This window comes from Microcoleus sp. F10-B2, from assembly GCF_036704965.1.
Taxonomy (GTDB): Bacteria; Cyanobacteriota; Cyanobacteriia; order Cyanobacteriales; family Microcoleaceae; genus Microcoleus.
In genome coordinates this window covers 1-57,671 of sequence record NZ_JAUBTB010000025.1, presented here as the reverse complement: position 1 = coordinate 57,671, position 57,671 = coordinate 1, and the positions used below count along the sequence as shown (strand labels likewise).

Here is a 57,671-nt window from a genome sequence, read left to right as displayed (position 1 = left end):
CGGTTCATCCATGCAAAGCAATTCGGGTTCCACCGCCAAAGCTCTAGCAAATCCCACCCGCTGCCGCATTCCGCCGGAAAGTTCTTTCGGATAAGCATTTTCAAATCCGTCTAAACCGATAATATCAATCATCCGCAAGGCTTTTTGTCGGCGCGGTTCGGGGAATTCTCCTTTAGCTTTTAAGCCTAATTCTACATTTTCTAGTACCGTCAGCCAGGGATAAAGGGCAAAGTTTTGAAATACAATTGCCACCCCAGGATTTAAGCCGACTAAAGGACGATTGTGGTAGAGAACTTGACCTGCGGTGGGCGGGATAAGTCCGGCAATCATTCGCATTAATGTTGATTTTCCCGAACCGGAAGGGCCGAGCAAAGCTACTATTTCGCCCGATCGCAAATCTAAATTAATTGGCTCTAAAATAGATATTTTTTGACCGTTGGGCTGCTGGTAAGCTTTGCTAACGCCTTCTAAGGTAATAAGGCACTTTGTTGCTGTTTTAACTATCACCACTCAACCTCCTATGTTTTGTTTAATTCTAGTTATTAGTCATTAATCTGCAGTCCGCAGTCCGCAGTCCGCAGTCCGCAGTCATTAGTTAAAAACTCTGGCAAACTGACATTTGATTTCTAAAGCTTCTGCTTTAAAATCGCGCGGATTAAGATAAATGCGCTGAAGTAGCAACAGCACTATACCAATCCTAAATCATTTGTCAATTTCTTACTCCCAGCGGGTTCGGGGAGGGTTGGGGTGGAGTAAAAAATTTACGACTCCTGCAAGGATTGCTTATATCAGCCCCAAAAAAGCTGGCACAGCCAAAATCGCCAAGCCGATAACCTAATTGCTTTGCCCGCGCGATCGGCTATCATCAATAACGAAGCTGGCGATCGCTATTGGATAACGTGCAGTCGATCGGCGTCCGACTCGATCGACTGCGAAATGTTAACTACGTAAATCCTGTTTTCTTCTGCGTCACGGGTTATACACACAAAGAACTTTTGGGCAAGAATTGTTTTGACAACTTATTACCTTGCTACAGTCAACAATTAATTAAAAGTTTCCGTATCACCTGCCAGCAGTGATAGTGAATCCCCTCGCTCCAGCTATGGTTCTCGTTCAAAGTGCCAATGTGTTAGGCTGGGATTTAGAGCCTCATATCCAATTAAGGAACAGGGAACAGGGAACAGGAAAACCATTTTATCTAGGAACGGGGATCGCAAGCTGCATCTGAATAGTATACAATTATAACAAACCAGATCGGACCTTACAAGGTGCGTATTGTGGGATAAAAACTCTCGGCGCATTTAATTTTATTACGGAATGTTTAAACTTGTATCTTTTCCTTAACCGTTTTATATTCTTTACCAAATCTTTATTTTTTTTTTCTAGGGTATTGTTATGGTTGCTTCAACCGAGCTTACAGCACTTTGCAACAAGAATCAAATACCCTTTAGTTAAAAAATAGGTCTTTAGGACACACTCCCCCTGCTGCTCGAATCAAATTCTCAGTCGCGTTCGCAAGCATCAAATCTGCTGGTTTTGTCGCCAAGGTTGGCAAACAATACATATTTACAATCAGAACAGATGTGGCCGCTCGCTCTCTCTAAATCTAGTTAGAGGGCTAGGGCTTAAAGAATAACATTCTTGCCGTGGAATATAATAGCTCAATGTAGGGGAAATAAAGTTTAGATATTGTCTTATGGCTAACTGGTATTCACGATATAAACTTTTTTATGGCATCATTAAATTACCCAACTATCCCCCAAGAAAGGGAAGACAGCCGTATTCATTTATCGCTTAATTTATGGTGATGCCTCGACGCAAAGTAATTATAAGTTTACGCCAAACACGACTTAAGCGATTGCTGCCTCTTTTGCTTGGTGTGGTGGCCTCTCTTGCTGTTTTATTTACGTGGCAACAGCTAACCATCAACGGACAAATTCACATCGAACAGTTAATTCAGCAGGAAGCCAATGCGATTCAGTCACAACTCACCGAAGGATTATCCATTCGGGTGTTGACGCTTAGGCAAATGGCGAATCGCTGGCAAGCCAATGGCGGTACACCAAAGGCTGTTTGGGAAGCCGATGCAGAGGCTTATGTAAAGGATTTCTACGGTTATCAGGCGATCCAATTAGTCGATCCATCATTTAAAGTGCGATGGGTTGCGCCAGCGGCAGGGAATGAGGCAGCGCAAAACCTAGATTTGAATGGGGAACTGCGTCGCAAAATTACTTTGCAAGTAGCTCGTGATTTGCGTCAACCTATCTTAAGTCGCAATATTTTACTTGTTCAAGGGGAGCAAGGATTTATAGCAAGTTTTCCTTTGTTTGTAGGTGAACGTTTTGATGGGTCGATCGTCGGATTTTTTAATTTTCAAACTCTATTTGAAAGTATTTTAAAAGTATCGCCCGGATACAATGTGGCTATCTATGGTGGCACAAATTTGCTCTACGGTCAAGAGTCTTTGTCTCCAGATTTTGCTCAGAAAACAGTTGTAGTGAAAGCCTATGGTGTAGACTGGAGAATAGATGTTTATCCAAGTTTAGAATTAGTTGAAAATGTCAAGTTTTATTGGCCGAGAGTTGTATTCATTGGTGGCTTAGTTTTAGTTGTGCTGCTTGTGTGGGTCATGTATCTGGCACAAGTTAGTTATTGCAAAGTCGATAAATTCAAAAAAGCCAATCGCCAGTTGAAATGGGAAATTCACCGGCGACAACAGGCAGAAATTGCGATCGCCCGACTAGCTGCGATCGTTGAATCTTCGGAAGATGCCATTCTCAGTAAAGATTTAGATGGTGTAGTGACAAGTTGGAATGTAGGAGCAGAAACAATTTTTGGCTATACAGCCGTCGAAATAGTAGGGCAATCAGGGAGAAAACTGATTCCCGCAGAGTATCGAGATGAGGAAAACGAAGTTCTCACCAAAATCCAGCGAGGAGAACGGATCGAACACTACGATACAAAGAGGCTGAGGAAAGATGGAACATTAATCGATGTCTCGATGAGTGTCTCCCCCATTAAAGACCAAGCAGGGAATATAATTGGAGCTTCAAAGATTGCCCGGAATATTGCCGATCGCAAACAAGCAGAAGCCGCGCTACGTGAAAGTGAAGAACGCTGGGAACTTTCTGTACGCGGGAATAATGACGGCATTTGGGATTGGAATGTTCAAACCAATGAGGTCTTCTTTTCTAGTCGCTGGAAGCAAATGCTGGGCTATGAAGACCGCGAAATCCAAAACATTCTAGACGAATGGACTAATCTGGTACATCCCGATGATTTGGGATGGGTGATGCAAGCCGTTCAAGACCATTTTGCCAAGAAAACTCCTTTCTATCTCACAGAACATCGCGTTCGCTGCAAAGATGGTTCCTACAAATGGATTTTGGATCGCGGTCAGGCACTTTGGGATGATGCAGGTAAGGTAATTCGGATGGCTGGATCTCACACCGACATTACCGAGCGCAAGCAAGCTGAATTTGCTTTACAGGTCAGCGAAGCCAGATATCGGCAATTGATCGATCACTTAAATGCGGGTTTTGTGATTCATGCGACAGATACCAGCATCCAATTATGCAATGAAACTGCCGGTGAATTGCTAGGGCTTTCAACGGATCAAATGCTGGGAAAAACTGCGATATCTCTGGCCTGGCATTTTGTGCGGGAAGATGGCAGCATTATGCCCCTAGAGGAATATCCGGTAAATCAGGTTTTATCCAGTGGAAGTTCCCTCACAAATTATGTTTTAGGAATTAAAAAAGAAATTGATAGTTGTGTTTGGGTATTAGTTAATGCCTACCCGGAGTTCGATCGAAACGGTCAAATAGAACAAGTTGTAGTTACGTTTATTGATGTTAGTAAAGGTAAAAAAGTAGAGCAGGAAATCCAAAAAACTCGCAACTTCTTACAAGCACTGCTGGATAATTTACCGGTGGCGGTTTTTGTTAAAGACGCAAAGCCTCAACGATTTGGCGTATTTCAGTTTTGGAATAAAACCAGCGAACAGTTATTTGGCATTTCAGCCGAAGCAGCGATCGGCAAAAGTGGCTATGATTTTTTTCCAACAGAACAGGCTATCTTTTTTGACCAAAAGGATAGAGAAGCCTTTGAGAAAGGTAAGACTGAGGATATTCTCGAAGAAGTCATTGACAGTCATTGTCTGGGAAAACGTTGGCTGCATACGGTGAAGATTCCCATTTACGACGAACAGCATCAGCCCCAGTACCTGCTTTGTTTTTCAGAAGATATCACCGATCGCAAATACGCTGAAGCAGAGCTTAGAGAAATGAGTGAGGTGATGAAAAATGCAGTGTCCGGCATTTCCAAACTAGATGTACAAGGGCGTTACCTCTATGTGAATAAAGCTTATGCTGACATGACAGGCTATCAGCCAGAAGAAATGATCGGGATGTCATGGCAAAATACCGTACATCCCGACGAGTTGAAAAAACTGATTGCCCTCTATTTGCAGATGGTGAAAGAGGGCAGAGTTGAAGTTGAAACGAAAGGGATTCGTAAAGACGGTTCGGTTTTTTACAAACAAGTGGTGATGATTTCAACTTACGACGAACAGCATCAAGTTTTGGGGCATTACTGCTTCATGAAAGATATTAGCGATCGCAAAAAAGCCGAACTTGCACTAGAACAGGAACTCCTGCGGAGTAAAGCCTTCTTCAACACTTCCCTCGACGGTGTTGTGGTCATGGATTGGGTCGGAAAAGTTGTCGAAGCTAGTTCCAGTTTTGCTCAAATGCTGGGCTACACCCCAGAAGAAACCCTGAATCTGAGCGTGTTTGATTGGGATGCTGAATGGACGAGGGAAGAACTACAAATTATGCTGCAGAGAGAGGAGGTTATTCCGCTGTTTGAAACGAGACATCGCCGCAAGGATGGTTCTGTATATGACGTGGAAATTAGCTGGAACCGGGTGGAATTACAAGATGAGATGATGAACTTCTGTATCTGCCGGGATATTAGCGATCGCAAACGCAACGAAGCGGAACGCCAACAAGCAGAACAGGCACTCCGAAAGAGTGAAACTCGCTTCCAAGCCTTCATGAATCACAGCCCTGCCCCTGCCTGGATTACCGATGAAAATGGTGTAATGCTCTATGCCAGCCAGACTTATCTCAATACCTTCGAGTTACCCACTGACGATGTGATTGGAAAATCCATTTTTGAAATTTACCCCGCCGCCATCGCCCAACAATTTCTAGACAATATCCAAAAGGTTGCTCAAACCTACGAGGTAATGGAAACGATCGAGATTGCGTCCCGTCGAGATAGAACCCTGGGCGAGTTTCTGGTTTACAAATTTCTCATCCCCGACTTATCTGGGCAAATGCTAGTAGGTGGTGTGGCGATCGATGTGACGCGACAGCATCAAGCGGAAACCGCTTTACAACGGAGTGAGGAACGCTTGATGCTGGCACTAGAAGCCTCTGGAGATGGACTGTGGGATTGGAAAATTGAAACTGGAGAAGTTTACATTAATTCCTACTACCAGGAGATGCTGGGTTACAAGCCGGGTGAATTGGTGATGGATTGGAACCTCTGGGAACGGATCGTTCATCCTGATGATAAATTCTGGGTTTTGGAGTCTCTCAACAGTCACTTGCAAGATAGCTCAGTTAAGTATGCCTTTGACTATCGCCTGCGTTGCAAGTCAGGTGAGTGGAAGTGGATCGCCAACTACGGGAAAGTCGTTACTTGCGATGAACGCGGTAAGCCTTTACGGATGATTGGAACCCACAAAGACATCAGCGATCGCAAACAAAAAGAACTGGCACTGCAGCACGCAATGGAAGCTGCAGAAGCAGCGAACTTGGCAAAAAGTACCTTTCTCGCCAATATGAGCCACGAATTACGCACTCCCCTCAACGTGATTCTGGGATTTGCTCAGGTGATGACCCATGACCCCTCCCTAACTCCCAAGCAAAAAGAAGACCTGCAAACAATTCGGCGGAGTGGGGAACACCTCTTGAGTTTGATTAACGATGTGCTGGATCTCTCGAAAATTGAATCGGGACACTTCACAGTTGAAGAAAGCGGATTTGACTTAATTTCGCTGCTGCATTCCCTCCGAAATATGTTGGCGGAACGAGCAAGTTCTAAAGGACTTGACCTTTATTTCGAGATTGCGCCAGAAGTTCCCCAATTTATGCTTGTCGATGCTCAAAAACTGCGCCAGGTGTTGCTCAATCTGCTGAGTAATGCCATCAAATTTACCGAGAGGGGAAGCATTATTTTGCAAGTCAGCATTGAGGCGGACGGTACAGAGGCATTAACCGCAACTCGGCCGATTCTCCAGTTTGTAGTCGCTGACACAGGTGTAGGGATTGCTGCGGTCGAACTCGATACCATCTTCGATGCGTTTGTGCAAGCCCAAGCTGGGAAGCGATCGACCGGCGGTACTGGCCTAGGTCTGACCATTAGCCGCAAATTGTTGGAACTCATGGGCGGAAAAATTTCTGTCAGCAGCACTCTGGGACAGGGGAGTTCCTTCACCTTTACACTTCCCGTCAGCCCCATCAGCGGAGTTAATGTTACACCCGAAGAGAATAATCGCCTCGCGATCGGGCTGGCTCCCAATCAACCGCACCGTCGCATTTTGGTGGTTGACGATCGAGCAGAAAATCGCTTGCTAATGGTCAGATTACTGACACAATTAGGATTAGAGGTAAAAGAAGCTACTAACGGACTGCAGGCGGTGCAGATTTGGCAACAATGGCAACCCGACTTAACCTGGATGGACATTCGGATGCCCGTTTTAGACGGATACGAAGCTACCAAGCAAATTCGGGCAATGGAAGACGGACAGAAAAGTATCATTATTGCACTTACGGCCCAGGCTTCCCAGAGCGATCGCGCCCTCGCCTTGTCTGCTGGCTGCAACGACTACATCAGCAAGCCCTTCCGGGAACAGACCCTATTTCTCAAGATGGCCGAATACCTGGGTTTAGAATATATATATCAGGAAGAGGAAACAGAGAACGGGGAACGGGGAACAAATCGTTTTCCTTCTTACCTCTGTGCTGTTACCTCTGGGGTTCCAGATTGCCTCGATCCAACGCTTCTGGCGACATTACCAAAAGAATGGGTGGTTGAGTTGGAAGATGCTGCTTTATGTGGGGATGATCTTGCGATCGTTGAACTGGTAGCTCAACTTTCCTCAGACCTAGCTCACTTCGGTACTCATGTGACAAAACTCGCCAACCAGTATCAATTTGAGCAAATTCTTAATATAATTAAAGGTAATTTTTTAACTGAAATTCCTCCATTGGACTCATAAGCTGTTCGCCAGTTAAACGTTTGATTGTGACTAGAAAATCAGGAACAGCGCACAGGAATAAAAGCGAATCTTTGGTACTTTTTGAAAAAAATGACTCCTTAATTTTTATTGAGAATAACTGACCTAAAATGCGTCAAAACGTTACAAACCCCTCCCAAATCACTCCTTTCAATTTAACAATGTTAGAGGAGTGTACCGAAGAATCTGTGTATGCTCCCGGTCATATTCAGCCCCACGGAATTGTTTTCTTGCTGCAAGGAACCTGCCTCAACATTTTACAGGTAAGTGAAAATGTAGAAGAGTTTTTTGGCATGGCGGCAGAAGAATTGCTAGGCCAGCCATTGCAACGGTTATTTTCCCAGGCTCAAGTAGAAAAAATTGTCAGCTATTTAAGTAAAAAAACACTAAACATTCAGAATTATTTAGATCTAAAAACACATGGAAAACACGGCAAAACTCAAAGATTTAGGAGCACACTGTATCAAACACCAGATGGGTTAATTCTGGAGCTAGAACCAGAATTGCCTATTGAAAATAATCATTCAATCGATTTCTATCATCGTCTGCATACAATTATCATCAACCTTCGCAGTACGAACGGTCTTTCTGACTTAGCTCAAACCATTGCTAGAGAAGTGAAAGCCACGACTGGGTTCGATCGCGTGATGGTCTATCGCTTTGAAGCCGACGATCATGGGGTGGTGATTGCCGAAGAGAAAGAAAGCTATCTGGAAAGCTACCAGGGATTGCATTACCCGGCGATCGATATTCCCGTACCCGCCCGTAAATTGTTTTACCGCAACTGGGTGCGCCAAATTCCCAATATCAATTACACCCCGGCCCGCCTAATTCCCACCAACCATCCCCTAACCGATAAACCCCAGGATCTAAGTGCCTGTGTGTTAAGGGGAGTATCTCCCTACCACATTGAATATTTGCAGAATATGGGAGTTGCTGGGACACTGACGATTTCGTTAATTGACGATCGGCGCCTCTGGGGATTAATTGCCTGTCACCATTACAGCCCGCGATTGATAGATTACGAAACTCGCAAAACCTGTGAATTTTTAGGACAATTTGCCTCGATCGAACTGGTGCATCAGCAACAGCGCGAATTGAACGTTTACCGCTCGCAGGGGAAAAACATTCAGGATCAACTTCAGCAAGCATTCCGGCAAGAGTCTAATGCGATCGAAGAGGTATTGACCCAAGATACCTCTCAACTGCTAGATTTGGTTCACGCTCAAGGGGCAGCAATTCTGCTCGATGGTCGTCTGACATTGGTGGGTCAAACACCATCTGAAGCAGATGTTAACGAGCTTGTACAGTGGTTGCTGCAACACAACCAGGAACGAGTGTTTGCAACGGCTTCTCTGTCTCAGTTGTATCCCCAAGCGAAGCAATTCAAAGATCGAGCTAGCGGTGTTTTAGCAATCTCAATCTTGCTATGCTACGCCAAACAAAAGTCATACCATATCCTTTGGTTCCGACCCGAACAAATTCAAACCGTAAACTGGGCAGGCAATCCACAGGACTCTGTGTCGATCGACGAAATTGGAAAAATGCACCTGTCTCCCCGCAAATCCTTTGAACTGTGGAAAGAGACAGTGCGGGAAATGTCTTATCCGTGGCAGATGGCAGAGTTAGAAGCTGCCGCCGAAATGAGAAATATCCTCATGCTGGCGGTGTTGGAATTTTCCCAAGCTGCCCTAGAACAAGCCGCAGAAAGGGCAGCAATAGCCAACCGTGCCAAAAGCCAGTTCCTTGCCAACATGAGCCACGAACTCAGAACGCCACTCAACGCCATTCTGGGATTTACCCAGCTTATGAATCGCAGCCCCCATATCCCAGAAGAATTTCAAGAGCATTTAGGCATCATTAGCCGTAGTGGGGAACACCTGCTGACATTGATCGACGATGTTTTGCAAATGTCTAGGATTGAAGCAGGGCAATTGGTACTGACTACAAGCTGTTTTAATCTGCATCGACTGCTTGGTTCTATTAACGAGATGTTCACTCTCAAAGCGCTTGAGAAAGGGTTACATCTGAGCAGCGAGTGGGATGCTACTGTCCCCTGTTATGTCTGTGGCGATCGAGCAAAACTTCGCCAAATCTTGATTAATCTGCTTGGGAACGCGATCAAGTTTACAACAACAGGAAAGATTGCACTGCACGGAAAAGCTTTTGCATCAGATGATAGGCCATCCGGTACGCTACACGATGGTGCCACAAATCAACCCGATATTAAACCAACTATTACCCTGTGTCTCGAAGTTGAGGATACCGGATCGGGCATTTCTCCCTCAGATTTAGAATCAATTTTTGAAGCCTTCATACAAACCGATCGCAGTCGTCACGATCGAGGAACGGGTTTAGGACTGTCTATCAGTCGTGAGTTTGCGCGTCTGATGGGAGGCGATATCACCGTGCGAAGCACTCTGGATCGAGGATCGACTTTTACCTGCAAAGTTGTTTTGGAGCTACCAAACTCGCTTGATTTAGAGGAAACTGAAACTAGCAATCGGATTATCGGCCTGGAACCAGGGCAACGTATCTACCGAATTCTAGTAGTAGAAGACATTTCAGAAAATCAGCAACTGCTGGTGACACTGCTGGAGTCTGTTGGGTTTGAAGTGTGTGCGGTAGAGAATGGGGCAGAGGCGATCGCTCGTTGGCAAGCATGGCACCCTGACCTGATTTTGATGGACATTCAAATGCCTGTCATGGATGGTTATGAAGCGACGAGACAGATTCGATCGCAACAGTCATTAGTCATTAGTCATTCGTCATCAGCAGACGCGAGAGAGGAAATTCCACAGGACAACACACCGAGGACACGCATCATTGCCCTAACTGCCTATGCTTTTGAAGGCGATCGCACCGCCAGTTTGCAAGTCGGTTGCGATGACTACATTACCAAGCCGTTTACTGAAGACACGCTTTTCGACAAAATAGCTCATCACTTGGGTGTCCGCTACTGTTACGCCAAACAAGTTCCGCGAGAGTCATCAGCTTCGCCACCAAAGATATTTACTCCTGCTTTGAAAACCATGCCAACCAAGTGGATTGCAGAAGTTCATGAAGCAGCACTCGATCTTAGTGATAATAAGCTTTATCAACTTATCGCTCAAATTCCCAAGGATCAACAAGATTTCATCGAGGCGATGACTTATTTGGTCGATAACTTTCAGCTTGAAGCGATCGCAACTCTCACCCAGATTTAGGAACAACACCATGACAACTCTATTGAAACTTGCGGCCCAAACGAATATTCTCATCGTGGATGATACCCCAGACAATCTGCGCTTGTTAGCCAAAATTCTAGAGTCACAGGGCTATACTGTGCGTAAAGCTCTCAACGGCAGAATGGCACTCCAAGGTGTTCATCGCGACCCCCCGAGTCTGATTTTACTTGACATCAATATGCCCCAGATGAATGGGTACGAAGTGTGCCAAAAGTTAAAAGCATCGGAAGCGAGTGCTCAGATCCCGGTTATTTTTATCAGTGCGCTCGAACGACTGGAAAACAAGGTACGAGCCTTTGAACTGGGTGGCGTAGACTATATTACCAAACCCTTTCAAGAGCAGGAAGTGCTGATGCGAGTAAAAAATCAATTACTCATCCAACAGCAACGCCAACAACTGCTAGAACAAAATCAACGTTTAGAACACGAAATCCAAGAACGTCTGAGGGCAGAAGCAGAAGTAAGGCAGCTATCCGTGACCGATGAATTAACTGGATTATATAACCGACGGGGCTTTTTTTTACTAGCAGAGCAACAACTAAAAATTGCTCGGCGCACGCAAACATCCTATTTTATTTTGTTCGCTGACTTAGATGGTTTGAAAAACATTAACGACACTTTAGGACACGAAATGGGAGACAGAGTAATCGTTGATGCAGCTCAAATATTGAAGAAAACCTTTCGCGAGGCGGATATTGTGGCTCGACTGGGAGGAGATGAATTTGCTTTATTTATTACTAACTTTTCGGGTAATTCATCTATTAATTTCCATGCTCGGCTGCAAGAAAATATAGACCGCTTTAATCAACAGTCCGAGCGAGCTTATATATCAATAAGTCTTGGTGTGGAGTTTGGGGATTTAAACAATGAAGTTTTATTAGAAAAATTGCTGGCAAAGGCTGACAAACTAATGTACGAGCATAAACGCACCAAACGCTGTTTCAATCATCAACCTTTCTTTTGAGAACAGCGATATCGAGCGCCATAAGCATTATTTATTAAACGTAAGTTCAACCGAGAAAGAGTAAACAGAAAACAAGATAGGGAAACAGCTTGCAGACTTTAGCCCCTGGCCCGGAAAACACGATGCTGTACACATCATCACACCTAAACCTGACAGGGTAGCAACCCCGTTAAAAGTTCTGCCTCTATTAGATTAAGGGTGTGTGCGATCGAAAAATGTCTTAGATATTGTCCGCAATCCCGATCTAAAATCTACTGACTGATGCTGTATGGGTGGGGAGTTTGCCTGCAGTTGCATTCTTGTTTAAAATTATTTTTTTAAAAAGGTATTATTTGCACAAACCGATTTTATCTATTTGCCAATTCGCGCTAAAATGATGCCCAACTGAACTGCAATTACTCCTAGTATGGCACTGCCTGCCCAGTAAACAGCAGCGATGCTGTAAGATCGATCGCGCCACAAGACATTCGTCTTTAAACCGTAAGTTGAAAAAGTAGTATAAGCACCCAAAAAGCCCGTTGCTACCATTAACCTCGTTCAAAAGCGAGGGCGATAAAAATCCCATAGCCCAGCAACCAGTCATACAGCGTATTCCAGGTTTATGAAGTAGGGACACGGCACGGCGCCGTGTCCCTGCTGCCGGATATCGATAGGCGGGTGTCCTTCATAAACGTGGAATCTGCTGTATTAATAAAAAAAATTCTGTAGGGAAAAGCCGTACCGAAACGATTGGCAAACCACAAGGTGATATAATACCGGCTCAAAGCGCTGGCAACGGCACCTAAACTAATTGCGATCGGAACTCGAAAATTAGGGTCTGGTATCATAAAAAAATTACGGAAAATTATTAGATTCTTAGATGTGAGCGATCTTATAGATTAGTGGAAATTGGAAATTGGGACTTTGGTCAAAAAGCGTTGATAATTGAAAAAACTAATAACTAATGAATGATGACTAATGACTAATAACTAATGACTGATGACTGATGACTGATGACTGATGACTGAGGTGCGCTAAACCGTACCGAAAAATAGGCGGTATCCTCCACATGAGTTATGATTGTGCAGCTACAATGCAAACAAGTGCTAAATTAACAGAGTCTGCCCGAATTAATCTGGGGCTAGACATACAAAGTCTGCATCCGGGGACTGTGAGATTTTTTGAAAATGTTTGCTACCAAAGGAGAAGATTGATATGACAGATCCAAAAGTAACCGAGGAACCAATTTTAGAGGCAACTGTCGAAACGACGGAACTCGTCAAAAAAGAGATGCCCGACGCGACTGATGAGGCGATCGCAGAAACTGCAGCGCTGTTTGAAGCAATTAAAAAACGCGCCACCGCCGAAGTGCAAGCAGCGGGCGAACTCACCCGCGAAGCTTATTTAAAAGCTGTCAATAAGGCCTCCGGGGCGATCGAAGAGAATAAGGATCTCGCCCACGAGAGATTCACAGAAGCAGTCAGGCTGATTAAACAAGAAACTGAGAAAAATTGGCTGGTGGTAGATGCGATTAAAACGCGGGCGCAAGCGCAAGTCCAAGATGCCGGCGAAGTCAGTCGCGAAGCTTATTTGAAAGCAGTGCGACAAGCGCGAGAAGCGGTGGAACAAAATAAATTGATCGAACGCGATCGCATCGAACAAGCTGTTGACCACATTCAGACGGAAGCTGAAAAGAATTGGCACCTTATTGTGAAGCAAATTGAGTCGATCGGCACTCGCTTGACGGATGCGGCTAAGTCTGCATGGAACGCGCTGACGGCGTTTTTTGACAAGTCTCACAGCGATCGCGGAGATTCCTAGAAGGGTCGGCCGGGGGTTTGGAACTCCCAGCGGGTTGTTAGGGTAGTTAGCTTTGGAATTAATTCCAAAGCTAATGCCGATCGTGCGTGCATTTGCATTCAGCAGAAGTTTCAGGCATACTGCATAATTAAAAAGCTTTATTTTTAGTCCACAACCCCCAATTATGAGAAGTTACTACTGCGGCGAACTGCGAAGCGAACACATCGGAGAGACTGTCACCCTTTACGGCTGGGTGGATCGCCGCCGCGATCATGGCGGGGTGATTTTTCTGGATGTGCGCGATCGATCGGGTATCGTGCAAATTGTCAGCGATCCTGAACGCACCCCCGATTCCTATCACGGGGCTGAGGCTTTACGCAGCGAATACGTGCTTAAAATTACCGGGCGAGTCACCAGCCGCCCCGCCGATTCCCTCAACCCGAAATTGCCTACGGGTGAGGTGGAAATTTATGCTGACGAAATTGAGTTGTTAAATGCGGTTCGCAAACAGTTACCGTTTCAGGTGGCGACGGCGGAAAATGAAAGTGTGCGGGAAGATTTGCGGCTGAAATATCGCTATTTGGACTTGCGGCGCGATCGTATGAGTCGCAATTTGCAGCTTCGCCACCAAGTTGTGAAAGCTATGCGCCGCCACCTGGAAGATGTCGAAGGTTTCATGGAAATTGAAACGCCGATTTTAACTCGGGCGACTCCCGAAGGTGCGAGAGATTATTTAGTTCCCAGCCGCGTCAATTTGGGCGATTGGTACGCATTGCCGCAGTCGCCGCAGTTGTTCAAACAATTGTTAATGGTTTCCGGTTTCGATCGATATTATCAAATTGCCCGCTGTTTCCGCGATGAAGATTTGCGCGCCGACAGACAGCCGGAATTCACCCAATTAGACATGGAAATGAGTTTCATGTCTTTAGAAGAAATTATCGAATTAAACGAAGGTTTAGTCTCCCAGATTTTCAAAAGTGTTAAAGGTATAGAATTGCCTCGTCCTTTTCCGCGCTTGACTTACGCTGAAGCAATGGATCGCTACGGTAGCGACAAACCGGATACTCGCTTCGGTATGGAATTAGTCGATGTTTCCGATTTGATGAAAGATTCGGGATTTAAGGTATTTTCCGGGGCGGTTGCTGCGGGCGGAATTGTGAAAGTTTTGCCGATTCCGGGCGGGAATGATGCGATTTCTAACGTGCGGATTAAACCGGGCCCGAAAGGCGATTTGTTTAAGGAAGCCAGCGACGCCGGTGCGAAGGGATTGGCTTACATTCGGGTGCGGGATAACGGCGAAATTGATACAATCGGCGCAATTAAGGATAATTTGACGGAAGCGCAAAAACAGGAATTGCTCGATCGCACGGGCGCGCAACCAGGTCATTTGTTGTTATTCGCTGCGGCTGACGCGACAACTGTCAATAAGACTTTGGATAGATTGCGTTTGTTTGTCGGTAACGAATTGGGATTGATTGACAAAGACAAGATGAATCTGCTGTGGGTGACAGATTTCCCGATGTTTGAATGGAACGCTGACGAGAAGCGTTTGGAAGCATTGCATCACCCGTTTACTGCGCCGCATCCTGACGATATTAACGATTTGAAAACTGCGAGAGCTCAAGCTTACGATTTGGTGTTAAACGGTACAGAAGTGGGCGGCGGTTCTCTGCGGATTTATCAGCGGGAAGTTCAGGAAAAGGTGTTTGAGGCGATCGGCTTATCGACTGAGGAAGCTTACAATAAGTTTGGCTTTTTGTTGGATGCGTTTGAGTATGGAACTCCGCCCCACGGAGGCATTGCTTACGGTTTGGATCGGTTGGTGATGCTGTTGGCGGGTGAGGAATCTATTCGCGATGTGATTGCGTTTCCGAAGACGCAGCAGGCTGGTTGTTTGCTGACTAATGCGCCTGCTGGGGTGGATGAGAAGCAGTTGAAGGAGTTGCAAGTGCGATCGACTTATACGCCGAAGTCATAAGGCGATCGGGACTTAGGCAAAGCCTATGTGTCATGCTGAGAGAAGCGAAGCATCTCAGTTAAAATGCTTAAGTCATAATTATGAAACACCTTGACAATTTAACCATTCATCGGTTCCGAGGCCTGCGAGATTTAACCTTGCAGGACTTGGGTAAAATCAACCTATTGGTTGGTGGGAATAACTCAGGGAAAACCAGCGTGTTAGAGGCGATATCAACACATTGTTCAAATGCGGTGCTGACTGTTGATACAGTCACACCTTTTTCTTATGGGATCGAAGAATTGCAAGTTCAATTGCTCTCAGAAGTAACTTTTCAGCGTTTTAAGTCGGAAGTGATTAAGTTACTGCAAGGGATAGATTCAGGAATTATTGATTTAGCAATTCTGTCGCCTAGGGGCAAGCGTCCCAGTCTTTATATCGATCATAAACAATTGGGAATTTTGCCGTTAAGTGCTGTTGGTGATGGTCTGCGTCGTCTGTTGTTCATTGCTTTAACGCTGAGCAAAGTTCGATGTGGAGTTTTACTAATTGACGAGATAGAAAAAGCTATTCATACTGATTCACTTTGCAGTTCCTTTACTTGGATTGTGCAGTGGTGTCAGCGATTGGATGTGCAGCTATTTGCAACTACCCACAGTTTAGAAACAGTTGATGCGATGTTGGATGCTAGCGATACGGAGACAGACTTAGTTCTTTATCGTTTGGAAAAGTGGGAGTTGCAAACAAAAGTAATCAGACTTGAACGGGAAATACTGCAAAGAGTGCGGAAGGATTTGGGTCAGGAGGTGCGCGTGTGAACCGCACAGGACTGACTGGAAACCGGGTTTTTTACGAAAAGACTTGCTTTTAGTCCTTTATTCTGGTTTAAAAACACGGTTTCTGAGCTTATGGGTGCGCTCGCACATCCGAACACGTGCGTTAAGTGCTACATTATTTACAAATCTTTTTTGTAAAAGCAAAAGGCTGCTCCAATGGAACCATCCCACCTTACCCGGCGACTGAAAGACTTGGAAGACAATATTAAACAAATTTTAGCTTTACTCAAAAAGTACGAAGATGCCTTACACTATGAAGATGATCCACGTCGCCAGGTTAAATACAATCGAGAAATTGAGAAATTAAGGGAATCAGCGAATCGCTATCAGCAGGAATACGATCGACTGTATCAGCAGATAACTGGTGAATCAACTGTACAAATGCAGAGCGTAGCTATCCAGTTAGAAGAGGTGAACAACAGATTAGACCGATTATCTGCTGGGCAGAAAGCTATTTATGCAAACATTAACCACCTGCGACAAGGATTACTAGCCCATTATGAGGCTGGTGAAAAAAATATTATTTCTGCAATCACATATCAGTTGAATGAATCTCAACTGACTACCATTTCTGCTTTGTTAGATGCAATAGAAGCTAACAAAGTGTCAGATGCAGAAATGCAGAAAATTTTACCGAGTATTCAGCAGAGTTTAATTATATTACAACAACGCGGCGTTACTCTACCTGTTAGTCAGGAAGAGATCGCCGAAGTGATTAATGCACCTCAAATGGATTTTAAGCATAGATTAAAGGTTGCGGTGCCTCTTATTCCTTTTATTTTGGACTATGAAGGTGAATTAGAACTAGGTACAGGAATAAATCTCAAACAAGGTTTAAAACAATTTATGGCGCGGTTTATAGGAGTGTAAATTGTGGAGTCGCACCATCAACGTGAACAAGACTTGAACCAACACATTGAGAAAAATTTAGAATTACAAAAAAAACTAGAAGACGATTTGCTCCATGCCAACGACTCCAAGGAGGAAGCCAAGCTAGAAAGACAAATTGAAGCACTCATCAGAAAGCGATCTACTCATCAAAAAGAATTGAATACAATTAGCTTGCAAAAACGAGAAGCAATTGCCCGTGAGATGCCATATGTCTCCTTTGATGAGCTAGATATCGTAACTAAATTTATCCTGGGTATGCAACCTGCTTCTCCGGAAATCAACTTTAATATTACAGACGTAACACAGAAAATCTCGAAAAATAATCTGACTCAGGAGGTTCATTTTTTACTAATAATGGGTATGGTTAAAGTCAAAGAAGTTCATCGTTTTATTGAAGTTAATGCCGCTTTACGTCCTGACTTTCCCGAAAAACTGAAGGCAGGGTTTGTAACCGAATACCAAAGATTATTGAAAGCAGACATTAGGGGAGATGCTTTATTTGAATCTTTGCACAAGTTCTCATGTGGTAATAGCTCAGATTTGAAGAAGACAGCAGCAGGGTTGGCAGTATTATCCTATCTTTTTGAGAGGTGCGAGGTTTTTGAAAGATGACTTTTTCTACAGATACCACTTCAAATTATAACTTTTCAATTATTTTGCCCACGAAGCACATCTCAACCCGTTATTCTCTATTAGGTGTAGGTGCTACAATATTAGAACACTTGCCATATCCACGTACAGTCTCGTCACTTTGGAGTGCTGTTTCGACAATACCGGAAGTCGCAACCTTTGAACGGTTTGTTTTGACTCTGGATATCCTATACGCTATTGGAGCAATTGAAATGGATGCAGGAATACTTCGTAGGAGTCGTCCATGATTCGTGCTATTCGTTGTAATCATCCTTCATTTAAAACTGTCGAGTTTAGCCCCGGCTTTAATGTAGTATTGGCCGATCGTACAGAAGAGTCTGGGAGCAAAGACTCTCGTAATGGTTTAGGTAAATCTACTCTAATTGAAATAATTCACTTTTGCTTAGGCTCTACATTACCAAAAGCTAAAGGACTGGATTCTATAAATTTACGAGGTTGGGCATTTAGCCTAGAGTTGACACTTTCTAATCAAGTTATTACAGTAACTAGAAATACTGCGGACAAGTCAAAAGTAGTAATTCAAGGAGATACTACTTCCTGGCCAATTCAGCCAAAAGAAAAAGAAGGGCAAAGAGTTCTGAGCGTGATACATTGGAAGGCAATACTAGGAAACCTTTTGTTTGGTTTGCCAAGTGATAATGAAGATAAAAAATTCCAACCTACGTTTAGAGGTCTAATTTCTTATTTTATCCGGCGTGGACGAGACGCCTTTTCTACTCCCTTTGAACATCACAGAAAGCAGTTTGATTGGGAGAAGCAAGTTAATAATGCTTTTTTACTAGGTTTGGCTTGGGAAGATGCGAGAGATTTACAACTTTTAAAAGATAAAAAAAAATTGCTAGATGATATAAAAAAACTCAAAAAAGACACAGATACGGGAGTTGCAATTGGCATATTTGGTTCTCTAGGCGAACTCGAAGCTTTAAAAGTCCAAGTCGAGTCACAGTTACGCGAGAGAAAACAAACCTTAAGTAATTTTCGCGTAGCTCCTCAATACCACGAACTAGAGGCTAATGCTAATCGGTTGACTGCGGAAATTCATGAAGCCACTAATAACAATATTGCCGATAAAAAAATATTAGAATTTTATCAATCTAGCCTGGAAGCAGAAAATGAACCATCCCCAGATGATGTAACTCATATATACGAAAGTGTCGGTATTGAACTCCCGGGTTTGGTAGTTAGAAGATTGGAAGAAGTAGAAATTTTTCATCGTAGACTTATAGAAAATCGTCGCGATTTTCTATCGACTGAAATTGAGCGTATCAGGCGAGATGTATCATCTAGAGAACGTCTCATACGTGAAAAAACCGAACAACGTGCTTCTTTATTGGAAGTGCTACAAACACATGGTGCTTTAGAAGAGTACACAAGACTCCAAGAACTTTATCTGGAAATTGTATCTAATCTAAATGAAATTAATAAACGCATAGAAGAATTAAATAAGTTTGAAGAAGGAAAAAGTGCTTTAAATATTGAAAAAGAACGCTTACTACAACGCGCACGTCGTGACTATCAAGAACGACGTGTTCAAGCAGAAAAAGCTAGAGAGCTATTCAATTCAAACTCTCGGTTTCTTTACGATGCCCCAGGAAGGTTAATTATTAATGTAGGCGACAATGGTTTTCAGTTCAATGTAGAGATTAGCCGTGATGGCAGCGAAGGTATCGATAACATGAAAATATTTTGTTATGACTTAATGCTGGCACAGCTTTGGTCTGAACGCGATCCTTCACCACGTATATTAATTCATGACAGTACCATTTTTGATGGTGTTGATGAGAGACAAGTGAGACTTGCTCTTGAATTTGCCGATAGAGAATCTAGAAGATGTGGCTTTCAATATATCTGTACATTAAATTCAGATAGGGTTCCATACTCCGAGTTTGCCAAAGATTTTAATTTTGATTCTTTTGTAAGACTTAGACTGACCGACGAAAGTGATGAAAGTGGACTACTAGGCATTCTCTTTTAGAGATATTCTTTGACTCTTCTACAAATATTTTTGTTTGGTTTTCTTGCTCCTCTAACCAGAAACCCGATCCAAAGGGTCAAATAAGGCCGATCGCACTTCACAAAAAAAGTGCGATCGCCCTCAAAGATTACTCTTTCCAGTAACGGGTTAAAATCCGAATTACCTCACCCGCTATCGGCGATGGTAGAGGCGGGCTCCATTCCCCAACTTCTGCAAAACCTAAAACGTGCAACAGATTAATGATGCTGTCTACCGCTTTGGGAACGCCACACAACAGCAAACGAATCGGTTGTTTACCTTGAGGTACATCAGGAATTTCTTCCCGGAGCAGTTCGGGAACTGATTTTGGCTGTGATATCATAGAGTTTGAATTACACGAATAGTGGAATTGCGATCGCCCTCAAGTTTTCCAGGCCAGGGGCGATCGCTTTTCCGTTTGTACATCCTGAGTCTAGCACAGTTATGGGAATATGGGAATAGGTAACTAAGGGAATTTTAAACTTTTCACACGTTTACGTGTGAAAATAAAGTTATGGCAAATGAAAAAGACACCATCAAACTTGTAATTCCCAAGGCATTGAAGATCAGGTTCAAAGCCTTGTGCGTTCGTGCGGAAAGGGATATGAGCAGCGTCGGAAGTCAACTAATAGAAAACTGGTGTCAAGAGCAAGAGCAAGCCGACGCGAAACGGGATGAGTCAAACACCTGAAGGGGCGACACCAAAGAGCAAAAGTAAGAATTTCTTCTCGGATATCAGCTCGTGAAGGTTACTCTTGGCCAGATGAATGTCTATTTCCTGCTTCAGCTCGGTCGCTCAAATTCAGCAACCTGTTTTTGACCAAGAGATTGAATCGCTAAGACTAAAACACTTAAGGTAAGGCCTAAAATCGCATAACTCGGTAGTGAAAAAATAGTTACTTTAAACAAATAAGGCAATCCCCCCCCCTTCCAGTTCCACCGCTTTCCTAGAAACACCAACAGCCCGCCATGAATCACTGCGGTTTGCACCATGACACAGCCAACCCCCAATAACCAAACCGACATTCTTTGCCTAGAGAAGGCACAATTTTTAATCTGAAACCATAAATCATTCAGCAAAAAAACCACCGCCGGTGCTAACATCACAGAACTGGTGGGCTGTGAATAGTTGATAGCAATACTCAAACTAGAAATTAGCACCATTTCAGATAAGTCAACTTTTTTTGACCAAACATTGCGAGATTGTTTTTTGTAAAAATACCAACTCACTAAACCAACTAGCACCAGAATGATCGAGTCAGAAAATAGCTTCGCCACGAAGGGATTATCGGGGAAAAATCTCGGCCCCATAACCCTTAAATCAAGGCGACTCATAGAAATATAAGCATTATTCGATGGATCGTTGAGCCAGAGTGGAAATCCACGAGTCGCATCCTGTATAAATCCTGTTAAAGAATTGCCCGTTACAGCTAGACCTATAACTGCCAAAAAAGTTACCGTGACTAGAGATATAAAAACTAGCTGAAACCGTCTTTTGATTAAAAAATAAGGAATAAACAATATAATTAAAGTTGGTTTAAAAAGTGCAATTCCTAATAAAACTCCTGCGATTATATCCCGATTTTTTCTAGCATAAATAAACATCCATAATAGCATAATCGCAATAAAAGTTGCCACATTGCCAACTTGAAGATCGAAGACAAAACCGTAGAGCAATGCAACTGATATACTACAAATAGTCCTCAAAGCTCGTGAGTGCGACTCCAACAAGATATTGGCTCCCCATAAAACAAAACCTGTGCCAATAAGATGCAGCCAAGTCCAGATTGTGAATGCTGTCTTCATCGGGAAATAGCCCAAAAACCACAGCGGAGGAATGATATTAGGTGGATAAACAAAAGATGGAATAAACCCGCACACTTTAGTGATGCTACAGAAACCGATGTTAAACACCTCGACATTAAAGGGACTCAAATGCTGATGGGCTAATCTACTCGCTACATAAAACCACTTAAAATCCCAGTAAGGCGGATCGGGCCGATTAGTCAGATTGTAAACCAACCAACCGGTATAACAGAGAAATCGGGTGAGAACTAATACAATAACTGCTTGCAAAATAAAGTTAACAATAGGTTGAAGAAAAAACTGAGTCAACCTTTGGATCGAAGGATGTTTTAAAAACAAAGAATCTTGCCATGCTGTTTTTTCGCTATCTAATCGCCAATTAAATTTTAAAAACAAAGCGACTGTAATTAAAATAATTACATTCCAGAATCCAAAGCTAATCATAGTAAATAATTTCAATAAAATTACTCTTTGATGATATCACAACCAGAGAGTATCAACTAAAAATAAGCATTTAAACCTAGAATATGGACTTTTTTTCCAGGTTTCTACCTAACTCTCTTTTCTCTCTTTTCTCTGCGTCCTCTGCGCCCTCTGCGGTTAGAAAAAAAAATCTTATTCACAAACGAAATAGAATTGCTATCCAAAAGCCCGATCGCACATTTGCGCCTTATAACCCTGTTCACCCCCAAACATATGCGTTAACCTAGTTGACTACAACTTGTACCGCACTCCCCAACTAAATTCATGCTTCCCCGCATCAAAGAATTAGCCGCCACCCTAGCACCCCGCCTAATCGAAATTCGCCGCCACATCCACTCCCATCCCGAACTCAGCGGGCAAGAATATCAAACCGCAGCCTATGTAGCCGGAGTTCTCGCATCCAGCGGAGTCCGCGCGATCGAAGGAATCGGCAAAACAGGAGTGCTCGGCGAAATCAAAGGCAACAGCAGCGAGTCCCGGTGGCTGGCAATTCGCACCGATATGGACGCTTTACCGATTCAAGAACGGACTAACTTAGAATTTGCTTCCCGCAACGAGGGAGTCATGCACGCCTGCGGCCACGACATCCACACCACCGTCGGTTTGGGCGCAGCAATGATATTGTCTCAGCTAGGCGAAAAATTGCCCGGTCACGTCCGCTTCTTGTTTCAGCCGGCGGAAGAGATTGCCCAAGGTGCTCAATGGATGATTAAAGATGGGGCGATGCAAGATGTTGACGGCATTATCGGAGTGCACGTTTTCCCGACGATTCCGGGCGGTTGCATCGGTATCCGCCACGGGGCACTGACGGCGGCGGCAGATGACATAGAATTGATTGTGATGGGCGAATCCGGCCACGGTGCGCGTCCCCACGAGGCGATCGACGCAATTTGGATTGCTTCTCAGATAATTACCACTTTGCAGCAGGCCATTAGCCGCACGCAAAATCCTTTGAGGCCGCTGGTTTTGACGATCGGGCAAATTAACGGCGGACGAGCGCCGAACGTGATTGCCGATCGAGTAAAATTGCTGGGAACCGTGCGATCGCTCCATCCGGAAACCCACGAAAAACTGCCGGCTTGGATCGAACAAATTGTCTCCAGCGTTTGCGCGACTTACGGCGCTAAGTACGAACTCACCTACAAACGCGGCGTACCCGGAGTCCAAAACGACCCAAAACTCACGCAATTAGTCGAAACTGCGGCTTTAGAAGCTTTAGGTCGATCGCGCGTCCAGATATTACCAGAACCATCCCTCGGCGCGGAAGATTTTTCGATGTACTTAGAACACGCACCGGGAACCATGTTTCGCTTAGGAGTGGGACTCACTGACAAACCGAACTATCCCCTCCATCACCCGCAATTTGAGGTTGATGAAGCGGCCATTGTGACCGGCGCTGTCACTTTGGCCTATGCCGCCTACCAATATTGGCAGCAAAAGTGAGAGTCATTAGTCATTTGTCATTCGTTATTTATCTAATCATCTCCGGTAAAATAGACATAATTCCTGTAGGGGCGGGTTCGCCTTAGTCTCCGATCTAACACTAGAGAACCAATAAACCCGCCCCGACTTTTTAGCGAACCGGAAGCGATCGAAATATATAGCAATCCTAAATGATTCAGATAAATTTGTAGGGGTAGTGCCTTTCTTTGCCTACCCCCTATCTATCGGGCAACCACGGGGGGATTGACCCTACAATAATTATGCAAATGATGCGAGGATTGCTATATATGTCTATCTAGTGGGGTGGGGGCGGGTTTTTGAGATTGTTAATTATTGGCAGGTATTGTTGGTGAACCCGCCCCTACAGAAATCACGATCGATCGCACTCAATATCATTATCATTAGTTAAAAATTTTATGAACCTAGATTTCCATCGATTTTGCGACGCCTGCAACCCCAGTCGATCCCTAATATTGGGCTATGCCGAAGATCGGCGCTACTACATTGATTTTGCTGAGGTGCGCGGCGGGAAAATCATTAACATACTCAAACGAACAATTACCCGCGTGTCGCCCGATAAACGGACTTGCCAATTATTTAGCGGACATATTGGTTGCGGCAAGTCTACAGAATTGTCGCGACTGGAAAAAGAGTTGACAGATGAGGGTTTTCATGTAGTTTACTTCGAGTCAACTCAAGACCTCGATGAAATGGATCTCGATTTGACAGATATCATGTTAGCGATCGCGCGGCGAGTCAGCCAAAGCTTGGAAGAGGGCAACATTTCCTTGCAGCCCCAGGGTTTTAAAGAGTTCTTAAAAAACAGTTGGAATTTTTTACAAACCCCTGTGACTTTAGAAGCGGAAGGAGAACTTTTTGGCAGCAAATATAAGGGCAATACAGACGGAAACCTGGAAGTGTCTCTGCCTTTAGGCATCGCCAAAATTACTGCCAAAATCAAAAGTAATCCCGACTTGCGATCTAAACTGAGACAGTACATGGAACCGCAAGCGAATAAAATGTTAGAACTGATTAATCAAGAAATTATTGATGTAGCAATTAATCAGCTAAAGCAGCGGGGTAAAAAAGGATTGGTGGTGATTGTTGACAACTTAGACCGGATAGTTTTTCGACCCAATGCAGCGGGGCGACTGTTGCCAGAATATATCTTTATTGACCGGGGCGATCAGTTGCGGAAACTGAATTGCCATTTAGTTTATACCCTGCCGCTGGGATTGATTTTTGGCAATGAAAGTGAAATTTTGAAAAATCGATTGGGAGGCGGAGTTGACCCGAAAGTTTTGCCGATGGTACCAGTAAAGAATAGAGACGGCAGCGAATGTTTTGAGGGGATGAATTTGCTGCGGTGCATGGTGATGTCGCGGGCATTTCCCGATGTTTTGCCAGAGGAATATATTACATTAATTACCGAAGTTTTTGACAGTCCTGAAACTTTAGATAGATTGTGCCGAGTCAGCGGAGGTCATTTGCGAAACTTGATGGGGATGCTGTTTGGTTGCTTGCAGCAAGATGACCCTCCTATTTCGCAAAATGTGTTGAAATCAGTGATTCGCAGTTCCCGCGACACTCTGATTCGCGGCATCGATAATGATGAGTGGGAGTTACTGTTTAAGGTGGTGCAAGAACAAAGCATTAATGGAGATAAAGAATACCAAGATTTGCTGCGAAACCTGTGGGTTTTTGAATATGTAGATAGTGACGGAAATTGGTTTGCGCTGAATCCGCTGTTGATGGAAACTGACAAATTTAAGCTGTGGCACCAGCAAAATTGTTGAGATTATGGTAAACTCAAATCTAGCCGAAGATATTGCCGCAGAAAATGAGCTATCGCTCTCTACTTTGGTACGGACGATCGCCCGCTTTCAAGGAAAGTTTTCTTTAACTATAGTGCGCTGCAATTATGCTAGCTTGCGTTCTGCAATGCTAGAAAAGCTGCGGGATAAATCGACTGTTGAATATCAAGAATTAGCCCTTAAACCTGCTACTAAAATACTTTATCAAACTATTCTCAATGCCGTCCATAAGCGGTCACCGAAAGCTTTAATAATTGTCGGTATCGAATCGGTGGTTGCTGTTGATGACCTGCTAGCTGGGGCGAATAGAGCGCGAGATCAATTCAAGCAAGATTTTGCTTTTCCTGTGATATTATGGGTAACGGATTCCGTACTGTCTAAATTTAGTCGATCGGCTAACGATTTGAAGTCTTGGGCTCCTCCTCCAATTCAGTTTACCATGCCACCCGATGATTTGATGAATTTGTTACAACAACAAACCAGTCAAGCTTTTGCTAATGTGGAGAATTTCAAATTAGATGACGGTGAAATTGAGTCGCTGGAAAATGATTTGCTAAATGCTGCATTAGACCAGGAATTGCAAGCTAGTTGGCAATTTATTCGGGGTTTAGTTCAATCTCAGAAAAATCAAATAGATTCAGCACTCGAACATTATCAGCAAAGTTTGACATTTTGGCAGCAAAATCGCCACTTAGAAAGACAAGGAATTGTCTGCCAGAAAATTGCTCAAGCTTACAACCGCAAAGCTGAATTGCACCGGGCAGGAAATCAAGGTTATTGGCAAGAAGCTAGAAAGTATTTACAGCAATCTCTGGAGAGTTTTGAGCAAGTGCAGCGACATGATTTAGCTGCGAAATGTATTAGCCAACTTGGCGAAGTGCTGCGGCGTTTAGCAGCTTGGAAAGAGTTGGAAATTTTAGCTAAAAAAGCCTTAGAAATTCACGAAAATTACGGCACTCCGAGTCAAGTAGCTGAAGATTACGGCTTTTTGGCTGAGGTGGCGCTGCAACAATCTCAGTGGGAAAAAGCTTGCGACTCGGCTAAATTAGCATTGTCTGTTTTGGAACAAGCAGGAATATCCCAACTTACGCATGGGGGCCCAGAAACCGGGTTTTTTTACGAAAATACTTCGTTGTGGCCGGCAGATTCGATAAAAAACCCGGTTTCTTTGGTCGGAGTGCGTAAGCCTTGCCAACAAGAGACTGGTTTGTATCGGTTACTTTTGGCAAAAGCGCAGCGAAATCTCAGTCAACAGTCGGAGGCTGTTAAAAACTTAGAAGCGGCTAAAGACAATACGCAGCCTCAAGATGATGTGCAGCTTTATCTGAGGATTTTAGAAGAGTTGAGAACTCTCAATTTTGAGCAAAGCGAATATTTAAAAGCATTTCACATTAAACTCGAACAACAAGCAGTTAAAAGCAAATATGGGTTGCAAGCTTTTATCGGTGCCGGTCGCTTGCAGTCGCCGCAACAAATAATTGACATCGGTTTAGAATCCGGTAAGTCAAAAGCTGAAATTGTTGAGGAAATTGAAGCCGCTTCCGGGCGATCGCGCGATATTAAAGAGATAAGTAAACGGATACGTACACCTGCTTGCAAGCTGACGATCGTTCACGGACAATCTGGGGTAGGAAAAAGTTCGATAATTCAGGCATGGTTAGTTCCGGCACTGCAACTGACCACTTTTGAAGCGCGGGACGTATTGCCTGTTTTAGTGCAATCATATCATGATTGGGTGAGGGATTGCGGTGAGTGTTTGAAAGCAGGAATTGAACAATTAAAAGCTGTGAAGTTGTCAGGGGCGATCGACACCCCAACAGCTATTTTAAAACAGTTGCGACTGAATCAAGACCGTAATTTATTAACTGTATTAATCTTTGACCAGTTTGAGGAATTTTTCTTTGCTTATCGAGAGCCAATTGGTAGGCGAGAGTTATATGATTTTCTGGCTGAATGTTTAAATCAGATTAGCGACCTCAAAATTATCCTGTCGCTGCGGGAAGATTATCTTTTCTACTTGTTAGAGTTCAATCGCGCCACCAATTTATCAATTATTGATAACGACATTCTCACGAAAAAAATCTGCTATTACTTGGGAAATTTCTCAATTTCCGATGCGAAAGCTATTATTCAAACATTAACAAAAGGATCTCAATTTTACTTGGACGATGATTTGGCAAACGCACTGGTAGCAGATTTAGCAGGTGAAGTGCACGAAGTGCGGCCGATCGAACTTCAAGTCGTGGGAATGCAACTGGAAAAAAGGCAGATTACTCGACTGGGTGAATATCAGCAACTTGGCGATCGGGCTAAGGTCAAACTGGTTGAGGAATTTTTAGCAGAAGTTATCGCCGACTGCGGCCAGGAGAATAAAGATACTGCCGAACTTGTCTTGTACTTGCTGACGGATGAAAACAACACTCGTCCTCAGAAAACTCTGGCTGAGTTAGCAGCAAATTTAGGAACAGAGTCAAAAAGATTAGAGTTGGTTTTAAAGATTGTCGTTAAATCGGGATTGGTGTTAGAAGTGCCAGCAACTCCGATCGAACGCTACCAACTTGTCCACGATTATTTAGTGCCTTTTATCCGCAAACAGGGCGGTGCAGAATCACTAAAATTACGCCAAAAACTCAAGCAAAGTGAAGCCGAGAATCAGATATTAGCAGCAAAGCGGCAGAAAGCCGAACAGGAGGTATTAGCAGCAAAGCGACAAGTTAAATGGCTCAGTAGTATTGGTGCAATGATATTTAGCATTAGCTTAATTAGCGCTGTCACCCTAATGGGAGTAGCGTGGCAGCAAGTCAACAAGGCACAGAAATTGACCAAATTAGAGCGCGCTGCAAGTGATGCTTTGAGACTGTTTGAATCTGGCAATAACCAAATAGATGCTTTAATCTCAGCGGTGAAGACTGGAAAAGAACTCAAAGCTACATTCAAGAACCTTCGTTCCGTTGCAGATTACTCGATATCCACTCCCCAGATTGCTCTCAACCAGATTCTCAACAACATCCGAGAACAAAATCGGTTAGGACATCAAGCTTCGCTAAATAGTGTCAGTTTTAGTCCCGACGGCAAATACATCGCTACTGCATCAAGGGACAATACAGCAAGGTTGTGGGACATCACAGGCAAGTTGATACAAGAATTTAAAGGACATCAAGATTGGGTATCGAGTGTCAGTTTTAGTCCTGACGGCAAATACATCGCTACGGCATCAAACGATAAAACAGTGCGGTTGTGGAATATCACAGGCAAGTTGATAAAAGAATTTAAAGGACATCAAGATGCGCTAAATAGTGTCAGTTTTAGTCCTGACGGCAAATACATCGCTACGGCATCAAAGGACAAAACAGCCCGGTTGTGGGATTTAACAGGCAAGCCGATACAAGAATTTAAAGGACATCAAGATGCGCTAAATAGTGTCAGTTTTAGTCCCGACGGCAAATACATCGCTACGGCATCAAAGGACAAAACAGCCCGGTTGTGGGATATCACAGGCAAGCTGATACAAGAATTTAAAGGACATCAAGATGCGCTAAATAGTGTCAGTTTTAGTCCCGATGGCAAATACATTGCTACGGCATCAAAGGATAAAGCAGCAAGGTTGTGGCATATCACAGGCAAGTTGATACAAGAATTTAAAGGACATCAAGATTGGGTATCGAGTGTCAGTTTTAGTCCCGACGGCAAATATATCGCCACGGCATCATGGGACCAAACAGCAAGTTTGTGGGATGTCACAGGCAAGTTAATACAAAAATTTAAAGGACATCAAGATGGGGTATTGACTGTTAGTTTTAGTCCCGACGGCAAATACATCGCCACGGCATCATGGGACAAAACAGCAAGTTTGTGGGATGTCACAGGCAAGCTGATACAAGAATTTAAAGGACATGGAGATTCGTTATGGGCTGTCAGTTTTAGTCCCGATGGCAAATACATTGCTACGGCATCAAGGGACAAAACAGCAAGGTTGTGGGATGTCTCAGGCAAGTTGATACAAGAATTTAAAGGACATCAAGATTGGGTATATAGTGTCAGCTTTAGTCCCGACGGCAAATACATCGCTACGGCCTCAGATGACAATACAGCAAGGTTATGGGATGTCACAGGCAAGTTGATACAAGAATTTAAAGGACATCAAAATGCGCTAAATAGTGTCAGTTTTAGTCCTGACGGCAAATACATCGCTACGGCATCATATGACTCTACAGCCAGGTTGTGGCGAATCAGAAGTTTAGATGAAATGCTGGTGCAAGGCTGCGATTGGCTGCACGACTATTTGCAGAATAATGCTGATGAAAGCGAGAAACACGTTTGCGATGAGATTAGTGCTCAGAAAAAATGATTAGCCAATAAGTCGGTAGGTGCAAATATAGCAGAAGGAAGAAGGAAGAAGGAAGAAGGAAGAAGGAAGAATTAGCAAGGATTTCAGCGATTAAGAATGTCCTAACCGTTTTGGTGGTTGCTATAAACCTTAGCCTGTAACAGAATGTAAAGCGATCGCAACTTTTGAAATTCCTACGTTTCACCCGCAATGACAGATTTACCGCAGGGGGCCCAGAAACCGGGTTTTTTACGAAAAGACCAGTTGCAGCCCGCAGATTCGGTAAAAAACCCGGTTTCTTTGGTCTGGCGTAAGTCCTGACTTAACAGAATTCTGCCACTTAAACCACCTTATCTTCGGCAATTCCCCTATAGCAGCGGCCAAATGTGCTAACGTACAATCAAAAATCGCCCAATTTCAACTATCGCGAGACAGATAACCGTGTTCGCTCAAGCACCTCCAACTCCCCATTACAAATGGTTTAGCTGCGTTTCTAGCACTGTTTTCACCGCATTGTGCCTGTTGCCCATTTTCAGCGCTGCGGGATACGCCCAAACTCCCCAAAATAGACCCATCAAAATCGGCGTGGTGCAGCGGTTTGGCACCAAAGCAACCGACAAACTGACGCTGAAAGCATTACCGGGCGACAGCTTAACTTTGCGTTACAAAACTCCTCAAGGCATAGAAACCAAAACAGCAGCTAGCGTCAAGTTAGAAATAGCCCCGAAACCGCTGGAAACGCCCTTAGTAGAAGAACGAGTGGTACTCAGTTCTCACCGCAGTTTCGAGAGTGCGGAAGACAGCGCCAATCAGTGGCGCGCTAAGGGAATAGAAGTAGAAATTGCTCAACCTTTGCGCTGGCAAGTTTGGGCGAAAAGAGATGTTTATAACTCTCCTTTGGTGCGGCGCTGGCTGTTGCAAAGTTTGCAAGCTCAAGGCAACAAAACAGCTTTTTTGGATTCCAAAGTTTTCAAACAAATACCCCAGGCATTTTGGGTTTTAAACGGCTTTCGCTTCAACCGCAATGAGTTGGATGTGACGGCGGGGAAAAATGCGATCGAGGTATTGGAACAAACTACCCAAGAGGCGACAGCTACTGAACCCGAAAAAGCTATTCAACAAACTCGCCGTTATGGCGGCAGTTTGCGCCTGCAAAAAAATGCTTATGGCACTTATACTTTGGTGAATGAAGTGCTGACGGAAACTTATTTGCGAGGTGTTGTTCCTCACGAAATTGGGGCTTTTTCGCCTTACGCTGCGATTGTCGCTCAAACTATTTTGGCGAGAACTTACGCCCTGAGAAATTTGCGCCGGTTTGCTGTGGATAATTATGAGTTGTGCGCTGATGTTAACTGCCAAGTTTATCAAGGTTTGACGGAGGTTTACCCGCAAAGCGATAAGGCGATCGCCCAAACGAGCGGTTTGGTTCTAACTTATCAAAATCAGCTAGTAGACGCGCTCTATTCCGCGTCTAGCGGCGGCGTGACAGCCTCTTTTAACGATGTGTGGCACGGCCCGGAACGTCCGTATTTGCGATCGATCGTCGATTCCCCTAACAATGTCTGGGATTTGTCCAAGCAGAGTTTGTCTGACGAAAACAACTTCCGCCGCTTTATCAGTTTGGAAAAAGGGTTTAATGAGGAAAAAGAAGACACTTTTCGGTGGCGCGAACCAGCTTCTTTGACGGCGATTGGTGGATTTCTCAAACAGTACCTTCAGAAGAAACAGCACCCGCTGGCTAATTTTAAAACTGTCACTCAGGTGGAAGTGGTGGAAAGGTCGCCCGCAGGTCGAGTTTTGAAAATGAAGGTTCAAACTGACTTGGGCCCGATCGATATCGACAAAGACGAGATTCGCAATGCTTTTTACCCGCCGATCAGCACGCTTTTTTACCTAGAACCAATTTACAATCCCGACAAAACTCTCAACGGTTACGCTTTTGTCGGAGGCGGTTTCGGCCACGGAGTGGGAATGAGTCAGACTGGTTCTTACAATTTGGCTAATTTGGGCTGGAACGGATCTCAAATTCTGGGCTTTTATTTTCCCGGCGCTCAAGTTGTGCCGCTCAGCGATGCCATTACATTTTGGGGCCAATAAAATTAAACTCCCAAAATTGAGTGAGGACTTGCGTAAAAAATATCGAATGCAAGCAGGAGCAATGCAATCTCAATCCGGGATTTTTCGGTATTTTTAGCACAAGTCCTAAAATTTTGAGATTTTAGATTTTCGATTCTAGACTGGTTTTACGAGTCAGCTAAAATCTGCGATCTAAAATCTCAAATTATTCGGTCAGCTATCGCCTCAAACAGCTATTAATCAATAGCTTGGAGTTAGACGAGATTGCTGAGTGCCCCAATTTTAGTAGAGCTCTTCTTCTTTGTGAGTTTCTATGGTGCAGTCAGACGTGGGATAGGCGACGCAGGTGAGAACCATTCCGGCCTCGATTTGGTCGTCGTCCAAGAAAGATTGGTCGGATTGGTCAACTGTGCCTGATACGATTTTGCCGGCGCAGGTGGAGCAAGCACCAGCGCGACAAGAGTAGGGGAGGTCGAGTCCTGCTTCTTCCGCAGCATCGAGAATGTAAGTATCTTCATCAACGTCAATGGTCTGGTTAAGTCCTTCGGCTTCGCTGACGAGGGTAACTTTGTAAGTTGCCATGCACTAATCCTCTCAAAAATTCAACAAAATTTATAATTTTTCCTAATGCAACCTTCAAGGCTCTATTAGCTTTGAGGTTAGGTCTTAGGTTCGTTCCCTCTATGATAGTAGGGGAAAGAAGCAAGGTTGCAACACTCATTTACCAAAAATTTGAATGGGATTAGTTATAACTTTTTCTAATTTCATCTTGATTGCTTATACCTATGTGGGGTTCAGCGGTGGGATACTGTTGCTGCCGGACTTGCGCCAAATCACCCGGCTTTTGGGAAAAATCCTGTTTTGAGTCGCTAAATACACCCAAAAACCCGCTTTTTGGTTTGCGGTACGCCGATCGAGTTGCCGCCATACTTGCTGCAAGGCAAGTCCCAGCAGGCGGTGAAATGTATAGTTAGATCGCATCCAGACTTGGGTGTTGAAGGCTCGATCGAATAAATCGCAGCACAACCACAGCTTAAAATCGGGGCGATAGAACCCTAAACCCGGCACCGCAAGTCTGTAACTATCTAAAATCTTAAATCTCAAATCCCATGACTAATATTGATACTCGCTTTGGTTTTTCAGTTAATTCTCCAATTCGCGTGGGGATTGTGGGTACTGGTTTTGCCGCTAAGTTGAGGGCCGAGACAATTCAAGCTGATGGGCGATCGCACTTAGTAGCGATTGCTGGCCACAACCCCGAGAAAACCGCTGCATTTTGTCAGGGATTCGGGGCCCAAGCTGCTGTTTCTTGGCGCAAGCTGGTAGAAAGAGACGATTTAGATTTGGTAATCGTCTGTACGGTGAACCGGGATCACGGGGCGATCGTCCTGGCGGCCTTAGAAAATGACAAGCACGTTGTGGTCGAATATCCTCTATCTTTAGAAGTATCTGAGGCCGAAAGGGCGATCGAACTTGCCGCCCAAAAGCAAAAACTCCTCCACATCGAACACATCGAACTGTTAGGCGGTTTGCACCAAGCAATCAAAGAATCTTTGCCCTTAATCGGTAAAGTGTTTTACGCCCGCTACCTGACTGTTAATCCTCAACATCCAGCCCCGCAGCGGTGGACTTATCAACATTCCCTCTTTGGGTTTCCGTTCGTTGGTGCAATTTCGCGACTGCACCGATTTACCGATTTGTTCGGGGAAGTGGCAAGCGTTAACTGTCAAGCTCAATTTTGGGACAGTCAGCCGGATTTCTACAAAGCTTGTTTGTGCAACGCACAGTTGCGCTTTGCCAATGGCCTTGTCGCTGAAGCTGTTTACGGAAAAGGAGAGACTTTTTGGCAGTCTGAAAACATTTTTACAATTTACGGAGAAGAAGGAACGCTGATTTTCACTCCAGAATCCGGTCAATTAATTCAGGGAGACAATCGGCAAACCATCAAAGTAGGAACGCGGCGCGGTTTGTTTGCTAAAGACACCGATATGGTGTTGGAACATTTGTTAAACGGTACGCCTTTGTACGTGAATAATGCCAGTAGTTTGTACGCTTTGAAGGTGGGAGATGCTGCGAGGCGATCGAGCGAAACCGGGCAAAATGTAGCCATAACGAGTAAGCCCTGAAAGTAACAGCTTAGTCTAGTATTTATTTTTGAGGTAGCTTGATTGTGTTTTTTGTTTATTGTAGGTTTAGGAACTATATATTATTAATCCAGGTTGAGGGATTGTTGTTTTTTGCTGGAGTTTTTTTGAGATGTCTGATCTATTTACCCACGGTTACGCGCTGTTGATTGGTGTTGGTACTACTGCTGACCCTCGCGATTCGCTTCCTGTAACAGTCAAGGATGCTCAAGCGCTCAAAGATGTGCTGACTGACGCAAATTTTTGTGCATATCCCAATACCCGCGATCGTGTCCGGTTGTTAAAGAACGAGGGTGCGACTCGCAGTGCCATTTTGGAGGGTCTGGACTGGTTAAAAGGATGTGCAGATGCAGACCCAGATGCCACGATCGTCATTTACTATTCTGGACACGGTACTGACCTCGCCAGTAATGCTTACTACTTACTCCAACATGATTTTAATCGGCAAGCCATTCCACAAACAGCCCTTTCAGCCGAAACGTTGACTGAGAAGTTACGCAAGATCGAGGCTAAACGTCTCTGGGTCATCATTGATAGTTGTCATGCGGAGGGGATGGCTACCGCTAAGAATGATCTGCCAGCAGACTTTTTGCCTACAGCGTTGCCGAAAGGGGTGATTGATGCCCTGAAGCAGGGGGAAGGCCGGGCGGTGTTCACCTCATCACGAGGACCTCAACCTTCTTACGTGCGTCCAGATGGCATCCTCAGTGTCTATACCTATCATCTGATTGAGGCGCTGAAGGGAATGGCAAATCAACCGGGCGATCGCCTCGTCAAAATTTCCAACGTCATGACTCACTTGGGAAAAACGGTTTCAGAGAGTGCCCGTAACTTCTGGGACGAAGAACAAACCCCGTTTTTTGATGCAGCGACGGAGGATTTTCCAGTGGCAATGTTGCGCGGTGGCAAGGGACTGCCCAGCCAAACCCAGAGTCCAGAGTTGCCTAGGGTGATGACACATCAAGAGGTGATGACCCCTGCCTTGGCGATGGCGAAGCGATCGCTGGCTATTCTAGAAGAACAGGCTGCTGGCTATGGGAAGCTGCAAATCCCTGGCCATCTGCAGATTGACCTAGAGGAAAAACGGCGACAGGTGGCAGAATTGGAAGCAAAATTGAGAGATGGGAAATCGAATGGATGATTGTGCTCATGTCGAGACACTATTGGCTAGAGCCAAAAATGTGCTTGAAAAATTAGAGATAAAAAGAGCAGGTTACACCGTCCTCACTATACCCTCAGAGTTAGAGATCGAATTGGAGGCCAAACACAAGGAGGTCGCTGATCTAGAGGATCGTTTAGCGAAGGCACAATTAGCAAAGAAAGAGACTCAGCAGTCAGCTCAGTCCGAGATCAATCGTCAATCTGCGATGCGATCGCGAGTGCCAGATAGCCATTACATAGAACGAAATGAGGCGAAAACGCTGTTAGAACGCTTTGCCTTAGCACTCAACGAATCTGAGGGACAACCCTTGCTATTCAATATTTGCGGGACTGGCGGAGTTGGTAAAACAACGTTACTGGGGCGGTTAAAGGATGCCCATGCAGGCAAAGTTGATTTTCTGGAGATTTGTTTTGCGAAAACGCCTGATATCGAAACTCCCCTAAAACTGATGCGAAAGGTACATGAGCAGGCTGTTGAGAGTTTTAGATGTGAAAAGATCGCCGATTCATTCAAACAAAAATACCAGCAGTTTGAGTCAACTCTATACAAGTTGAGTCATGAGTCAATTGATGGTGAAACAACTAGCAGCGAAGAAGCAAAGAAGATTACAAGCTGGTTTCAACGCTTCATATGGCTACGCCCAATAGGCTTGACCTCCACCTCAAGTAAGCCGACATCTTTTAATGTTTCAGGGGTAGGTTTTTCTGCATTAGCAGGGATCGGAGAGGATGCAGACAGCTTGCAAGAATGGATCGAGCAGCGAGTGTGGAATCACCCTGCGACCAAAGACCAGCCTGAGCTACAGGCTCTTATGTTACAGCCAGTTTCCAAACTGACGCAGGCATTTGCTGAAAGTCTGATGCAAATTGCCCAAAGCAGAGGACGATCGCTCGTGCTGATTTTGGATACCTATGAAAAAGCACAGTCTTACCTGAATCAATGGCTGTGGCAGTATTTGGTCGAATATACGGCGTTGTCTTGTGCACCAGTAAGGCTGGTGGTTGTAGGGCGGCGATCGCTGCAAGCAGATGAGGGTTGGCGCAAGCTCAACCAGGATCGGAAGTTGCTCCTTGAGGTGCCACTTAAGAAGTTTAGCAAGAAGGATACAGAGGAATATCTCAAGCAAATTGGCATTGAAAATGGCGGTATGCGCGCCAAAATCTACAAGGCAACACAGGGATTACCCTATTATCTAGATTGGGTACGGAAGCAAGGAGAGCAAGGTGAAGAACCTGATTTTTCCCAAGGAAACCAAGCGATAGCTGAATTACTTTTGCAGGGGATAGATCCCCGGCATCGGAAAGTTTTGTATGTGGTAGCTTGTTGTCGATGGTTCGATCGGGCGATGATTCGGTATTTGCTTGGAAGCGTTGACTTAGACTTACAACAAGATGCCGATAAAGCAGAAGGTTACTTTGAATGGTTGAAAGACTTAGATTTTGTTGAGTTTACCAAAGGGCACTACCGCTTAGATGATGTGGCGCGGGATGTCTTTCGGCAGTCCTATTTTCAGGAGAATCAAACTCAGTTTCGCAAAACTCATGCTTTACTAGCCAAGTATTTCGAGCAACAAGCGGATGAACTTGTTACTCCTGAAATGTTTTTACCCGATCAGTATGAGGATGAGGAGTGGCGAGAACTGATGGCAGAGTGTCTCTATTACAATCTTTTTGGCAAGGGAAAGGAAGGACTCCAAAAATATATTGAACAGGTCTTTACCGCAGTTTATCTGCAAGTACCAGATGTATTTATGGCTCCCTTTACTTTCATTTGTGCAGAGATAAGTGAAGAGAACCTGAATCTGCTTCCCAAAGCGACAGACAAATTTTTTAAAGATTCGGGAACAGCTCTGAGCTTTGGGTGGAATTTTATATATATACCGCCAACAAACTACAAGATTAAATTTGAAGGTGAGAATACTCCTCCGGAACAAGCAATTGAGGAATTTGCAAAACAAATTGAGGTATCTATTCAATCCCTGTTGGGATCTGTTGGTGCTCTCAAGGATAGTCTAGGCAAGTGTGCAGGACTGATATATAAATCTTTACGTTGCAATAGATTCAGTGAAATAACTGATTCACTCTTGGAAGCGAAAATCCAGTGTGAAAAATTAACTCACTGCGATCCGAAACTGAAGCATACTCTTTTTTCAAGTCTTGGTGGCTTACTCGGAAGTGCAAAACTTTACAAGGATTCACTTGATTGCTATCAGAAAGCACTGGTGTTAGACCAAAGTAATGCATCCACTTTTGTTGGGCTGGGTGTTGCTCTAGGCCATCTAGAGCGATATGAAGAAGCGCTGGAAAGTTGTCAAAAAGCGATTGACCTCGATCCTGAATATGTTAATGCTTGGGTAAATCGAGGGAAGGCTCTCCATCATCTAAAGCGATATGAGGAAGCGCTGGAAAGTTTGCTAAAAGCGCTAGAACTCGCTCCTAAATCTGTTGATGCTTGGGTACATCAAGGGGCTGCACTACGCACTCTAGAGAGATATGAGGAAGCGCTGGAAAGTTTCCAAAAAGCGCTAGACCTCGATACTAAATCTGTTGATGCTTGGGTACATAGAGGGAATACACTCTATAATCTAGAGAGATATGACGAAGCGCTGGAAAGTTATCAAAAAGCACTATACCTCGCTCCTGAATCTGTTGATGCTTGGGTAAATCGAGGGGCTGTACTACTTAATCTAAAGAGATATGAGGAAGCGCTGGAAAGTTTGCAAAAAGCGCTATACCTCGCTCCTAAATCTGTTGATGCTTGGGTAAATCGAGGGAAGACACTCAATAATCTAGAGAGATATGAGGAAGCGCGGGAAAGCTTCCAAAAAGCGCTATACCTCGCTCCTAAATCTGTGGATGCTTGGGTAAATCAAGGGGCCTCACTCTATAATCTAGAGCGATATGAGGAAGCGCTCGAAAGTTATCAAAAAGCCCTAGACCTTGATCCTAAATCTGTTAAAGATTGGGTAAATCGAGGGGCTGCTCTCCTTCATCTAAAGCGATATGAGGAAGTCCTTACTACTTGCGAGCGAGTTTTTATGATTGATTCTAAGAATCATCAAGCACTGAACACTCAAGCACTAGCATTAAGTCTTCTCAATAATTTTGAAAAAGCTATTACAGCCATTGACGAAGCAATTAACTTAGAGCCTAAAGAAGTATTACACAGGGCTAATCGTGGCATTATTTTGGCAAGATATAGTCGATACACCGAAGCCCTTGCTGATTGTGAACAAGCGATTAAGCAAGATCCTAAGCATGAGAGTGGCTATTACGGTAAAGCCTGCTGCTACGCACTACAAGGTGATATTGGACAGGCTATCGATAATCTACAGAAAGCGATTGATATTGCACCTCGCCGAAGCCGAAACGAAGCAAAACACAACCCAGATTTTGACAGTATCCGAGATGATGAACGATTTCGAGCTTTGATGTAATTAGCCTCATTTTAATTTCATTGTGTAATTTTTATATATCGAGGTTGACTTTTTACGCGATCGATCCAAGTTTGAATTGCTGGAAATCTGGTTAAATCAAATCCGCCTTCGCCCGCAACATGAGTGTAAGCAAATAAACCGATGTCGGCAATAGTATAAAAATCACCAACAAAAAAGTCATGTTTTTCTAAATGCTGTTCCATCACCCCCAAAGCAGCATAACCGGGTGCTTGTTTTTGTTGCAGTGCTTCTTGATATTCTTCAGCTTTTCCTGTCATGTACCAAAACCGAGAAGTCGCAATAAAAGGTTCGTGGCTGTATTGTTCAAAAAATAACCACTGCATGACTTGAGCTCGTTCAAATTTATCAGTCGGGAAAAACTTAGTACCTTCGCTCAGATAAAATATAATCGCATTGGATTCAAAGAGAAATTTATCCGGTTCTATTTCTAAAACAGGAATACGCCCATTAGGGTTTTTGACTAAAAATTCAGGAGTTCGACTTTCTCCTTTGAGAATATCAATTTCGATCCTGGCGAACGAAATATTCAGTTGATTTAAAAGCAAGCGGACTTTGTAGCAATTCCCAGAAAGCGAATATTCGTATAGTTTCAACATAAGCACTTGTTTATATCGCAGAGAACACAAAACACGCCGAGTTAACAAACAAAGAGAAGTTCACAAGTTATTATTGTAGCATTTGCGAGTAAGGTCGGCTTTGCTACTTTCATAATATTTGACTTTACCAAGCTTTTTAGCTATGGTTTTTTCTCACAAATCATTTAGGATTGCTATAGTATTTCCGGTAGCACAACGGTTGTCTGTTTTGGAATTAGGATCGCGAATTAAATAATTTACACTCTTGAAAGTGGGGTGGGCTCTCGTAGCCCGCCCTTTCTGGACGGGCGGGACGCCCATCCCACAAAAACATCAAAATTTTAAGTTATTTAATTCTCATTCCTTATTAGCGGTGCTGGACATCTTCAGCTCGCAGATTTAGCGTTGCTGGGATCGGTAATTGCTCCTGCTTTTGGCTATGCTGAAGGTGGGCGATTAGCTCCAATTTTAGGTGGATGGCAAGTTATCAGTTTGGTCTTAGTAATTGTAGCTTCTTTCGAGGTTTTGCCAAAATATTTGTTGTCTTAAAACAAGGGTTGAGAGCTTCACCGATAGCCTGGTTCGGTTTTGCTTATGTCAGTATTTTCAGTCAATTTATCGCATTTTTTGCCTGGTATCATGGTATGGCAATTGGTGGAGTTGCCCGGGTAGGTCAAATTCAGTTATTGCAACCATTTTTGACCATCCTAGCTTCGGCAATGTTGCTTGGTGAAACTGGGGAGCCGATCGCCCTAGTCACGACCTGTTTGGTTGTTGCTAGCCTAACTGCGGGTAAAAAAGCATCAATTAAGCGGGCAGCAGATTTGTGAGGCGATCGAGTCTATCTAACGATAGATGTAAAGCGTTGACTATTTCTATTCAATACTATTAATTAACTAATTTTTTAGGAAAATAGTAATGTTAGATATTGATGAAATGAGTTCAAAAGAAATAGACGAGATGCTCCACAAAGTAGGGTACGGTCATCTTGGCTGCATACACGAAGGCAAACCCTACGTGATGCCAATGAATTATTATCTCGAAGATTCGGACATCTACCTGTTTACAACCGAAGGCATGAAGACTCACGACATAGATGCAAATCCCGAAATCTGTCTACAGGTTGAAGAAATACACGATCCGCTTCATTGGCGCAGCGCGATCGTCAATGGTCGCGCTTCGCGCCTCACTCTTCAGGAAGATATCGATCGGGCAATGCACTCGATCAAAGAACGCAATCCAACGCTGTCACCTGCTATCAATCGAACCTGGATTGACGCTCAAGGACGTTCAGAAACGATCGCAATCTACCGCATCGACGCGAGTGAAATGAGCGGACGCACGACAGATGGAGTCAGCAGTCGGTAAGCAGCGAGATACCTCGACCTAGGAGAATGTTGAGGGAAACCCCGGGAGCATCTCATATTTGTAAAAACACTTCTTCTGGCTCCTTCCTTCTTCCTCTTTCTTTCTTCCTCTTTCCTCCTGCCCCGCAGCCTCGGGCCTTAAAACTCCAATTTCTAGCTTAACTGCTTTCATTGAGATGCTCCCGAAACCCCATTCTCCTAGGTCGAGGCTTCACAATAATTAATCCATTGCTTTGATTCTTTTGACTATTTTTTCACAACGCATCCTATGACGAACAAAATTGAGATAAACAAATCTGTGCCGCGCGAGCGATGGGGTGAATTTTTCGATCAGTTTTCAGATGGTAATCGCGGGCGGCATATTTCCATCGAAATCATCAATTCAGAACTCGGTGATGCAGAACTGATTAAGAACGCACCATTGATGGCGATGGTTTACGATCGCCCTGGAAAGGGAGATGATTTGGTGATTGAAGTGAGTAAAGATGTGGTGACTTATGCTCGCACGATCGATTCACCAACTGAAATTTTAACGGGACAGGACTCAAACGGCGTGATGATAGCGGTTCGGATTAGTGACGCTGCTGGGAGACAAACATCGATCGATCTACAAGCTAATTGATCTCGTTGAATAATGCTGAGTTTAGTTGATTTCAGTATCCAATGTTTCATGGCCCACACTCAATAACCCACAGAAGTGAATATGTCTGAAATTCAAAACAAAGTAGTAATCATCACCGGAGCCAGCAGTGGGTTAGGTGAGGCAACCGCGAGGCGACTTGCTGCTAGTGGAGCCAAACTAATGTTAGCTGCCCGCCGCGAAGATCGTCTCAAAGAACTGGTTGCCGCGATCGCCCAATCAGGGGGAACTGCAACCTACCAAGTGACAGATGTGGCAGATTGTGCACAGGTGGAAGCCTTGGCGCAAAAAACTTTGAGTACCTACGGCCGTATCGACGTACTCATCAATAATGCCGGCTTGATGCCGCTCTCTCCCCTCGACCAAGTAAAGGTGGAGGAGTGGGATCGGATGATCGATGTCAACATCAAGGGCGTTCTGTATGGGATTGCTGCGGTGTTGCCCACTATGCGCCAGCAAAAGTCTGGTCACGTCATTAACCTATCGTCTGTGGCCGGACATAAGGTGTTTTCGGGGTCAGCGGTCTACTGTGCTACCAAGTACGCAGTGCGAGCGATCTCTGAAGGGCTGCGGCTAGAGTCAAACGGTGAAATCCGTTCGACTAATATCTCACCAGGAGCCGTTGCTACTGAGTTGACCAACACGATTAGCGATAAAGATACAGCAGCGAGCATGAATGAATTTTATGCGATCGCCATTGATGCAGATGCCATTGCCCGTGCGATCGCCTATGCCATTGAGCAGCCCGGTGATGTTGATGTAAATGAAATGATCGTCCGTCCGACTCGTCAAACACTTTAAAGTCAGAGGAGAACATCATGAAACAGCGAAAACTCGGCAATCAAGGATTACTGGTGTCGGAACTAGGACTCGGCTGTATGGGAATGTCCGAGTTCTACGGCACAGCCGATGAGTTAGAAGCGATCGCCACCATTCATCGCGCCTTAGAGCTAGGCGTGACTTTGCTCGACACGGCTGATATGTATGGTGTCGGTCACAATGAGGAATTGGTCGGCAAAGCAATTAAAGGGCATCGCGATCGAGTCATCATCGCCACCAAGTTTGGCAATGTACGCGGTAGCGACGGCAGCTTTCAGGGCGTGAATGGCAAACCCGAATATGTCCGCTCTTGCTGCGATGCCAGTCTCAAGCGTCTGGGCGTAGATACGATCGATCTTTACTATCAGCACCGAGTCGATCCAAACACTCCCATCGAAGAAACCGTAGGTGCAATGGCGAAGCTCGTCCAAGCGGGAAAAGTTCGCTACCTTGGGCTTTCCGAAGCCGCGAGCGCCACGATCCGCCGCGCCCATGCAGTGCATCCTATTTCAGCACTCCAGACTGAATATTCGCTCTGGAGCCGGGAGCCAGAAGCCGAGATTTTGCCCACCTGCCGAGAGTTGGGGATTGGCTTTGTGCCTTATAGCCCTCTGGGGCGCGGGTTTCTCACAGGCAAAATCAAGAGCCTCGACACGTTATCTGACGGAGACTATCGCGCACAACGATATCCTCGCTTTCAAGGCGATAATCTCCAGCAAAATCTGCAGCTAGTCGAGCAGATTGAGCAGATGGCAGCCGCTAAGGGCATCAAAGCTGGACAGTTGGCCCTGGCTTGGGTCTTAGCTCAGGGCGAGGACATTGTGCCGATTCCAGGCACCAAACGCCGCACCTATTTAGAAGAAAATATTGCGGCTGCTGCTGTGACGCTGACTCCAGCAGAACTAGACCGAATCGCCAAAGCGCTGCCATTAGGAATTGCGGTGGGTGATCGCTACCCCGATATGAGCAGCGTCAATCGTTAGGAATTGGCGCGAGTAAAGTATTGGGCGTTGCTGATTAACGGTACGAACCAAATTTTTTCGGAAGTTATAAAACTCACCTTCCGAGGGCTGATGGCAATTCGGAACTATTGAATTCATCCCTGTATTAAGCAACGCCAAGTATTCTTAACTACGGCTAAATTTTTGATTGAGGAGCGATCGATCTTCTCAAAACTTCTGGTTTGGGGAACACCCGTCAGTACCTACAGCAGATTGCAGGTAGATAGAGTACACTCATGTCAGTACATGAACAATATTCCGATCGGGTGGTATCTGGATATTTGTCACTATCTGAGCAAGTTGAGCATAGTATCCGTCTAACTCACTTTTCATCGTGCCACCCTATTTTTCTGGTTATACATAACCTTTTATTTTATTTTGTTTCAGCAGTCTGTGTACAAAAGCTTTACTCACATCAAATTGCGTGGCTAATTTTCAATTGATGTATTTTCTGACTCGCAGGCTTTGACTACTTTTTATCGCTCATGCGATGGAGTAAAGTTTCATTTTACCTGTGAATATTTATGCAACTTCATGTAAATTTGGTATTACTTTTAGAGGATGATGGATGATTGGGAAGACTAACGTTGAGTTTTAGATAGATACCCGACTTCTTTCCTCATCCCCCGGCTCTGCCTGGGGACGCAGACAAGCGAGGCTGTGCCTCTTGTGCAGCCCAGACAAGCGAGGCAGAGCCTCGCTTATATGGGTTCCCAGGCAGAGCCGGGAAACCAGCTAAATTGTAGGGACAGGGCACGGCGCCGTGTCCTGACTTAGATATCCTAGTTTCTAGCCGCCCCAAACTTTCTTTAAAACCTCTTGAGGAGAGATGTCTGCCATTTTGCCAGTAGGAGATTTAATGCCCAAAAATCGATCGCTCTTTGGCAGCAATTTCGCCGGTTCAGTCGGGCCGAACAAAGCTATTGTATAAGTTTGAACCGCCACAGCTAAGTGCATCGGCGCACTGTCAGTACATATCATCAAATTAGCAGCAGCAATAGTGGCCGCCAACTTGCCGACATCATCCGGCGAGATAACTTTTACATTTGGACATAACTCGACTAACTTTGTCACGAAGTCTGCATCTTCGGGGCCTTTCACAACAACAACAGGCAAATTAGGCTGCCGCTGCTGACAATCTTCGATGATTTGCTTCCAGTTGTCTGTAGGGTAAATTTTGTCAATACCTTTAGACACAGCTAATTGACTGGAACCGCCGTGAATTAGAATGTAGCCGCTTTCTTTGATTCCCAACCGTTGCTGTTCGGCTTCCGCCCACTGAATGTCCTGTTTTGGTACATTAATTGCCAGCGGCGGACAAGGATTTTTAATGTTGAATCCTTGCAACAAATCGTGGTACATTGAAGCCGCGTACTGTTGAGTTTTCAGCGGTACGGCAGCGGTGAGAAATCGAGCGCCGTTGGTTCCCGAATAGCCAACTCTCTGCGGAATGCCGGTCAGCCACAGCAGAAGTCCTACAGTCCACCGCTGACCGAGGGAAATCACTGCTTCGTATTCGCGATCGCGAATTACGCCCAGTAAATTGCCCAAATCTGCCAGAGCGTTGCGGTCTTTGAAATTGTACGTCAAGACTTCTTTGACGGACTTGCAGACTCGGTAAGCGCCCTTCGCCCTCGGTTCCACGATGACATCAATTTGCGCGTCTGGATAAGACTGCTTGAGGTCATCGAGGGTGGGGAAAAATAAAATTTGGTCGCCAATCCCGCCTGGGACAAGTGCTAGTATTCGCATCATAAACGATCGGCTATTATCTATCGAGGTAGCTCTGTGCGATCGGTCTTCAGCTATCAGCTTATAGTATTTCTAGACTTTAAAAGCTACTGGCTGACAGCTAAACAACTGACCCAAAAGTACAGGACGCTCTTAATATATACCTAGTTGGGTTAAGAACGGTTAGTTAATGCACTTATTAATTCCTGCGGCGGGTTCGGGGCGACGGATGGGGAGTCAGCGGAACAAACTGCTGCTGACTTTGCTGGCAAAACCTTTGCTGAGTTGGACTTTAGCTGCTGCTGAAGCTTCGCAGCACATTAGCTGGATTGGCATCATGGGTCAGCCAGACGATTTTCCTGATTTTAAAGCAATTCTGAGCGATTTATCTTTGGTTAAGCCCGTGGAACTGATTAAAGGTGGCGCGACCAGGCAAGAGTCAGTTTACAACGGTTTGCAGGCTTTGCCACCAAATGCCGATCGAGTGTTGATTCACGACGGGGCCCGATGTTTGGCAACTGCTGAATTGTTCGATCGATCTGCAGAGGCCCTCTTGAGCTGTCCGGGCTTGATTGTCGCCGTCCCGGTCAAGGATACGATTAAGGTCGTAGATGAGCGTCGGATCGTGCGAGACACCCCTGACAGAAGCAATTTGTGGGCGGCCCAGACTCCCCAAGGATTTGAAGTGAAATTGTTAAAGCAGTGTCACCAAGAAGGGCGACAGAAAGGTTGGGAAGTTACCGACGATGCGGCTTTGTTTGAAAAATGCGGTTTACCAGTGCAAATTGTGGAGGGAGAAGAGACGAATTTGAAAGTCACAACACCGGTTGATTTAGCACTAGCTGAATTTATTTTGCGGCAGAGAACAGTTCAGAGTAAATAGAATTTGTTGACTATTTTTAAGAACGGGCTCTCTGGCCCGTTCCACAATCAAGAATTTGTTAGTTGTGGAACAGGCCAGAGAGCCTGTTCAATAAGAATTTGTTAGTTGTGGAACAGGCCAGAGAGCCTGTTCAATAAGAATTTGTTAGTTGTTGAATAGGCCAGAGAGCCTGTTCCTTATGTTATCTTATAAATATCATAGCTGGAAGTAAACATATGATTTCTGTTGCGCCGATCGCACCACCGTTACTCATAGGCGAACAGCGGGTGGTGTTTAGAAATATTACTTGGCCGGGTTATCAACAACTGCTCAAGATTTTGGGCGATAAACGAGCGGCTACATTGATATTCGATCGAGGGACTTTAGAAATTACCATGCCTTTAGAAGAACACGAATTTTCGGCACGCTTAATCGAACGACTGATTATTATTTTGGCTGTAGAGCTAGGTTTGAAGATTAAAACAATGGGTTCGACAACCTTAGATCGATCGGACTTAGAGCGCGGTGCAGAACCAGATAATGCCTATTACATCCAAAATCAGCCCCTCGTAGCCGGTCGCACAGTAGATATAGCAACAGATCCGCCACCCGATTTAGTCGTAGAAGTAGATATCACCCATAGCGATATTGATAAGCCAGCTCTCTATGCCAGTATGGGAGTACCGGAGTTTTGGCGGTACAATGGTAGAGAATGGCGAATTTATAAGCTAGAGAACGATGAGTATTTGGAAGTATCGGTCAGTCCCACTTTTCCGATCGTGCCCAAGGATAAGCTGTACGAATTCTTGGCAGCAGCGCAGCTAGATGAAGTAGAAGCGGAGGTGAATTTCCGCAACTGGGTGAGAGAGATGACAAATATTAATAATACAAGTGGAGGATGAAAGCAATGCAATATAGCGGTCAATGGCGGATCGCAGAGATGGCAATGTGGGATAGTGATTACTTAGACATGGAAGTTGAAGCCTATATCGAAATCGATCAAACAGGTTCAGGAGAATTTCAATTCGGTTTAGTATCAGGTGAAATTGACGGCGAAGTGGTAAAAGATGGAAAGGATGGGCGATTTGAGTTTACATGGGACGGTAATGACGAAAACGATCCTGCATCTGGTAGCGGTTGGCTCAAATTAAAGGATAAAAACTCGGTAGACGGTCGAATCAAATTCCACCAAGGTGATAGTTATAGTCTTGTTGCTAAGCGCATTAGCAGTAAATAAATCGCACTATTGGTTGCGGAATTTTTTGTTACCGCAGACATCTGCGCTAACAAAATCTCATCCGCGTCCATCTGTCTTCATCTGCTAATATCTGCGCTAACAAAATCCCAATCTAACCAATAACCAATAACAACTGACTTAGGTTTCTCATGAAGGATTGATCGGAAACTCGCCCTCACTATCAACCTGGGCCGCACTTGTAACTGCATCCAAAAACGCAAACACTGCCGGAACTAACAGCGCATCCCTCAAAACAGCCACCCCAATTACCCTCTCAAAATCCGCCGGCAAACTGCAAACTTTCACCGAAGCAGGTATCGGTTCTGCGGCCAAACGGGGCAGAATTGCTGTACCCAAACCTTGTAGCACCATACTGACAATAGTTGAATCTTCACTGAGTTCGTAAGCGATATTTAAGGGAAATTTCACAGTTGTCAAATACTTGCGCAGTGGCATCGAACAAGGATTTTCTGCCGGCTGCAAAATCAGCGGATAGTTCGCTAATTCTTCCCAGGTAATCTTAGCACTTTTACATTGTGCATTCGGCGGCAGCAACACCAGATATTGATCCCGCAAAATTTCTCTAGTTTCAAATTCATCAGAGATGGGAAGAGATACAAAGCCGATGTCTGCTTTGCCCGATCGCAAAGCCTCTTCCACAGCTTGCGTATAATAAACTTCGGTAATGCTGACCGCAATTTTGGGAAAGCAACTGCGAAATTTTGCAATAATACCCGGTAGGATATGAGTTGCGACACTCCGAAAAGTCACTATCCGTACCTGGCCTCCCTGCAAACCTTTTTCTAAATCCGCTTCTTTGACCATCATTTCTAAGGCGCGGGCTATTTGACGCCCGTGATTCACTACCCTTTCCCCCACCGGCGTCAGTTGAGCACCGTGTCGCCCCCGGTGGAACAATTGCACTCCCAATTCTGTTTCTAAAGAGGCGATGGCGTGGCTGACTGCGGACTGGGACAGTTCCAATTGCAAAGCCGCCTCGCTAAAGTTTTCACAGTCTGCTACTGCTAGCAAAGCCTGAATTTGAGAGAGTTTCATCCGCCGCGTATTGATTTCGTTCATAGCGTGTGTGCCAGTAGTACCCAAATTGTCACAATGGCTTCTATCCATCTATCGATTTTATTCATACAACCTATGCAAGCAATGCTTTGATTGTCAATTGCCGCAGAGTTAAGGTTAATTTATCAGGTAACAGATAGACTTCAACAAAAGTTGCACGACAACAATATTAGGCGGTAATTGCCATGACAATATTGCATTTTTAAGCTATTGTCTGTCATTTTATGGATGCAATTTTTGTAGAAATTATAATTTGAAGGTGTGGGCTATGTCTACTTGCAGAAATCCGACCGATACCCCAACAATGAAAGTTGTTTCGATTGCCGATCGAGCTAAACCATCGGAAAAACATAAAGGACGATCTGTCTTTTGGGTGATGAATCAAATTTGGCAGTTTTTTTTCGCGGCCGACGGCCCCGACGATCTGAGAATTTGGCAGACCTCAGATAATGATGGTAACACTTGGTGGCACGGTTGCGATCGAGCTACAGGTCGCTCTATCGACGCAGCAACTGACGATGAAATGCGCGATTGGATCGCTCGGCGTTACTGCCAATAGTCGATTGTCGGTTGTGTGGAAATGAAGTGAAATACAGTCTTCGATTAGCAATTAGCCAATTAGCAATTGCCAATTACCAATTCCCAATTACCAAGTAGGAGATGCTATGCTTCAAATATCTTCCGAGTTGGCAGCGCCCGTTAGCGGAACCCTCGAAGAGGATCGCATTATGCTGATGGAAAACGAGGTATACAGATTGCCTCAAACTCATCGAGAAATTCAAGTTTTGTCAGGAACTGCTTGGATCACGGTTGACCGACAGGACATCATCTTGCAAAGCCATGAAAAAGCATCGCTTCCACCCAGTAAAAACTTTGCGGTCATCTCCGCACTCAACAATATGCCGCTGATTCTGGCAGTCTGGCAAGACAAAAACCAACTCAGAACTTAGCGAGTGAGAAAAAATTCGGCAGGAACGCCCCAAAAAGCTCTATCTTAATAGTTATCACTTGGCTATTGGAGGACTCGATCGGTGCACTGCCGCTCTTACCACTTCAGCTATCTCGCAGCTATAGGTATTGTTTTTTCCCCCGCACTCAGCCTGCTGGCAATTTCAGACGCTCGGGCTTATGCCCCAATTATAAATCCGCAGCGCGCCCAAGCGAGCTATCGCGCCCAAGCAACAGACCCCAAAACGCAAGCAGACCAACTCTTTGAAACAGGAGTAAAACAGCACCGCGAGGGTTTGTTTCGAGAAGCAATCCAGACTTTTGAGCAAGTTTTGGCAATTCGCAAGCAACTAGGCGACAAACCCGGAATTGGAGAAACCCTCAACAATATGGGGGAAGTTTATGGCGAAATGGGTTTGAGGCCCAAAGCTTTGGAAGTTCTGCAGCAAGCTTTAGTCATTCACCGAGAAATCAGCGGAGGGCGTCGTATCGCGCGCACTCTCAATCTCATAGGTTTCGTTAACCGGATTGGGGACAATTTTTCCGAAGCGATGAAACTGCACCAAGAAGCTTTGGAACTTGCCAAAACTGCCAACGACCAAATTGAAATTGGAGAATCCCTCCACAACATCGCCGCCGTGTACGGAGAACAGGCAGATTACGCCAAGGCGATCGAATTTTACCAACAAGCGCGCACCATTCGCACGACCTCCGGCGATCGCCGCGATTTAGGCCGTACCCTCAATAACATGGGCGGCGTCTACTACAACATCGGCGATTTTAATAGAGCGATGGAATTTTATCACCAAGCTTTAGCAATTCGCCGGGAAATCGGAGACAGGGCTGGCGTCGGCCGCCTCCTCAACAACATGGCACTTACCTCTCGCAAACTCGGTAAAGATACTCAAGCGCTGATCTATTTTCAGCAAGCAATACCGATGTTAGAAGCAATTGGCGACAAGACAAGTATCGGACGCTTGCTCAACAATATGGGCGCAATTTATGAAAGTCTTGGTCAATATCCTCAAGCTCTAGAATCCTACGAAGGAGCTTTAAAAATTGCTCGTGAGGGCGGCGATAAAGCCGGAGAAACTACAGCGATGGAGGGTATTAAGCGATTGTCTTCCAGTCAGCTTGTGCCGCAATAATGACTGTTATTTGCTAGAACAATCAATCAATATCAGCTATGGATATCCGTACCGAAAAGCCAGAAGATGTAGAAGCTGTTCGCAACGTCAATATTGCGGCATTCGGGCGAGAAAATGAGGCCAACTTAGTCGATCGATTGCGGGGAATAGCAGCTACATATTCATTCGTTGCCGTACAATCCGATCGCATTGTCGGACACATTTTCTTCAGTCCGGTTGTCGTCGAAGGAAAATGTTCTAGGAATTTGTCGATTCTGGGGTTGGCACCAGTCGCAGTTCTTCCCGAATATCAGCGCCAAGGTATAGGAACGCTGCTGATCCAGCAGGGTTTAGAAGAGTGCAGGCGATCGGGATTTCAGGCAGTAGTTGTGCTGGGTCATCCAGATTTTTATCCGCGTTTTGGGTTCATTCCTGCTAGTAGAAAGAGCTTAAAATGTGAATATGATGTGCCCGATGAAGCATTTATGGTGTTGGAGTTAGAAATTGGAGCCTTGCAGGATTGCAGCGGAATGGTGAAGTATCGATCGGAGTTTAGTCTATGCGAGTGATATTAATTCCGCCATTGATCGGAATTATTCATCTCTCTCTGATCTCCCTCTGCGTTCTCTGCGGTTAAATCATTCCGATGCAACCGGAACCGATCTGACGAAGTGGCGGTTTTTATTGTGATGTATCGTAAAAAATTATAAAAATAACATTTAGGAGTCAGACTGGAAAGCTGTTGTGCTGTACTTGCTTTTGTGAACCATAAAACTTCCACAACTATTGCCTAGCAAAGCTATTTAAACGCCCCCTTTTCCCCTCTCCACCTTTGCACCGTGCAAAGCAAAAACCGGAGTCAGAGCAGATTTCCCCTTCAGAGAAACAGCTCCCAAAGCCTCGCAAATGAAGTTTAGCTCGATCGACTCACACACCCTTTCAGCAATCAAAATTTGGTTTTCCCCCGCCTTGCTCATCAACCGAGCAGCCGTATTCACCGTATCGCCGAGGATATTAAACTCCCTGCGCCCTCGCGGTTCCCCAACCTCAGCAGCAAACACCGGCCCCAGGGACAGCCCAATTTGACAGCTTACTTTTATTTCTTGACCCCCGATAATTACCGGAGGCAAGGCTGCAATCATATCTCGGATCGCAATCGCCGCACTAGCCGCGCGGCTGGCGTCATCCGTGTGAGCGTCGGGCACGCCAAAATAAATCAGCATATCCGAACCATTCAAGTGCGCCGTTACTTTTTGCAACACGCCCCCTTTAGCTGACACTACAGCATCAATCGACGCAAACACCCGAGAAAAACCCAGTACCAGATTGACTTCTTCCTCCAGCGAAGCTTTGTCCACAGACTCCGGTAAACCAATCAAGTTGACAAACATCACCGTCGGTTCGGGAAAATCCGGCGGGATTTTCCGCCTGTCAGCATTTTCCACCAGCAGTCTCAGAATGGCTTTGGGAATATAACTCGCAAGGGGTTCAAGCCGCTTGACAGCTTCCCCGATTTCTTTTACCAAGCCCGCAACGCTGCGATCGAGCAATACCGAACTCGGCATCCGCCGCCCTGTCAAAGTGATATCATACTCTCCGAGTCGATCGTCCGTGAAATCGTCCGCCACCAAAAAATAACCCGGTTTCCCGGCTTCAAAACGAAATTGCTCTCCCAAACACTCCCTAGCAATTTCAGTCACACACACCCGCCCCACAGTCCCAGAACCCTCAGCTTGCTTGGCTTGCTGAACTGAATGCCCCAGCAGTACGTGAGCCATCCGCAGCGGCGTACCGATGTCAGCACTAATATAGCGGCCGCAGTGGATGCCCACCCGCATCCTCAAAGACAAAACACCCCGCGCCGTTTCAATATTGGCAAATTCAGCCATCGCCCGCTGCATCCGCAAACCCGCCCGCACCGCCCTGGCTGTATCCTCTTGGTAAACTCCTGACAGAAACTGCACCAGCATCGCATCTCCGGTAAACTCCAGCAAATCCCCGCCCGATTTGCTGACTATTTCAATCATCGAGGCAAAATAGTCGTTAATCACGCCCAGCAGGCTTTCAGCTCCCTTGCGCCCCTGGGTCGCGTTCGCTTCCAAAAGCGAGGTAAACCCTGCCAAATCCGTGAACAGCAAGGTGCCTGTTTGCCACTGGTAGCGCACCTCGCCCGGGTTGGGCGGAGATTCGGATACCGGCCTGGGTACGTAGTCGTGGAGGATGTAGCGGAGAGTGCGCAGGTGCTCGAAAACTCCCATGAGCGTTGCGGGGGACGGATCTACCCACGCAGCAGCGTACAGTTGCGCCGAAAGGAGCGCTCGCAGCTGCAGTTCGATCGGAGCTAAGGGAGGATTGTAGGTTAATCTATTAATAATTTCCACCTAGTCTATTCTTAAAAAATAAGGTAAGTTCGATCGCTCTAGAGGCAACACCAATAGTTCGACTTAATACCATTATGATAAGTTTCCAGTGAACCCATACCAACCAAACCCAGAACCCACGATAGAAACTTCCAAAAGTCACAGTTTGCTAGCTCCCGATTTGATCGAAGCTGCTCGATCGGCCTATGGTATGTATCTAAAAGTGCATTCCGACCAGATGCAGCGTCCGGCCGGTGTAGTTGTCAGTCGAGGCAGCGATCGAGGTCAGCTAATTTTTGCTTCGCAGCCCGTTTTGTTGCCAGGTGAACGTTTTGTTACTTTTGACGAAATTGAATCTCAAATGTATTAATTGGTAATTGGGCAAACAGGCCAAACAGGCCAAACAGGCCAAACAGGCCAAACAGGTCATTGCCAATTGCGAGTGGGAAATTGACAACTAATATTTATGTTTGCTCGAACGCTTGTCAAAAAATAGGTTGGTAGTGAGGACTAAAGTCCTCAGAATTTGACTTTTGACTAAAGTCATTACTACAAACCTTATGGGTAATTGACCGAACACAATCTAACAATTAATAAATAACCACAGTCAACAGTCAACAGTCAACAGTCAACTTAATGGAAATAATCTTTAATTGCCTTGTCACGGCGATCGTCTTTATTGTCGGAGCGGCTATTGGCAGTTTTCTAAATGTGGTAGTCTATCGGTTGCCTGCGGGTTTGTCGGTGATACACCCTCCTTCTCGCTGTCCCAAATGTTTAAATCAACTCAGAAATTACGAAAATATACCCGTGTTCGGTTGGCTGTGGCTGCGGGGACGCTGCAATCACTGCAGCAGTCGGATTTCTGCCCGCTATCCGCTGGTGGAAGCAGCTACTGGTTTGCTGTTTTTGCTAATCTTTTGGCGGTTTGGCGTCACAGTACAAACTCTCGGTTTTTGGGCTTTGTTTAGCTGGCTGTTGGCTTTGTCTTTGATTGATTGCGATACAATGACTTTGCCTAATTCTTTAACTCGATCGGGTTTGGTGCTCGGATTGGTTTTCCAGGTGGCGAAAGGTTGGTGGCCGACATTTAGTCCGATCGACTCCGTTAACTATCTGGTACTCGACGGGATCGCGGGAGCAGTTGTCGGGTTGTGGCTGTTTGACGCCATCGGACTCGCCGGGACGATCGGCCTGGGGCAGAATGCGATGGGGGCCGGAGATACCAAATTGGCAGCCTTGATGGGAGCTTGGCTGGGCTGGAAATACTTGCTGCTAGCGGGATTCATCGCTTGTGTAGCCGGGGCTTTTGCCGGTGGCGGGGCGATCGCCCTCGGTTTGCTCGATCGGCGTCAACCCATGCCTTTCGGCCCGTTTCTGGCTCTCGGTACAGCAATTACAGCTATGTGGGGGGAAGCGATCTTATCTACTTACTTGCAGTTGTTTTTCCCGAATTTTAGTTTCTGATCGGCAGGTGGTCAGGTGCGATCTAACATAATATTGTCTCAAAAATTGGTAAAATTGTTCCGTGTCTTGGATTACACTTACAACTACTAACTTTCGCTGGGAAGCGGAATTAATGCAGCAGCTCCTGGCTGCTCATGAAATCCCCGCCCGGATTGTAGACTTGGGCATAGCATCTTATTTGGGGGCTGGAAGTGCTACAGCCTTGCAAGTTCTTCCAGAACACCAGCGAACAGCATCGCTCCTCATCAGTCCAGTTGAAGATGAGCCAGAATCTGGTGATTAGTCATTAGTCATTAGTCCTTAGTCACTGAACAACTAGCAATTGACAACTAGCAACTAACAACTAACAATTACTAATTACCAATTACCAATTCCCAATTACCAATTACCAATTACCAATTACCAAGTTTTAATGTCTCTATTTGATTGGTTTGCAAATCGAAGAAAATCAGTACCGAACTCCCAAGAACGGCCGGAACGAGAAATTGCGGACGGACTTTGGAATAAATGCGAAGCTTGCGGTGCCCTGAGTTATACCAAAGACCTGCGAGCAAATCAAATGGTTTGCTTGGAATGCGGGCATCATATCAGAGTTTACAGCGACGATCGCATCGAGCAGTTGATCGATCCCAATACCTGGGTGCCCCTTAACGAAGGACTGCACGCCACCGATCCCCTGAAATTTCGCGATCGCAAAAAATATAGCGATCGACTCCGAGAATTTCAAGAAAAAACAGGGCACCTAGACGCCGTAGAAACAGGCATCGGCAAACTCGAAAATTTGCCAGTCGCCCTCGGAGTCATGGAGTTTCAGTTCATCGGCGGCAGCATGGGCTCAGTTGTCGGAGAAAAGCTAACTCGCCTCATCGAACACGCCACGCGGGAACGCTTGTCCGTAATCATTGTCTGCGCTTCCGGTGGTGCGAGAATGCAAGAAGGAATGCTCAGCTTGATGCAAATGGCTAAAATTTCCGGGGCTCTAGAACGCCACCGGGAAGCGAGACTGCTTTATATCCCGATTTTGACCCACCCGACCACCGGCGGCGTCACTGCCAGTTTTGCCATGCTGGGAGACATTATAATTGCAGAGCCAAAAGCTACTGTGGCCTTTACGGGCGGCCGGGTAATCGAGCAAACTCTGCGGGAAAAGCTGCCGGAAAATTATCAAACTTCCGAATACTCCTTCGCCCACGGTTTTGTAGACTTGATTGTACCCCGGACTCAATTAAAGAAAACTCTCGGTCAGCTCATCAGCCTCCACCAGCCCCAGCCTTTCTTTGCCGACTCGGAATTCCCCGCCCTCAATGGCAGCGACAACCACGCTTTGCCCCCGCAGACTCACGCTTTCAAACTTTCTCCCTAAGCTGCCGCGCCGGAAGATTGTCTGTTGGTGAGTGCAGGGCACAGAGGGAAATTTCTGAGGAATTGCGAAAAACCCGGGTTCTACCAAAAATATGGAGTTTGTTAACGAGACGTTCACGCAGGCACCGGGTTTTGAACCCCGCCCGCAACAAGTCCTATTGTTGACATCCTCCCCGGCCGTACCGCAGGATTCCAAGAATCACTTCTTGGGCTTCCTCTTTCCACGACTCGACTTACATTGAGGAGTTGCCTCACCAATGCAGAGGTCGATGTCTTCAGAGGCGTTTAACGTTCCCGTGTGCCCCACGGTACGGAGTGCTAACTCAAGTATGTTAATTGCTGCATTCCAGTCTCGGTCTATTACAAAACCACAATGGTGACAGCGATGTGTTCTTTGACTCAAAGACTTCTTGATGACTTCCCCACAGTTGGAACAGTTTTGAGAAGTGTAGTGCGGTGGTACGGCAACCGTTACCACACCAAACACCTTGCCAAAATATTCTAACCATTGACGGAAGGCCAACCACGCAGCATCAGATATAGACTTTGACAGTTGTCTGTTTCTAACCATGTTACGCACCTGCAAGTCCTCATAGGCAACCAAGTCGTTAGACTGGATGACGCATCTTGCTAACTTCACGGCAAAATCTTTACGCTGCCTACTTACCTTGAGGTGCTTTCGACTCAGGCGATTTCTCGCTTTGACTCTGTTTTTCGACCCTTTGGTCGTGCGAGAAAGTTTACGACTAAGACGCTTTATCGCTTTCTCGGACTTTCTCAGATGACGGGGGTTCTCAATTGTCTGACCGTCCGAATCGGTGTAGAAGTGAGTCAATCCAACATCCAGTCCAACAGTCTTACCCGTTGGCTTTCTCTTCTCTACCCGTTCTTGGTCAAGGCAAAACTGAACGTAGTACCCATCAGCTCTACGAACAACACGCACTCGCTTAATCTGCTTCAACTGGTAGAAGTGCAGGTCACGAGTTCCCCACATCTTGAAGCTTCCTGCTTCAAACCCATCAGTGAAGGTGATAGTTCGTCTATCGAACGACAACTTCCAGCCCGTTGTTTTATATTCAACAGAGCCATGTGTTTGATGCTTCTTAAAGCGTGGGAAGCCTTTCTTCCCTGGCTTGCTTTTTTTGCAGTTGTCATAAAACCGAGCGATAGAACTCCAAGCCCGCTCAGCAGAAGCTTGTCGAGCTTGGGAGTTAAGTTTGCCGGCGAACGGGAACTCTTTGGCGAGAACAGCGCAATAGGCGCTCAACTCGTACTTGCCAATCCCCAAGTTGTCCAACCAGTATCTAAGGCAGCTATTGCGGACAAAGCGAGCAGTACGAATGGCTTCATCGAGCCGCTCGTACTGCTGTGCAAGTCCCTCTAGTTTTGCCTCAAAAACAAGCATACTTACGCTGACATAACTAGCGTAAGTATACCACCGTTAAAGAAAGCCGTCCTAGAAGGACGGGGCTTTAAACCCATTATTTTTGGTAAAAACGACGCAGCAGTGGGATGATATTGATCGGAAGTTGATTGGCCCTGAAGTTTGGCTGGGCAAAAATGCCTAGTCGCAGTTAGCGGTTAGTTAGCTTGCGATAGATCGAACAACATCTCAGAACAAACTAACAGAACAAGCTAACAGCGCTTTCTAAAATTGTCCGGCTTTCAGTTAATAGCCGTCAACTCAATTTTGACCTGTCAGCGACCTAAAAATTATGGGTTTTGCAGACCTGTCCATCGCAGAAATAGCAGAGGACTTCAACGTCCCTGTTGAAGACGTGATCCGCTTGTGCGACGAGTTGGAAATTGCCTACAAGCACCCTCAAACCCGTTTGGCTTTGGAGGATGTTAAGGCAATTATGTCCACTCTCGAAAAAAGGCGCGACTCAAAACTTCTTGCAGATTAGATCGCAAAATTCCTCTACCTTTAAAGGTATGGCTGCACAAACTTTCGCCAGTTGTTGCAGAATCAGGGAATTTTGAACACAAATCTGTTTGCCAGGTATGATCTCTTAGCGTTCAATAATTTGCCGGATTTTTTTAAGGAGAACCATGCTTAAAAGATATTTCATTGCTCTGACCGCTGTATTCTTGAGCTTTCAGTTATTTGTCAGCAGTGCGATGGCTGTCGAACTGAGTCCTGAACTTCGCACTGTGACTTTGAATGACAAGGGTGCTCCGGTAGTGCTGAGCCTCAAACAAGTTCAGCAAGGCAAACGCCTGTTCAATTCGGCTTGCGCTCAATGTCACGCTGCGGGGATGACCAAAACTGACCCGAACGTGAATTTGAGCCCGGAAACTCTGGCTTTGGCCAACCCGCCCCGGAATAATATTGAGTCGCTGGTGGACTTTATGAAAAATCCCACCACTTATGACGGGTTTGAGGAAATTTCGGAACTGCATCCGAGCATGAAGAGTGCGGATATTTTTGCTGAGATGAGAAATCTCTCGGATGACGATTTGTACGCGATTGCCGGTCACATTCTGTTGCAGCCGAAAATTGTCTCCAAGCAGTGGGCTGGTGGCAAAGGCGCTCGCTAATCGATTTTAGATTTTAGATTTTAGATTTTGGATGTTGGATTGGGAGAGGGCTGAAGTTCGGCAAGAATTGCTGGCTGGTTGTTTTTCGCTCTAACATCTGAAATCTAAAATTTACCAAAAACTTGGGTTTAAAGCCCCGTCCTTATAGGACGGCTTTGGGTTAGACTTTTAACGTAGCGAGTTCTCACGTAAGATGTTCGTTTTAGAATTCAAGGCTAAAGGCAAACCAAATCAGTAC

At 45.2% G+C, this 57,671-nt stretch carries 49 protein-coding genes (1 of these 49 running past the window's edge); 37 read left to right on the top strand and 12 right to left on the bottom strand.

Features of this window, described 5'->3' with window-relative positions:
• Window positions 1-507 carry the start of a nitrate/sulfonate/bicarbonate ABC transporter ATP-binding protein gene (locus QUA99_RS12260; RefSeq protein WP_333236535.1) on the bottom strand. It extends 837 nt beyond the left edge of the window, so only the first 507 of its 1,344 coding nucleotides appear in the window; its start codon is at window positions 505-507; its stop codon lies beyond the left edge, outside the window.
• A 383-nt stretch (window positions 508-890) separates the two neighbouring features.
• On the opposite strand from QUA99_RS12260, the gene QUA99_RS33120 reads away from it, so the two are divergent.
• From QUA99_RS33120 to QUA99_RS12245, 4 genes are all read left to right on the top strand, one after another.
• Window positions 891-1,079 carry a hypothetical protein gene (locus tag QUA99_RS33120; protein WP_445251003.1) on the top strand — a complete coding sequence of 63 codons (189 nt, stop codon included), beginning with the start codon at window positions 891-893 and terminating at the stop codon, window positions 1,077-1,079.
• Window positions 1,080-1,801: 722 nt separating this feature from the next.
• The gene (locus QUA99_RS12255) at window positions 1,802-7,291 is read left to right on the top strand and encodes a PAS domain S-box protein (RefSeq protein ID WP_333343315.1); all 5,490 of its coding nucleotides are present in this window, start codon (window positions 1,802-1,804) and stop codon (window positions 7,289-7,291) included.
• Window positions 7,292-7,419: 128 nt separating this feature from the next.
• Window positions 7,420-10,515, top strand: coding sequence for a response regulator (locus QUA99_RS12250; RefSeq protein ID WP_333236539.1), 3,096 nt, complete (start codon window positions 7,420-7,422; stop codon window positions 10,513-10,515).
• A gap of 10 nt (window positions 10,516-10,525) precedes the next feature.
• Window positions 10,526-11,500: a diguanylate cyclase gene (locus QUA99_RS12245; protein ID WP_333236541.1), complete on the top strand. Its 975-nt coding sequence runs from the start codon at window positions 10,526-10,528 to the stop codon at window positions 11,498-11,500.
• A 351-nt stretch (window positions 11,501-11,851) separates the two neighbouring features.
• On the opposite strand, the gene QUA99_RS12240 is transcribed toward QUA99_RS12245, so the two are convergent.
• The gene (locus QUA99_RS12240) at window positions 11,852-12,028 is read right to left on the bottom strand and encodes a CrcB family protein (protein ID WP_333236543.1); all 177 of its coding nucleotides are present in this window, start codon (window positions 12,026-12,028) and stop codon (window positions 11,852-11,854) included.
• A gap of 666 nt (window positions 12,029-12,694) precedes the next feature.
• Here QUA99_RS12240 and QUA99_RS12235 point away from each other — a divergent pair.
• From QUA99_RS12235 to QUA99_RS12210, 7 genes are all read left to right on the top strand, one after another.
• Window positions 12,695-13,300, top strand: a complete 606-nt coding sequence (locus QUA99_RS12235; RefSeq protein WP_333236545.1) for a hypothetical protein — start codon at window positions 12,695-12,697, stop codon at window positions 13,298-13,300.
• 163 nt (window positions 13,301-13,463) lie between these two features.
• Window positions 13,464-15,257: an aspartate--tRNA ligase gene (aspS, locus tag QUA99_RS12230; protein ID WP_333236547.1), complete on the top strand. Its 1,794-nt coding sequence runs from the start codon at window positions 13,464-13,466 to the stop codon at window positions 15,255-15,257.
• A gap of 80 nt (window positions 15,258-15,337) precedes the next feature.
• Complete coding sequence (locus tag QUA99_RS12225; protein ID WP_333236549.1) at window positions 15,338-16,054, top strand: AAA family ATPase; 717 nt, start codon at window positions 15,338-15,340, stop codon at window positions 16,052-16,054.
• 210 nt (window positions 16,055-16,264) lie between these two features.
• Complete coding sequence (locus QUA99_RS12220) at window positions 16,265-16,942, top strand: hypothetical protein (protein ID WP_333236551.1); 678 nt, start codon at window positions 16,265-16,267, stop codon at window positions 16,940-16,942.
• A gap of 33 nt (window positions 16,943-16,975) precedes the next feature.
• A complete protein-coding gene (locus tag QUA99_RS12215) occupies window positions 16,976-17,575 on the top strand; it encodes an ABC-three component system protein (RefSeq protein WP_333236553.1) in 600 nt (199 codons plus the stop codon).
• Entirely contained in the window at window positions 17,572-17,841 is a 270-nt protein-coding gene (locus QUA99_RS33115) for an ABC-three component system middle component 6 (RefSeq protein WP_445251002.1), read from the top strand. The genes QUA99_RS12215 and QUA99_RS33115 overlap by 4 nt, the downstream gene beginning before the upstream one ends.
• Window positions 17,838-19,589, top strand: a complete 1,752-nt coding sequence (locus tag QUA99_RS12210) for an ABC-three component system protein (RefSeq protein ID WP_333236554.1) — start codon at window positions 17,838-17,840, stop codon at window positions 19,587-19,589. Before QUA99_RS33115 ends, QUA99_RS12210 begins: the two co-directional genes overlap by 4 nt.
• A 127-nt stretch (window positions 19,590-19,716) precedes the next feature.
• On the opposite strand, the gene QUA99_RS12205 is transcribed toward QUA99_RS12210, so the two are convergent.
• Window positions 19,717-19,950, bottom strand: coding sequence for a hypothetical protein (locus tag QUA99_RS12205; RefSeq protein ID WP_333236557.1), 234 nt, complete (start codon window positions 19,948-19,950; stop codon window positions 19,717-19,719).
• A 171-nt stretch (window positions 19,951-20,121) separates the two neighbouring features.
• On the opposite strand from QUA99_RS12205, the gene QUA99_RS33110 reads away from it, so the two are divergent.
• Entirely contained in the window at window positions 20,122-20,298 is a 177-nt protein-coding gene (locus QUA99_RS33110; RefSeq protein WP_333441954.1) for a plasmid partition protein ParG, read from the top strand.
• A gap of 92 nt (window positions 20,299-20,390) precedes the next feature.
• Here the strand turns inward: QUA99_RS33110 and QUA99_RS12200 are convergent, their stop codons facing one another.
• On the bottom strand, window positions 20,391-21,857 hold the full coding sequence (locus QUA99_RS12200) for a glycosyltransferase family 87 protein (protein WP_333236559.1): 1,467 nt from the start codon (window positions 21,855-21,857) through the stop codon (window positions 20,391-20,393).
• 303 nt (window positions 21,858-22,160) lie between these two features.
• Between QUA99_RS12200 and QUA99_RS12195 the strand changes: the two genes are divergently transcribed.
• The 4 genes from QUA99_RS12195 (at window position 22,161) to QUA99_RS12180 (ending at window position 31,577) form a co-directional block, all read left to right on the top strand.
• Complete coding sequence (locus QUA99_RS12195; protein ID WP_333236561.1) at window positions 22,161-23,339, top strand: M20 family metallopeptidase; 1,179 nt, start codon at window positions 22,161-22,163, stop codon at window positions 23,337-23,339.
• A 416-nt stretch (window positions 23,340-23,755) separates the two neighbouring features.
• On the top strand, window positions 23,756-25,135 hold the full coding sequence (locus tag QUA99_RS12190; protein ID WP_333236563.1) for a P-loop NTPase fold protein: 1,380 nt from the start codon (window positions 23,756-23,758) through the stop codon (window positions 25,133-25,135).
• Window positions 25,136-25,139: 4 nt separating this feature from the next.
• The gene (locus tag QUA99_RS12185; protein ID WP_333460345.1) at window positions 25,140-29,501 is read left to right on the top strand and encodes a WD40 domain-containing protein; all 4,362 of its coding nucleotides are present in this window, start codon (window positions 25,140-25,142) and stop codon (window positions 29,499-29,501) included.
• Between the two features lie 420 nt (window positions 29,502-29,921).
• Window positions 29,922-31,577 carry a SpoIID/LytB domain-containing protein gene (locus tag QUA99_RS12180; protein ID WP_333236567.1) on the top strand — a complete coding sequence of 552 codons (1,656 nt, stop codon included), beginning with the start codon at window positions 29,922-29,924 and terminating at the stop codon, window positions 31,575-31,577.
• A 261-nt stretch (window positions 31,578-31,838) separates the two neighbouring features.
• Here QUA99_RS12180 and QUA99_RS12175 read toward each other — a convergent pair whose 3' ends face one another.
• Window positions 31,839-32,138 carry a ferredoxin gene (locus QUA99_RS12175; RefSeq protein WP_333236569.1) on the bottom strand — a complete coding sequence of 100 codons (300 nt, stop codon included), beginning with the start codon at window positions 32,136-32,138 and terminating at the stop codon, window positions 31,839-31,841.
• Window positions 32,139-32,339: 201 nt separating this feature from the next.
• Window positions 32,340-32,660 (bottom strand): hypothetical protein, encoded by a 321-nt coding sequence (locus QUA99_RS12170; RefSeq protein WP_333236571.1) that lies wholly within the window; start codon window positions 32,658-32,660, stop codon window positions 32,340-32,342.
• Window positions 32,661-32,665: 5 nt separating this feature from the next.
• On the opposite strand from QUA99_RS12170, the gene QUA99_RS12165 reads away from it, so the two are divergent.
• The 3 genes from QUA99_RS12165 to QUA99_RS12155 all read left to right on the top strand — a co-directional run bounded on the left by QUA99_RS12165 (window position 32,666) and on the right by QUA99_RS12155 (window position 38,298).
• On the top strand, window positions 32,666-33,682 hold the full coding sequence (locus tag QUA99_RS12165; protein ID WP_333236573.1) for a Gfo/Idh/MocA family oxidoreductase: 1,017 nt from the start codon (window positions 32,666-32,668) through the stop codon (window positions 33,680-33,682).
• Window positions 33,683-33,812: 130 nt separating this feature from the next.
• Entirely contained in the window at window positions 33,813-34,841 is a 1,029-nt protein-coding gene (locus tag QUA99_RS12160; RefSeq protein WP_333236575.1) for a caspase family protein, read from the top strand.
• Window positions 34,834-38,298 carry a tetratricopeptide repeat protein gene (locus tag QUA99_RS12155; RefSeq protein ID WP_333236577.1) on the top strand — a complete coding sequence of 1,155 codons (3,465 nt, stop codon included), beginning with the start codon at window positions 34,834-34,836 and terminating at the stop codon, window positions 38,296-38,298. The genes QUA99_RS12160 and QUA99_RS12155 overlap by 8 nt, the downstream gene beginning before the upstream one ends.
• A 17-nt stretch (window positions 38,299-38,315) precedes the next feature.
• Here QUA99_RS12155 and QUA99_RS12150 read toward each other — a convergent pair whose 3' ends face one another.
• Window positions 38,316-38,915, bottom strand: coding sequence for a glutathione S-transferase family protein (locus tag QUA99_RS12150; protein WP_333236579.1), 600 nt, complete (start codon window positions 38,913-38,915; stop codon window positions 38,316-38,318).
• Between the two features lie 455 nt (window positions 38,916-39,370).
• Between QUA99_RS12150 and QUA99_RS12145 the strand changes: the two genes are divergently transcribed.
• Window positions 39,371-39,724 carry an EamA family transporter gene (locus QUA99_RS12145; protein WP_333236581.1) on the top strand — a complete coding sequence of 118 codons (354 nt, stop codon included), beginning with the start codon at window positions 39,371-39,373 and terminating at the stop codon, window positions 39,722-39,724.
• Window positions 39,725-39,812: 88 nt separating this feature from the next.
• Window positions 39,813-40,262 (top strand): pyridoxamine 5'-phosphate oxidase family protein, encoded by a 450-nt coding sequence (locus QUA99_RS12140; RefSeq protein WP_333236583.1) that lies wholly within the window; start codon window positions 39,813-39,815, stop codon window positions 40,260-40,262.
• Window positions 40,263-40,280: 18 nt separating this feature from the next.
• On the opposite strand, the gene QUA99_RS12135 is transcribed toward QUA99_RS12140, so the two are convergent.
• Window positions 40,281-40,433, bottom strand: coding sequence for a hypothetical protein (locus QUA99_RS12135; RefSeq protein WP_333236586.1), 153 nt, complete (start codon window positions 40,431-40,433; stop codon window positions 40,281-40,283).
• A gap of 96 nt (window positions 40,434-40,529) precedes the next feature.
• Here QUA99_RS12135 and QUA99_RS12130 point away from each other — a divergent pair, with 96 nt between their 5' ends.
• From QUA99_RS12130 to QUA99_RS12120, 3 genes are all read left to right on the top strand, one after another.
• Entirely contained in the window at window positions 40,530-40,883 is a 354-nt protein-coding gene (locus QUA99_RS12130; protein ID WP_333236588.1) for a DUF5335 family protein, read from the top strand.
• A gap of 81 nt (window positions 40,884-40,964) precedes the next feature.
• Window positions 40,965-41,702, top strand: coding sequence for an SDR family oxidoreductase (locus tag QUA99_RS12125; RefSeq protein ID WP_333236590.1), 738 nt, complete (start codon window positions 40,965-40,967; stop codon window positions 41,700-41,702).
• Between the two features lie 17 nt (window positions 41,703-41,719).
• On the top strand, window positions 41,720-42,703 hold the full coding sequence (locus QUA99_RS12120) for an aldo/keto reductase (RefSeq protein ID WP_333236592.1): 984 nt from the start codon (window positions 41,720-41,722) through the stop codon (window positions 42,701-42,703).
• An 807-nt stretch (window positions 42,704-43,510) separates the two neighbouring features.
• Here the strand turns inward: QUA99_RS12120 and QUA99_RS12115 are convergent.
• Complete coding sequence (locus tag QUA99_RS12115) at window positions 43,511-44,473, bottom strand: glycosyltransferase family 9 protein (RefSeq protein ID WP_333236624.1); 963 nt, start codon at window positions 44,471-44,473, stop codon at window positions 43,511-43,513.
• 169 nt (window positions 44,474-44,642) lie between these two features.
• Here QUA99_RS12115 and ispD point away from each other — a divergent pair, with 169 nt between their 5' ends.
• From ispD to QUA99_RS12100, 3 genes are all read left to right on the top strand, one after another.
• Complete coding sequence (gene ispD, locus QUA99_RS12110; protein WP_333236594.1) at window positions 44,643-45,335, top strand: 2-C-methyl-D-erythritol 4-phosphate cytidylyltransferase; 693 nt, start codon at window positions 44,643-44,645, stop codon at window positions 45,333-45,335.
• Between the two features lie 215 nt (window positions 45,336-45,550).
• Entirely contained in the window at window positions 45,551-46,216 is a 666-nt protein-coding gene (locus QUA99_RS12105; protein WP_333236596.1) for a Uma2 family endonuclease, read from the top strand.
• Entirely contained in the window at window positions 46,213-46,551 is a 339-nt protein-coding gene (locus tag QUA99_RS12100; RefSeq protein ID WP_333236598.1) for a hypothetical protein, read from the top strand. Before QUA99_RS12105 ends, QUA99_RS12100 begins: the two co-directional genes overlap by 4 nt.
• Window positions 46,552-46,698: 147 nt before the next feature.
• On the opposite strand, the gene QUA99_RS12095 is transcribed toward QUA99_RS12100, so the two are convergent.
• Window positions 46,699-47,631 carry a LysR family transcriptional regulator gene (locus QUA99_RS12095; RefSeq protein ID WP_333236600.1) on the bottom strand — a complete coding sequence of 311 codons (933 nt, stop codon included), beginning with the start codon at window positions 47,629-47,631 and terminating at the stop codon, window positions 46,699-46,701.
• A 301-nt stretch (window positions 47,632-47,932) separates the two neighbouring features.
• On the opposite strand from QUA99_RS12095, the gene QUA99_RS12090 reads away from it, so the two are divergent.
• The 4 genes from QUA99_RS12090 (at window position 47,933) to QUA99_RS12075 (ending at window position 50,272) form a co-directional block, all read left to right on the top strand.
• Window positions 47,933-48,187 (top strand): hypothetical protein, encoded by a 255-nt coding sequence (locus tag QUA99_RS12090; RefSeq protein ID WP_333236602.1) that lies wholly within the window; start codon window positions 47,933-47,935, stop codon window positions 48,185-48,187.
• 106 nt (window positions 48,188-48,293) lie between these two features.
• The gene (locus tag QUA99_RS12085; RefSeq protein ID WP_333236604.1) at window positions 48,294-48,578 is read left to right on the top strand and encodes a hypothetical protein; all 285 of its coding nucleotides are present in this window, start codon (window positions 48,294-48,296) and stop codon (window positions 48,576-48,578) included.
• An 81-nt stretch (window positions 48,579-48,659) separates the two neighbouring features.
• Window positions 48,660-49,724: a tetratricopeptide repeat protein gene (locus tag QUA99_RS12080; protein ID WP_333236605.1), complete on the top strand. Its 1,065-nt coding sequence runs from the start codon at window positions 48,660-48,662 to the stop codon at window positions 49,722-49,724.
• Between the two features lie 38 nt (window positions 49,725-49,762).
• Entirely contained in the window at window positions 49,763-50,272 is a 510-nt protein-coding gene (locus QUA99_RS12075; RefSeq protein WP_333236607.1) for an N-acetyltransferase, read from the top strand.
• 234 nt (window positions 50,273-50,506) lie between these two features.
• Here QUA99_RS12075 and QUA99_RS12070 read toward each other — a convergent pair whose 3' ends face one another.
• The gene (locus QUA99_RS12070) at window positions 50,507-52,084 is read right to left on the bottom strand and encodes an adenylate/guanylate cyclase domain-containing protein (RefSeq protein WP_333236610.1); all 1,578 of its coding nucleotides are present in this window, start codon (window positions 52,082-52,084) and stop codon (window positions 50,507-50,509) included.
• Window positions 52,085-52,172: 88 nt separating this feature from the next.
• On the opposite strand from QUA99_RS12070, the gene QUA99_RS12065 reads away from it, so the two are divergent.
• The 4 genes from QUA99_RS12065 (at window position 52,173) to accD (ending at window position 54,893) form a co-directional block, all read left to right on the top strand.
• On the top strand, window positions 52,173-52,433 hold the full coding sequence (locus QUA99_RS12065) for a hypothetical protein (protein WP_333236613.1): 261 nt from the start codon (window positions 52,173-52,175) through the stop codon (window positions 52,431-52,433).
• A 266-nt stretch (window positions 52,434-52,699) separates the two neighbouring features.
• A complete protein-coding gene (locus tag QUA99_RS12060; RefSeq protein WP_333236615.1) occupies window positions 52,700-53,530 on the top strand; it encodes a prepilin peptidase in 831 nt (276 codons plus the stop codon).
• Between the two features lie 61 nt (window positions 53,531-53,591).
• Window positions 53,592-53,813, top strand: coding sequence for a hypothetical protein (locus tag QUA99_RS12055; RefSeq protein WP_333236617.1), 222 nt, complete (start codon window positions 53,592-53,594; stop codon window positions 53,811-53,813).
• Window positions 53,814-53,942: 129 nt separating this feature from the next.
• Window positions 53,943-54,893 carry an acetyl-CoA carboxylase, carboxyltransferase subunit beta gene (accD, locus tag QUA99_RS12050; RefSeq protein WP_333163939.1) on the top strand — a complete coding sequence of 317 codons (951 nt, stop codon included), beginning with the start codon at window positions 53,943-53,945 and terminating at the stop codon, window positions 54,891-54,893.
• Window positions 54,894-55,091: 198 nt separating this feature from the next.
• Here accD and QUA99_RS12045 read toward each other — a convergent pair whose 3' ends face one another.
• On the bottom strand, window positions 55,092-56,297 hold the full coding sequence (locus tag QUA99_RS12045; RefSeq protein ID WP_333236619.1) for a transposase: 1,206 nt from the start codon (window positions 56,295-56,297) through the stop codon (window positions 55,092-55,094).
• Window positions 56,298-56,607: 310 nt separating this feature from the next.
• Between QUA99_RS12045 and QUA99_RS12040 the strand changes: the two genes are divergently transcribed.
• Window positions 56,608-56,799, top strand: coding sequence for a hypothetical protein (locus QUA99_RS12040; protein WP_006633443.1), 192 nt, complete (start codon window positions 56,608-56,610; stop codon window positions 56,797-56,799).
• 145 nt (window positions 56,800-56,944) lie between these two features.
• Window positions 56,945-57,433 (top strand): photosystem II cytochrome c-550, encoded by a 489-nt coding sequence (psbV, locus tag QUA99_RS12035; protein WP_333035576.1) that lies wholly within the window; start codon window positions 56,945-56,947, stop codon window positions 57,431-57,433.
• Window positions 57,434-57,671: the final 238 nt, after the last annotated feature.

What these genes read in the sequence shown, in the direction of transcription:
- QUA99_RS12235 (WP_333236545.1), top strand. Translation starts at nt 12,695, where the DNA reads ATGACAGATCCAAAAGTAACCGAGGAACCAATTTTAGAGGCAACTGTC.
- QUA99_RS12120 (WP_333236592.1), top strand. Translation starts at nt 41,720, where the DNA reads ATGAAACAGCGAAAACTCGGCAATCAAGGATTACTGGTGTCGGAACTA.
- QUA99_RS12245 (WP_333236541.1), top strand. Translation starts at nt 10,526, where the DNA reads ATGACAACTCTATTGAAACTTGCGGCCCAAACGAATATTCTCATCGTG.
- QUA99_RS12165 (WP_333236573.1), top strand. Translation starts at nt 32,666, where the DNA reads ATGACTAATATTGATACTCGCTTTGGTTTTTCAGTTAATTCTCCAATT.
- QUA99_RS12040 (WP_006633443.1), top strand. Translation starts at nt 56,608, where the DNA reads ATGGGTTTTGCAGACCTGTCCATCGCAGAAATAGCAGAGGACTTCAAC.
- QUA99_RS12105 (WP_333236596.1), top strand. Translation starts at nt 45,551, where the DNA reads ATGATTTCTGTTGCGCCGATCGCACCACCGTTACTCATAGGCGAACAG.
- QUA99_RS12100 (WP_333236598.1), top strand. Translation starts at nt 46,213, where the DNA reads ATGAAAGCAATGCAATATAGCGGTCAATGGCGGATCGCAGAGATGGCA.
- QUA99_RS12190 (WP_333236563.1), top strand. Translation starts at nt 23,756, where the DNA reads ATGAACCTAGATTTCCATCGATTTTGCGACGCCTGCAACCCCAGTCGA.
- QUA99_RS12250 (WP_333236539.1), top strand. Translation starts at nt 7,420, where the DNA reads ATGCGTCAAAACGTTACAAACCCCTCCCAAATCACTCCTTTCAATTTA.
- QUA99_RS12255 (WP_333343315.1), top strand. Translation starts at nt 1,802, where the DNA reads ATGGTGATGCCTCGACGCAAAGTAATTATAAGTTTACGCCAAACACGA.
- QUA99_RS12090 (WP_333236602.1), top strand. Translation starts at nt 47,933, where the DNA reads ATGAAAGTTGTTTCGATTGCCGATCGAGCTAAACCATCGGAAAAACAT.
- QUA99_RS12195 (WP_333236561.1), top strand. Translation starts at nt 22,161, where the DNA reads ATGCTTCCCCGCATCAAAGAATTAGCCGCCACCCTAGCACCCCGCCTA.
- QUA99_RS12145 (WP_333236581.1), top strand. Translation starts at nt 39,371, where the DNA reads ATGGCAAGTTATCAGTTTGGTCTTAGTAATTGTAGCTTCTTTCGAGGT.
- QUA99_RS12155 (WP_333236577.1), top strand. Translation starts at nt 34,834, where the DNA reads ATGGATGATTGTGCTCATGTCGAGACACTATTGGCTAGAGCCAAAAAT.
- QUA99_RS33110 (WP_333441954.1), top strand. Translation starts at nt 20,122, where the DNA reads ATGGCAAATGAAAAAGACACCATCAAACTTGTAATTCCCAAGGCATTG.
- QUA99_RS12085 (WP_333236604.1), top strand. Translation starts at nt 48,294, where the DNA reads ATGCTTCAAATATCTTCCGAGTTGGCAGCGCCCGTTAGCGGAACCCTC.
- QUA99_RS12175 (WP_333236569.1), bottom strand. Translation starts at nt 32,138, where the DNA reads ATGGCAACTTACAAAGTTACCCTCGTCAGCGAAGCCGAAGGACTTAAC.
- psbV (WP_333035576.1), top strand. Translation starts at nt 56,945, where the DNA reads ATGCTTAAAAGATATTTCATTGCTCTGACCGCTGTATTCTTGAGCTTT.
- QUA99_RS12210 (WP_333236554.1), top strand. Translation starts at nt 17,838, where the DNA reads ATGATTCGTGCTATTCGTTGTAATCATCCTTCATTTAAAACTGTCGAG.
- QUA99_RS12135 (WP_333236586.1), bottom strand. Translation starts at nt 40,433, where the DNA reads ATGAAAGCAGTTAAGCTAGAAATTGGAGTTTTAAGGCCCGAGGCTGCG.
- QUA99_RS12125 (WP_333236590.1), top strand. Translation starts at nt 40,965, where the DNA reads ATGTCTGAAATTCAAAACAAAGTAGTAATCATCACCGGAGCCAGCAGT.
- QUA99_RS12200 (WP_333236559.1), bottom strand. Translation starts at nt 21,857, where the DNA reads ATGATTAGCTTTGGATTCTGGAATGTAATTATTTTAATTACAGTCGCT.
- QUA99_RS12140 (WP_333236583.1), top strand. Translation starts at nt 39,813, where the DNA reads ATGTTAGATATTGATGAAATGAGTTCAAAAGAAATAGACGAGATGCTC.
- accD (WP_333163939.1), top strand. Translation starts at nt 53,943, where the DNA reads ATGTCTCTATTTGATTGGTTTGCAAATCGAAGAAAATCAGTACCGAAC.
- QUA99_RS12095 (WP_333236600.1), bottom strand. Translation starts at nt 47,631, where the DNA reads ATGAACGAAATCAATACGCGGCGGATGAAACTCTCTCAAATTCAGGCT.
- QUA99_RS12160 (WP_333236575.1), top strand. Translation starts at nt 33,813, where the DNA reads ATGTCTGATCTATTTACCCACGGTTACGCGCTGTTGATTGGTGTTGGT.
- QUA99_RS33115 (WP_445251002.1), top strand. Translation starts at nt 17,572, where the DNA reads ATGACTTTTTCTACAGATACCACTTCAAATTATAACTTTTCAATTATT.
- QUA99_RS12115 (WP_333236624.1), bottom strand. Translation starts at nt 44,473, where the DNA reads ATGCGAATACTAGCACTTGTCCCAGGCGGGATTGGCGACCAAATTTTA.
- aspS (WP_333236547.1), top strand. Translation starts at nt 13,464, where the DNA reads ATGAGAAGTTACTACTGCGGCGAACTGCGAAGCGAACACATCGGAGAG.
- QUA99_RS12150 (WP_333236579.1), bottom strand. Translation starts at nt 38,915, where the DNA reads ATGTTGAAACTATACGAATATTCGCTTTCTGGGAATTGCTACAAAGTC.
- QUA99_RS12205 (WP_333236557.1), bottom strand. Translation starts at nt 19,950, where the DNA reads ATGATATCACAGCCAAAATCAGTTCCCGAACTGCTCCGGGAAGAAATT.
- QUA99_RS12240 (WP_333236543.1), bottom strand. Translation starts at nt 12,028, where the DNA reads ATGGTAGCAACGGGCTTTTTGGGTGCTTATACTACTTTTTCAACTTAC.
- ispD (WP_333236594.1), top strand. Translation starts at nt 44,643, where the DNA reads ATGCACTTATTAATTCCTGCGGCGGGTTCGGGGCGACGGATGGGGAGT.
- QUA99_RS12075 (WP_333236607.1), top strand. Translation starts at nt 49,763, where the DNA reads ATGGATATCCGTACCGAAAAGCCAGAAGATGTAGAAGCTGTTCGCAAC.
- QUA99_RS12060 (WP_333236615.1), top strand. Translation starts at nt 52,700, where the DNA reads ATGGAAATAATCTTTAATTGCCTTGTCACGGCGATCGTCTTTATTGTC.
- QUA99_RS12225 (WP_333236549.1), top strand. Translation starts at nt 15,338, where the DNA reads ATGAAACACCTTGACAATTTAACCATTCATCGGTTCCGAGGCCTGCGA.
- QUA99_RS12130 (WP_333236588.1), top strand. Translation starts at nt 40,530, where the DNA reads ATGACGAACAAAATTGAGATAAACAAATCTGTGCCGCGCGAGCGATGG.
- QUA99_RS12185 (WP_333460345.1), top strand. Translation starts at nt 25,140, where the DNA reads ATGGTAAACTCAAATCTAGCCGAAGATATTGCCGCAGAAAATGAGCTA.
- QUA99_RS12045 (WP_333236619.1), bottom strand. Translation starts at nt 56,297, where the DNA reads ATGCTTGTTTTTGAGGCAAAACTAGAGGGACTTGCACAGCAGTACGAG.